Source organism: Rathayibacter sp. PhB151 (assembly GCF_004366415.1).
Taxonomy (GTDB): Bacteria; Actinomycetota; Actinomycetes; order Actinomycetales; family Microbacteriaceae; genus Rathayibacter; species Rathayibacter festucae.
The window spans coordinates 1-57329 of the sequence record NZ_SOEN01000010.1 but is presented as its reverse complement, the minus strand read 5'-3'; the positions used below and the strand labels follow the sequence as shown (position 1 = coordinate 57329).

The following is a 57329-nucleotide window of genomic DNA, read 5'->3' as shown; positions in this document are numbered from 1 at the left end:
GATCGACGAGCTCGGCCGGCTCCCCGGCATCGGCCCGAAGTCGGCTCAGCGCATCGCGTTCCACATCCTGCAGACCGAGACCTTCGACGTCACGCGTCTCGCCGAGATCCTGCTGGAGCTGCGCAACCGCGTGCACTTCTGCGACATCTGCGGCAACGTCGCGGAGGAGGCCACCTGCGGCATCTGCCGCGACCCGCGCCGCAGCCGCGCCGTCATCTGCGTGGTCGAGGAGGCGAAGGACGTCCCCGCCATCGAGCGCACCCGCGAGTTCCGCGGTCTGTACCACGTGCTCGGCGGCGCGATCAGCCCGATCGACGGCATCGGCCCCGACCAGCTCCGGATCCGCCAGCTGCTGCAGCGCCTGGCCGACGGCGAGGTCCAGGAGGTCATCATCGCGACCGACCCCAACCTCGAGGGCGAGGCCACCGCGACCTACCTCTCCCGCATGCTCAGCACCCTCGGCATCCGCATCACCCGCCTCGCCTCCGGCCTCCCCGTCGGCGGCGACCTGGAGTACGCCGACGAGATCACCCTCGGCCGCGCCTTCGAGGGCCGCCGCCTCGTCGAGAACTGACACGGTCGCACCCGCCCCGCCTGCACCCACCTCCGGCTCGCGGAATCACCTCCAGCTCGCGATTCCGGCCGATTCGGACGTGCCGAAGCGGTTTCCGCGTGCCGAGCGTCCCCGGACCGGACCTCCGGCTCGTGGATTCACGTCCGGCTCGTGGTTTCGGTGGTTTCCGGCGTGCCGGGCTGGTTTCCGCGTGCCGAGCGTCCCCGGAGCGTGCCGGACGTCTCCGGAGCGGGCCTCCGGCTCGTGGATTCACCTCCGGCTCGTGGTTCCGGTCGGTTCCGGCGTGCCGTGCCTGTTTCCGCGTGCCGGACGTCTCCGGAGCGGGCCTCCGGCTCGTGGATTCACCTCCGGCTCGTGGTTCCGGTCGGTTCCGGCGTGCCGGGCCTGTTTCCGCGTGCCGGGCGTCCCCGGAGCGGATCTCCGGCTCGCAGATTTACCTCCGGCTCGTGGTTTCGGTCGGTTCCGGCGTGCCGGGCCGGTTTCCGCGTGCCGGACGTCTCCGGAGCGGATCTCCGGCTCGCGGATTTACCTCCGGCTCGTGGTTCCGGTCCGTCCTGGCGTGCCGGGCCCGTTTTCGCGTGCCGGACGTCCCAGGATCGGGCCTCCGGCTCGCGGAACCACCCCCGGCTCGTCGAATCCGCCCGTTCCCGCGTGCCGGAGCCGGTTCCGCGTGCCGGGCGCGCCACGAAGGGCCCGGAGGACACCCGCACAGGCGCCGCCGCAACATGACCCCTCGCGCATGCGCCCGCCGGTAGACTCCTGCGTCGGGTCGCCACGGCCCGAGCCACTGACCCGGGAGTAGCGCGTGAGCCTGATCGTCCAGAAGTTCGGCGGGTCCTCCGTCGCCGACGCGGAGAGCATCAAGCGGGTCGCGAAGCGCATCGTCGCGACGAAGCAGGCGGGCAACGACGTGGTCGTCGCCGTCTCCGCGATGGGCGACACCACCGACGACCTGCTCGAGCTGGCGCACCAGGTCACGCCGATCCCCGCGCCGCGCGAGCTCGACATGCTGCTCTCCTCCGGCGAGCGGATCTCGATGGCGCTGCTCGCCATGGCGATCAAGAGCATGGGCTACGACGCCCGCTCCTTCACCGGCAGCCAGGCCGGCATGATCACCGACGCCCAGCACGGCGCCGCCCGCATCGTCGACATCACCCCGGTCCGCCTGCGCGCCGCGCTGGACGAGAACGCGGTCGTCATCGTCGCCGGCTTCCAGGGCTTCAACCGCGACACCAAGGACATCACCACCCTCGGCCGCGGCGGCTCGGACACCACCGCCGTCGCGCTCGCCGCGGGCCTCGGCGCCGACACCTGCGAGATCTACACCGACGTCGACGGCGTCTTCACCGCCGACCCGCGGGTGGTCAAGAAGGCCCGCAAGCTCGACCGCATCTCCAGCGAGGAGATGCTCGAGCTCGCCGCCGCCGGCGCGAAGGTCCTGCACATCCGCGCCGTCGAGTTCGCCCGCCGCCACGGCGTCACCCTGCACGTGCGCTCGTCGTTCAGCCCCAACGAGGGCACCATCGTCTACAACGCCGTGCCCGGCGAGGACGCCCCCGGAAGCACCGAGAAGAATGGACAGCCCGTGGAAGAGCCGATCATCGCCGGAGTCGCCGCCGATCTCAACGAGGCCAAGATCACCGTCGTCGGCGTGCCCGACATCCCGGGCAAGGCCGCGCAGATCTTCACGATCGTCGCCAAGACCGGCTCGAACATCGACATGATCGTGCAGAACGTCTCCGCCGCCGCGACCGGTCGCACCGACATCTCCTTCACGCTGCCCAAGGCCGACGGCCAGACCGTCCTCACGGCGCTCAACGCCGAGAAGGACGAGGTCGGCTTCGAGTCGCTGCAGTACGACGACCAGATCGCCAAGCTCGCCCTCGTCGGTGCCGGCATGCGCACCAACGCGGGCGTCTCGGCCAAGCTGTTCCGCTCGCTCTACGAGGCGGGGATCAACATCGAGATGATCTCCACGAGCGAGATCCGCATCTCGGTCGTGACCCGCGCCGACACGGTGAACGACGCCCTCCGCGTCGTGCACACCGCCTTCGGCCTCGACGCCGAGGACGAGGCCGTCGTCTACGCCGGCACCGGTCGCTGAGCGCCGTTCGCCCTCGCGATCCCGCCGATCGCACCTCCCGGCCCCGGCGACTCCGCCGTCGTTCGGTACCGTCTCCGGGGAGCCCGCCCCGGCCCTCCCGCCAGCACCCCCTTCGTGCCGCTCCTCCCGCGAGCGGCCCACGGACGAAAGAGCCCAGCATGAGCAGCACCCCCCTCCACGTCGGAGTCGTCGGCGCCACCGGCCAGGTCGGCACCGTCATGCGCCGCCTCCTCGAGGAGCGCGACTTCCCGATCGCGTCGATCCGCTTCTTCGCGACCGCCCGCTCGGCCGGCACCACCCTGCCGTTCCGCGGCCAGGACATCGTGGTCGAGGACACCGAGACCGCCGACCCCTCGGGGCTCGACGTCGCGCTCTTCTCGGCCGGAGCGACGGGGTCGCGTGCGCAGGCACCGCGCTTCGCCGCCGCGGGCGCCGTCGTCATCGACAACTCCAGCGCCTGGCGGATGGACCCCGAGGTCCCGCTGGTCGTCAGCGAGGTCAACCCGCACGCGATCGAGCAGGCCGTGAAGGGCATCATCGCGAACCCGAACTGCACCACGATGGCCGCGATGCCGATCCTCAAGGTCCTCGACCAGGAGGCCGGGCTCACCCGCCTCATCGTCAGCACCTACCAGGCCGTCTCCGGCAGCGGGCTCGCCGGCGCGAACGAGCTGGCCGGCCAGGTCCGCGCGGCCGTCGCCGACGAGCACCTGCTCGACCTCGTGCACGACGGCTCGGCGGTCGCCTTCCCAGCGCCGGACAAGTACGTCGCGCCGATCGCCTTCGACGTCATCCCGTTCGCCGGCAGCCTCGTCGAGGACGGCCTGAACGAGACGGACGAGGAGAAGAAGCTCCGCAACGAGAGCCGCAAGATCCTCGAGCTCCCCGGCCTGCTGGTCTCGGGAACCTGCGTGCGCGTGCCGGTCTTCACCGGCCACTCGCTCTCGGTCAACGTCGAGTTCTCCGCGCCGCTCAGCCCCGAGCGCGCCCGCGAGCTGCTCGCCGACGCCCCCGGAGTCGCGCTGCGCGAGGTGCCGACGCCGCTCGAGGCCGCCGGCAGCGACCCGAGCTACGTCGGCCGCATCCGCGCCGACGAGGGAGCTCCCGAGGGCCGCGGCCTCGCCCTCTTCATCAGCAACGACAACCTCCGCAAGGGCGCGGCGCTCAACGCCGTGCAGATCGCCGAGCTGATCGCGGCGAAGCAGCCCGTCGCCTGACCCGGCGCGGATCTCGAGACGCCCTCTGCGAGGGCTGCTCGATCAGCATGGAGTGCCCGCCTGCGCGTCGCGGCGGTTGCATGCTGGTCGAGCAGCCGCGCAGCGGCGTATCGAGACCCCCGTGTCCGACCAGCGGCCGCCGCCGCCGCCCGCCGACGGGAAAAGCCGTCAATTTGATGGGGGAGCGGGCCCCCGGCCCGCCTGCCGCCCGGCGCCCGACGGTAAACTCGACTCTCGTGAACTCCTCGGAACCGGTCGACGTCGCCCTCATCGGTGGGGGCATCATGAGTGCCACCCTCGGTGCACTCCTCACCAAGCTCCAGCCCGACTGGACCATCGCCGCCTACGAGCGCCTCGGCGACGTGGCGCAGGAGTCGTCGAACCCCTGGAACAACGCGGGCACGGGCCACGCCGCCCTCTGCGAGCTGAACTACATGCCCGAGGCGGCCGACGGCTCCGTCGACCCCGCCAAGGCCATCCAGATCAACGAGCAGTTCCAGATCTCGCGCCAGTTCTGGTCGAGCCTGGTCGAGGCCGGTGACATCCGCGAGCCCTCGAGCTTCATCAACTCCGCTCCGCACATGACCTTCGTGCACGGCGAGGCCAACGTCGAGTACCTCCGGAAGCGCTACGAGGCGCTGAAGGACCAGCCGCTCTTCGCCGGCATGGAGTTCACCGAGAGCACGAAGACCATCCACGAGTGGGCGCCGCTGCTGATGGAGCAGCGCCCCGCCGGCGGTGGACCCTACGCCGCGACGCGCATCCCGGCCGGCACCGACGTCGACTTCGGCGCGCTCACCCACCAGCTCTTCGACCACGTCGTCGCGCACGGCGGCACGCTCGACACCGGCCACGAGGTCACCGGCATCACCCGGCAGAAGGACGGCACCTGGCGCCTGGACCTCAAGCAGAAGGTCGGCGGCACGCCCAAGAAGATCGTCGCCCGCTTCGTCTTCGTCGGCGCCGGCGGCGGTGCGCTGCACCTGCTGCAGAAGTCCGGCATCCCCGAGATCAAGGGCTTCGGCGGCTTCCCCATCTCGGGGCAGTTCCTCCGGACCGACAACCCGGCGATCGTCGCCCGGCACCAGGCGAAGGTCTACGGCAAGGCCGCCGTCGGTGCCCCGCCGATGTCGGTCCCGCACCTCGACACCCGCGTCGTGGACGGCCAGGCCTCGCTGCTGTTCGGCCCGTACGCCGGCTTCACCCCCAAGTTCCTCAAGCGCGGCTCCTGGCTCGACCTGCCGCTGTCGATCCGCCCGCACAACATCGGCCCGATGCTCGCCGTCGCCCGCGACAACCTCGACCTGATGAAGTACCTGCTCGGCGAGGTGCTGGCCGGCCGCGACAAGAAGATGAAGGCGCTGCGGGAGTTCCTGCCCACCGCCCGCTCCGAGGACTGGTACCTGATCACCGCCGGCCAGCGCGTCCAGGTGATGAAGAAGGACGAGAAGAAGGGCGGCGTGCTGCAGTTCGGCACCGAGGTCATCACCGGCGCCGACGGCACGATCGCCGGCCTGCTCGGCGCCTCGCCCGGCGCCTCGACGGCGGTGCCCATCATGCTCGACATCGTCAAGCGCTGCTTCCCCGACCGGATGAAGGCCTGGGAGCCGCGGATCCGCTCGCTCGTGCCGAGCTACGGCTCGACCCTCAACGACGCCCCGGAGACGGCGGAGCGCACCGTCGCCGCCACGTCGGAGGCGCTCGCGCTCCGCGCCTCGGTCTGAGCGCCGCGGGCGCGCTCCTCGGGGTGCCCAGTGCACTGATCGCGTGATGATCACCTCGTCCGTCTGAGGGCATCCATGCTGATCGAGTAGCCCGCACAGCGGGCGTATCGAGATCCACCCCCATCAGAAGACGGGTCTGCAGACCCGACCTGCTGAGGACGGCGGGTCTCGATACGCCGCTTCTGGGCTACTCGACCGGCATGACTCCACCCGACACGTTCGAACACATGTTCTAATGGATGCATGAGGTGGAGCGGACAGGCGATCGGCGCGGCGGACGAGGCCGCGCTCCCGGGCCTGGTGAAGCTCACCGAGCTGGTCCGCACCGTCCGCACCCCCGAGTTCGACGGGATCACCTTCTACGAGGTGCTCGCCAAGTCGGCGCTGAACCGGGTGCACTCCTCGTCGAAGATGCCGTTCGGCTGGACGATCAATCCGATGCGCGGCTGCACCCACGCCTGCACCTACTGCTTCGCCCGGCCCACCCACGAGTACCTCGAGTTCGACGGCGGGCGCGACTTCGACTCGCAGATCGTCGTCAAGGTGAACGTCGCCGAGGTGCTCACCCGGGAGCTCGCCCGGCCGAGCTGGGAGCGGCACCCCGTCGCGCTCGGCACCAACACCGACCCGTACCAGCGGGCGGAGGGCCGCTACCGGCTGATGCCCGGCATCATCGCCGCGCTGGCCGCCTCCGGCACCCCGATCTCGATTCTGACCAAGGGATCCCTGCTCCGGCGCGACCTGCCGCTGCTGCGCGAGGCGGCCGAGCACGTGCCCGTCGACCTCGGCGTCTCGATCGCCGTGTTCGACGAGGATCTGCAGCGCTCGATCGAGCCCGGAGCTCCGTCCGCCGCGGCCCGGCTGGCGACCGTCACGGCCGCCCGGGAGGCGGGCTTCGAGTGCTCGGTCTTCCTGATGCCGATCCTGCCGTTCCTCACCGACACCCGTGCCCACCTGGACGCCTCGCTCCGCGCCTGCCGCGAAGCGGGGGCGAGCAAGATCATGTACTCCACCCTCTACCTCAAGCCCGGGGTCAAGGAGTGGTTCCTGCAGTGGCTCGCGCAGGAGCACCCCGAGCTGCTCGACCGCTACCGCTCCCTCTACCCCGGGCGCTCCGCCTACGCGCCCGCCGAGTACCGCCGCTGGCTGTCCGCGCGGATCCGCCCGCTGATGCGCGACCACCGGCTGGAGGAGGGGGAGGCCGACCCGGCGACCGGCTCGATGCGCTCCTCCGCGCTCGGGCCGACCGCGCGCGGCGCCTCGGCGCTGCCCTCGCTCGGTGTGCTGCGGACCCTCGGCGGCGAGCACGGCCACCCGCAGGACGGCGACGAGCCCGCTCGGCACGCCGGTCTCCGCGGCGGCGGTCTGATCCTCCGCGAGCTGGGCGAGGACGGCGCCTCGATGCTGCCCGGCGTGGGCCAGCCGACGCTGTTCTGAGAGGCCCGCGGAGGCGATCCGGCCCCGCGGCTAGGATCGTCGCATGCTCCCTCGCCCCGGTGAGCCGACGACCGGCTCCTCCGCCCGGGCCGCAGAGTCCCGGTCCGTCGAGTCCCGGTCCGCCGAGACCCCTTCCGCCGACGGCGGCGCGCGACCGGTCCGGCTCGGCATCCTCGACGACCACGAGCTGCTCCTGGACAGCATGAGCAGCTGGATCGCCGCGAACGCCCCCGACTTCGAGCTCGTCGTCAGCGCCGGCACCTGGATGGAGCTGGTCACCAGCACGGTGTTCCCGACGCAGGTCGTCCTGATGGACTTCGAGTTGAGCGAGCCGATCTCGATCGAGGCGCGGATTCGCACCTGCCGTGCCGCGGGTGCGACCGTGATCGTCCTCGCCGAGCGCGAGGACGACGAGATCCGCGAGCGCTCGCTGCGGGCCGGCGCCGCCCGGCACCTCACCAAGGCGCAGTCGATGCAGGACGTGATGGAGGCGGCGCGCTCGGCCATGGCGATGCGCTCGACCGCGGGGTCCGCCTCGCAGTGGCGCCCGCTGCCGATCGGGGTGGCCGCGCAGCAGCGTCCGCGGCTGAGTGCGGGGGAGCTCGAAGCGCTGCGCCACTACGTCGCCGGCGCCAGCACTCCCGAGGTCGCCGCGAGGATGAACGTGCAGTTCGAGACGGCGAAGACCTATCTGCGCCGCGTCCGGCAGAAGTACGCCAAGATCGGCCGCCCGGCCAGCCGGCGCGCCGACCTGATCCGGCGGGCGGCGGAGGACGGCCTCCTCGAGTGACCGGCACGACCGCCGACGGCACGACGACCACGACGACCACGACGACCACCACGACCACGACGACCGCGCCGGGCGCGGTCCGCGGGCACCGCCCGCCCACGAGCAGAGACAGGACCTGATGGCGAAGCTCTACTTCCGCTACGGCGCGATGAACAGCGGCAAGAGCACCTCGCTCCTGCAGGCCGCGCACAACTACGAGGAGCGCGGGCACCGGGTGCTGCTCGCGAAGCCGGCCGTCGACACCAAGGGCGACGAGCTCATCGTGTCCCGCCTCGGCGTGACCCGTCCGGTGGACATCCTGTTCGAGCCCGACGGCGATCCGGTCGCCGTCTTCTCCGCCGCGCGCGCCCGCGTGCTCGCCGAGACGGCCCGCGACGTCAGCGCACTGCTCGTCGACGAGGCGCAGTTCCTGCCCGAGTCGCACGTCGACGACCTGCTCCGGATCGCGATCCTCGAGAACGTCCCCGTCCTCGCCTACGGCATCCGGACCGACTTCCGGACCGCCGCGTTCCCCGGAAGCAGGCGGCTTCTCGAGATCGCGCACAGCCTCGAGGAGCTCAAGACGATCTGCCGCTGCGGGCGGAAGGCGATCTTCAACGGCCGGGTGGTCGACGGCCGATTCGTCTTCGACGGCGACCAGGTCGCCATCGACGGGGCCGAGGTCACCTACGAGTCGCTCTGCGGCTCGTGCTACCTGCAGGAGAGCCGCGGCCGGCTGCGCGGCTAGCAGTGTCGAGGTCCGCTCACCGGGTGTGACCCAGATGAAACAGGGAAGTGGGTAGCCTTGCGGGCGTGACATCACCGGAAACGCACGCAGGCCTTCCGACGCAGCACGCGAGACCGGGGGGTTCGATGGCTTCGCAGGACACTCCGCCGAAGCGCCGCCCGTCCTGGGAGCAGGACTACCGCCGGCGCCTCCTCGCCACCGATGTCGTCGCGATCCTCGTCTCGGTCTTCGGCACGCAGCTGTTCTGGTTCGATCTCAACCTCAACTCCGACGTGGGCTTCAACAACCCCGTCGACATCGCCGTCAGCTACACCTGGGTGTCCGTCGTGCTCTCGATCGGCTGGCTCCTCGCCCTGCAGGTCTTCGACACCCGCGACCGCCGCATCGTCGGCACCGGCTACGTGGAGTACCGGCGGATCGTCGACGCCTCCATCTGGCTGTTCGGCATCGTGGCGATCATCGCCTACCTCCTGCAGATCCTGCTGGCGCGCGGCTACATCATCACGGCGTTCCCCGCCGGGATCCTGCTGATCTGCGTCGGCCGCCTGATCTGGCGCTCCTGGCTGACCCGTCAGCGCAGGGTCGGCCGCTTCTCCAGCCAGGTCGTCCTGCTCGGCTCCCGCGCGAGCGTGCTGCACACCGCACGCGAGCTCCGGCGCGGCACCGAGGCCGGCTACAAGCTGGTCGGCGCGGTCTCCACCTCCGTCGGCGGCGCCGAGGCCCTCACGAGCGAGGCCGAGCTGGCGGGCCTCTCGCTGCACGGCTTCTCCGGGATCGACGGCGTGCGCGCCGTGATGGACGCGACCGGCGCCGACACCGTCGTCGTCACGAGCTCCGACGAGCTGGCCCCGCAGCGCATCCGCGAGCTCAGCTGGACGCTCGAGCCCGGCCGCGAGCACCTCGTCGTGGCGCCGAGCCTCACCGACATCGGCGGCCCGCGCATCCACACCCGGCCGGTCGCCGGCCTGCCGCTGATCCACGTCGAGACCCCGCGCTTCGACGGCCGCCAGCGCTTCGCGAAGCGGCTCTTCGACATCGCCGCGTCGACGATGCTGATCATCCTCAGCGCGCCCGTGCTGATCGTCGTCGCGGTGCTGGTGAAGACGACCAGCCCGGGCCCGATCCTGTTCCGCCAGGAGCGGATCGGGCTGAACGGCTCGACCTTCGAGATGCTGAAGTTCCGCTCGATGGTGGTCGACGCCGAGGCGCGGCTGGCCGAGCTCGCGGCCCAGCAGCGCGACGAGGGCAACAGCATCCTGTTCAAGATGGCCAAGGACCCCCGGGTCACCAAGGTCGGCACCGTCCTGCGCCGCTTCAGCCTCGACGAGCTGCCGCAGTTCCTCAACGTCTTCCGCGGCGACATGTCGCTGATCGGCCCCCGCCCGCCGCTGGCGCGCGAGGTGGAGCAGTACGAGGAGCACGTGCACCGCCGCTTCCTGATGAAGCCCGGCATCACCGGCCTCTGGCAGGTGAGCGGACGCTCCAACCTGTCGTGGGAGGACACCGTCCGCCTCGACCTCTACTACGTCGAGAACTGGTCGATGACCGGCGACATCGTCATTCTCTTCAAGACCGCGCGCGCGGTCCTGGCGAGGGACGGGGCGTATTGAGCTCCTCCCTGCCGACGGGTGCCGGCCGGCCCGGTGACGAGCGGTCGGGGCCGGAGCGATCCGGACCGCGCAGCATGTCGCTGGTGGTCCTCGAGGTCCCGTTCCGCGTCGAGTTCGGGCCCGGGCTGTCCGACGAGGACGTCGCCCGCATCCGGAGCAGCTGGCGCTCCTGCGCCGCCGCCGACAGCGCCGACGCTCGCGTGATCTCGGCCGAGGTGTCGCTCCCCGGCTCGGTACCGCCGGGCGGCGTCCGGGTCGTCTCGCACTCCGTCGCGCAGCTCGAGGAGTCGCTCACGTCGACCCTCACGCTCGAGGCCATCGGTGAGCGCCGCAGCGACCTCCTGATGCTGCACGCCTGCGGCGTCGCCGCCGACGACGGCCGCGTGCTCGCGTTCGTGGCCGCCTCCGGCACCGGCAAGACGACCGCCTCGCGGGTGCTGGGGCAGCGCTTCGGCTACGTGACGGACGAGACGGTCGCCGTGACTCCCTCCGGCGCCGTGCTGCCCTATCCGAAGCCGCTGTCGGTGAAGCCCACGACCGGGAGCGCACCCAAGGCCCAGCTCTCGCCGGTCGACCTCGGATTGCGCCCCGTTCCGGAGGCGCCGCTCGTGCTGGCCGGGATCGTCCTGCTCGAGCGCCGAGACGGCGTCGACGCTCCCCGACTCGAGCAGGTCGAGCCGACCGCGGCGATCGACGCCCTGGTGCCTCAGACCTCCTACCTCGCCGCCCGGCCGAGGGCGCTCTCCGCGCTGATCCGCACGATCACCTCGGTCGGTGGCGCGAAACGACTGGTCTACTCCGAGGCGGCCGACGTGCTCGATCTCGTCGACGGTCTGCTCGCCGCTCCGGCCGAGCCGGCGCCGGCGGTCTGGCAGGACGTCGTCGCGCTCCCGCTCGAGGCGGAGGACGCGGCCGCCGGCGGCTCCCTGCGCCGCGCGGACGTCGACGACGCGCTGGCGCTGCCCAGCGGCGAGCTGCTCGTCTTCCGCCAGAACACGGTGATCCGGCTCGCCGGGATCGGTCCGGTCCTCTGGCGCTCCGCCGCCGGCGGCGCCGATCTGCCCGACCTCGTCGCCGCGGTGCTGGCCGAGCTCGGCGGACCGCCGGAGGGGATCGACGCCTCGGCCGCGGTGTCCGCCGCCGTCGACGAGCTGCTCGGGCTCGGCGTGATGGCGAGAGCGACTCCGCTCCTGCCCACCCCGGAAGGGGTGCACGTCTGACGGTCCCCGAAACGGGGCCGATACACCGGCGTGCAATGATCTTGAAGCCCGTCTCCGGCAGTCGCCGATCGGTCCGGACCAGTGAAGGAACTTGACACTGTGGAACTTAGAGACGTCCTCCGACTTCTCCGCGATCACTGGATCGCCCTCGTCGCAGCCGTGCTCCTGGGCACCCTCGTCGCCTACGGCTGGTCGCTGACCCAGAAGCCGCGCTACGCCGCGGAGGCGCAGGGCCTCGTCTCAGCGGCCGTCGCGGACGCCGGGGGGGACCCGAGCCAGGCGATCTACCTCCGCCAGATCGCGGACTCCGTCGCGAAGTCGAGCACCCTCACCTACGTCCCGATCGCGAAGTCGCGGAACGTCGCCGAGATCGTCATCGGCAACCTCGGGCTCGACGTGACCGCCGAGTCGCTGATCACCGCCGTGCAGGTCACTCCCGACCCGGAGTCGCCGATCCTCAACGTCCGCGCGACGGCGTCCACCCCGGAGGGCGCCCGCACCCTCGCCGACGCCTGGATCGACGCGATCGCCGTCCGCATCCAGCAGGTGAACCAGGAGTCGGGAGCGGGCGACACCGTCAGCCTCTCCGGCGTCCAGTCCGCTGCTCTGCCGTCCTCACCGGAGTTCCCGAACGTGCGCCTGGTGCTCGGCGTCGGCGCGCTGGCCGGCCTCGTGCTGGGCCTCGTCTACGCCTTCGTCCGCAACACCCTCGACCGCCGCATCCGCACCGCCGAGGTGGTGGAGCGGCTGTTCGACCTCCCGGTCGTCGGCACGCTCCCCGTCGACAAGCGCCTGAACGAGACCAACCGCATCGTGCCCGAGGCGGACACGACCGACTACGTGAAGTCCGACGGCAAGCACGCGCTCGCCGAGGCGCTGCGCGAGCTGCGCACGAACCTGCAGTTCATGAACGTCGACAGCCCGCCGCGGATCATCGTCGTGACCAGCCCGCTGCCCTCCGACGGCAAGTCGACCGTGACCGCGAACCTCGCGGTGACGCTCGCCGCGTCCGGCCAGCGCACGGTCGTCGTCGACGGCGACCTCCGCAAGCCCACCGTCGCGAAGTCCTTCGGCCTCGTCCCCGGCGTCGGCCTCACCGACCTGCTGATCGGCAAGGCGGAGCTGCAGGACGTGCTCCAGCCCTGGGGTCCCTCCGGCAACCTCTGGATCCTCGGCGCGGGCTCGATCCCGCCGAACCCGAGCGAGCTGCTCGGCTCGAACGGCATGGACATGCTCCTCCACGAGATCGCCCGCGAGGCCATCGTGCTCGTGGACGCCCCGCCGCTGCTGCCCGTGACCGACGGCGCGATCCTCACCGCCCGCACCGACGGCGCCCTCGTCGTCATCTCGGCCGGCCGGACGACGACCGACGAGCTCGGCAAGGCGATCCAGAACCTCGAGCGCGTCAGCGGCCACACCCTCGGCGTCATCCTCAACCGCGTTCCTCCGCGGGGCCAGGTCGGCCGCGGCTACGGCTACTACTACACGAGCTACTACGGCTCGCAGAAGTCGGGCGCGCGTCCGGAGGCGGCAGCCGCTCCGGCTCCTGCTCCGGCCCCCAGCGCGGTCTGAGCGGCCGCGGATGACGTTCCCGGGGGACGACGGCCTGCGGCGCGCCCGGCGCGGGTGGCGGCCCGGTGAAGCGGCCTCGGCGCCCGCCGCTCCGGTCTTCACCGTCCTCTCGGTCTGCACCGGCAACATCTGCCGCTCGCCGATGGCGGAGCAGCTCCTGCGGGCACAGCTGGGCGACGTCACCGCGCCGAGCGGAGCGGCGCTCCTCGCCTTCCGCAGCGCGGGCGTGCAGACGCGGGACGGCTACCCGATGGAGCCGACCTCCGCGCGCCTGTCCGCCGAGCTCGGCGGCGACCCGTCCGGCCACCTCAGCGCGAAGCTCTCCGACGGCATCGCGGGCGAGGCGGACCTGATGCTCGCGATGACGCGCGACCACCTCGTCGACGCGTCGCGACGCCACCCGCCGCTCCTGTTGCGCGGCTTCACCCTCCGCGAGTTCGCCCGCGTGCTCCCGTTCGTCGTCGCCGAGGTGCCGATCCCCGAGGTCGAGGACCCCGCCGCCCGACTGCGCGCGGTGGTGCGCCTCGCCGCCGCGAACCGCGGCCGGGCGCCCCGCGGAGACGGCGACGACATCGACGATCCGATCGGCCGCAGCGAGAGCACGCACGTCCGCGTCGCTCAGGAGATCGCCGCGGCCGTCCACGACATCTCCCGGGATCTGAGAGCATTGGCGCGGAGCTGACCTCGCGCGCGCCGCGCGGGATCCCTCCGCTCCACCCGTTCCTCCCTCCTGCAGTCGCCGACGCGACATCGACCCGCCTACGATTCGGAGAAATCCCGTGAAGCTTTCTGTCATTGGTTGCGGCTACCTCGGAGCCGTCCACGCCGCCGCGATGGCCGAGCTCGGCCACGACGTCATCGGCATCGACGTGGACCCCGCCAAGATCGAGGCGCTCTCCGCCGGCACCGCTCCGTTCTTCGAGCCCGGTCTGCCCGAGCTGCTCTCCTCGGGCGTGGCCTCCGGTCGTCTCCGGTTCTCGACGAACGCGGCCGACGCCGCCGACGCCGCGGTGCACTTCATCGCGGTCGGCACGCCGCAGAAGAAGGGCGAGAACGCGGCCGACATGACCTACGTCGACGCCGCGATCGACGGCATCCTGCCGCTGCTGACGGCGGACTCGCTCGTCGTGGGCAAGTCGACCGTCCCGGTCGGCACCGCCGCCCGCCTCGCCGAGCGGATCGCCGCCAGCGGCGCGACGCTCGCCTGGAACCCGGAGTTCCTCCGCGAGGGCTTCGCCGTCGAGGACACGATCAGCCCCGACCGCCTCGTCTACGGCGTGCCCGCCGGTGCGGCCGGCGAGGCCGCCAAGGCGACCCTCGACGAGGTCTACGCGACGGCGCTGGCCGCCGAGACCCCGCTCGTGGTCACCGACTACGCGACCGCGGAGCTCGTCAAGGTCTCGGCCAACGCCTTCCTCGCCACCAAGATCTCGTTCATCAACGCCATCGCCGAGATCGCCGAGGTCACCGGCGCCGACGTCACCCAGCTGGCCGACGCCATCGGCTACGACGTCCGCATCGGCCGCCGCTTCCTGAACGCGGGCATCGGCTTCGGCGGCGGCTGCCTGCCCAAGGACATCCGCGCCTTCTCGGCCCGCGCGGACGAGCTCGGCGTGGGCGACTCGGTCGCCTTCCTCAAGGAGGTCGACGCGATCAACCTGCGCCGCCGCCAGCGCGTGGTCGACCTCGTCACCGAGGGCCTCGGCGGCTCGGTCGAGGGCAAGAAGATCGCGGTGCTCGGGCTCGCGTTCAAGCCGGAGTCGGACGACGTCCGCGACTCGCCGTCGCTCGACGTGGCGACCCGCTTCCACGACCTCGGCGCCGACGTGGTCGCGACCGACCCCGAGGCGATCGAGAACGCCCGCCGCCGCTACCCCGACATCACGTACACGACCGACATCGACGAGGCCCTGCGCGGTGCCGACGCCGTCGTGGTCGTCACCGAGTGGAAGCAGTTCCGCGCGATCGACCCCGTCGCCGCCGGCGAGAAGGTGGCCGGGAAGCTCGTGGTCGACGGCCGCAACTGCCTCGACCAGGACGCCTGGCGCGCCGCCGGCTGGGAGTACCGCGGCCTCGGCCGCTGATCCTCGGCGACTGACGGCCGCCCGCTGACCGGCGGCCGCTCCGTTCCACCCGGGGGATCGACCCCCGTCACGCCGGAGGGCGGCGGAGCGGGACACGCGCGCGAGCGCGGTCCCGCTCCGCCGCCCTCCGGCGTCGTCGTGCCAGGAGTCGTCGGCGCAGGACGACGCCGAGGGCCGCGCCGATCGCGGCGCCCGCGGTGTTCGCCAGCACGTCGTGCACGTCGGCGTGGCGCTGGGGCAGCAGCAGGAGCTGCACGGTCTCCACGGCGGCGCTCGTCGCCGCGCCGAGCAGGACGGCGAGCCACGCCCGGTGCCCGCGGAGGTGCAGCGCCGCGAGCAGTCCGAGCGGGACGAAGAGCAGCACGTTCGCCGTCGCCTCGATCCCGCTGTAGCCGAGGAGCCCGAGGTCGTGGGCGCGGGGCTGTGCGAGGGCCTGCTTCAGCTCGCCGGCGTGGCCACCGTCGACCGGTGTCGGCCAGAAGACCACGGCGGCCAGGACCAGGGCGTAGGCGAGGGCGACGACGACGGTGAGCCGGGTCGGGGGTCGAGGCACGGTTCTCGTCTCGGCGAGGGTCGCTGCGGCGACGGGAGGGAGCACGTCAGCAGCGACGGCGAGAGCGCCCCAGTCTTCCCGGCTGCGTCGGGCTCCGACGGCCCTGGCGCCGGAACGCGGGCTCCGTGGCGCCGCTTGTCCGTCCGCACCGCGGCGTCGCTCTGTCCGTCCGCACCGCGGAAACGACGAAGCCCGGCCGGATCATCGATCCTGGCCGGGCTTCTCACCGGTCGGGGTAGCGGGATTCGAACCCACGACCTCCTCGTCCCGAACGAGGCGCGCTACCAAGCTGCGCCACACCCCGGTGGACTCTTCGCGGTGAACCGCTCACGAGCCTCGTCAATAGTAGCCGATTTCCGCGGCGGTGTCGGACACCGGTCGCGGCGCCTCGCGCGGGACTCCTCGAGCGGGACCGCTCAGGCCACCGGCTCGAGCGTCAGCAGGCTGACCTCGGGTCGGCAGGCGAAGCGCACCGGCGCGTAGATCGAGGTGCCCACTCCCGCGGAGACGTTGAGGAAGGAGCTGTGCAGGCCGTTGTCCCAGGAGGAGAAGCCGGAGACCTTGTCGCGGGGGATGTCGCAGTTGGTCACCAGTGCGCCGAAGCCGGGCACGCAGACCTGGCCGCCGTGGGTGTGGCCCGCGAGGATCACCTCCGCCCCCCGCGCGACGAAGTCGTCCAGGACGCGCTGGTAGGGCGCGTGCGCGACGCCGATGCTCACTCCGGCCGGCTCCTCGGCCGAGGCCCGCAGCTCGTCCACGGCGCCCGCCACGAGGTCGATCCGGTCCAGGCCGATGTGCGGGTCGTCGACGCCGAAGAGCTCGACGCGGGTGCCGCGGACGGTGAGGGCGTGCGCCGTGTTGTTGAGGTCCTGCCAGCCGAGCTCCTCCGTGAAGAATCCGGTCAGCGCTGCGGTGTCGAGGTCGCTGGCGTTGCGCGCGGGGTTCTTCGACGGGCCTCGGAAGTAGCGCAGCGGGTTCTTCACCCGGGGGCCGAAGTAGTCGTTCGAGCCGTGGACGTAGACGCCGGGCACGCCGGCGAAGGGCTCGAGGGCGCGGCGGATGCCGAGCACGCCGTCGCGGTGCCCGAGGTTGTCGCCGGTGCCCACGACGAGGTCGGGGGCCAGGGCGGTGAGCGAGCGCAGCCAGTCCTGCTTCTTCGTCTGCCACGGCGCCATGTGCAGGTCGGAGAAGTGCAGGATGCGGAGCGGCGCGGAGCCCGCGGGCAGGACGGGCACCGACTCGTGGCGGACCGTGAACATCGTCCGCTCGACGGCGATGCCCCAGACGGCGGCGGCGCTCCCGACGGCGGCGACGGCCGCGAGGGCCGTGGTGAGGGGGCGAGCGCTGCTGCGTCCGGTCATGGATCCTTCTCTCGTCGGGGCGGGGCCGCGGGAGCGGCCGCGTACAGTCTGCCCGACGCGGCCCGGGGGACCGCCCGGGTTCAGCCGCCCGGCGGCGGGGTGGACGGACCGGCGCTGATCTGCAGTGCGATCGGGGCCCCGCGGGAGAGGCGGGAGCCGGCCGGCGGGTTCGTCTGCGCGACCGAGCCCGCGGGTCGATCGGACGGCACGCGGTTCGGGTCGACCGTCACGACGAAGCCGAGCTCGCGCAGGCGCGCGGTGGCGGCGGCCGGGTTCTGGCCGGTCACCTCCGGGACCGCCTGCTGCGGCGCGTCGACGAGCGACTGCTGGGGCGAGGGGAAGGCCGAGCCGCCGTACTTCTGGTCGGCGACGCGCATGATCCGCGGCCAGATCTGGTGGCGCACCTGCCCGGCGTTGACGCCGCTGAGCTTGAAGCCGCGCATCGAGGTGAAGCCGCTGACGTTGCCGACCCAGGTGGCGGTGGCGACCTCGGTGCTGGCGCCGACCATCCAGGTGTGGACCGCGTTGTCGGTGGTGCCGGTCTTGCCGATGTGCGGGACGCCGGTGCCGGTCGCGGAGGCGCGGCCGGTGCCGCCCGTCATCACCTGCTGCAGGGCGAAGTCGGCGGTCGCGGCGACCTCCTCGGACATCCCCTGCGTGCAGGTGCTCGCCGGTGGGGCGACGTCGGCGCCGCCGCGGTCGACGATCCGGTCGATCGCGATCGGCGTGCAGACGGTGCCCTTGTTCGCGAAGCCGGCGAACGCGGTCGCCATGGTCAGCGGGGCGATCTCGTTGGTGCCCAGGATGGTCGGCGCGAACTTCTGCAGCTCGGTGCCGTCGGCGCGGTGCACGCCCATCGCGAGCGCGGTGTTGCGGATGCCGCAGAGGTCGAGCTGCTGCGCCATCGCGGCGAAGCCGGTGTTGATCGAGCCCTTGGTCGCGTCGAGCGCGGAGTAGACGCCGCCGTTGCCGCCCTCGTCGTTCTTGGGGTCCCAGGGCTCGCCGTAGTAGGTGCCGTCCGGCTCGCAGCTGTCGCGGAAGGTCGTGTACTCGCGACGGGTTCCGTCAACGGTCTCGTTCAGGGCCCGCCCCTCCTGCAGCCATTCGGCGAGGGTGAAGACCTTGTAGGTCGAGCCGACCTGGAAGCCGCTGGAGCCGCCGTAGCCGAAGTCGGTGCTGTAGTTGACGCTGGTGTAGTTGGCGCCGCTGACGTCGGGGTCGTTCGAGTAGTCCTTGTTCTGCGTCATCGCGAGGATGCGGCCGGTGCCGACCTCGACCGAGACGCTCGCGCTGCCGATGTTCACCCGGGCCATCGACTTCGGCACCCAGTCCTCGGTGGCGGCGACCGCGGCCTCCTGCAGATCGGAGTCGAGGGTCGTGTAGATCTGGTAGCCGCCGCGCTTGAAGGTCGCGTCGCGCTCGTCCTGGCTGGCGCCGAAGGCGTCGTCGTTCTTGATCACCCAGGTCACGTAGTCGCAGAAGTAGGCCGCGATCCCGGCGGTCTGGCAGCCGGTGCTCGGCTCCGTGATCGCGGGGACGACCGGCGTCGCGGACGCCTCGGCAATCTGCTCCGGGGTGACCTTCGACTCGATCCCCATCCGGGTCAGGATGTAGTTCCGGCGGTTGAGGGTCTCCGGGTAGCCCTCGGCCGCGAGGTTGGCCGGGTCGTCGGGCCGGTCGAAGCGGAACTTCTCGGGGTTGTTCACGATCGCGATCAGGGCGGCGGACTGCGCGAGGGTGAGGTCGCGCGCGCTGGTGTCGAAGTAGTACCGCGCCGCCGCCTCGATGCCGTAGACGGTGCCGCCGAAGAGCGCGATGTTGAGGTAGCCGAGCAGGATGTCGTTCTTCGGGTACTCCTTCTCGAGCCCGATCGAGAGCCGCATCTCGGCGACCTTGCGCTCGGCCGTGGTCTCGGTGGCCTCGCGGTAGGCGGCGTCGCGCTCGATCGGGTCCGAGAGCGCCTCCGCCTTCTGCACGAGAACGTTCTTGACATACTGCTGCGTGATCGACGAGCCGCCCTGCACGTTGCCGCCGGAGGCGACCGTGGCCGCGGCGCGGATCGTGCCGAGCAGGTCGATGCCGCCGTGCTCGTAGAAGCGCGGGTCCTCGGAGGCGACGACCGCGTCCTTGACGAAGGGGGAGATGTCGTCCCAGCCGACCTCCACGCGGTTCTGCGCGTAGAACGAGGCGAGGAGCACGTCCTGGCCGTCCGCGCCCTTCGCGTAGACGTCGCTCTTCTCGGCGAGAGTGCCGATCTCGAGGTAGCCCGGGAGGTTGTCGAACATGGTGACCGTGTTGTTCGCGGCCATCCCGCCGAGCGCGATCGCCGGAGTGACCGACGCCGCGACGAGGACTCCGGCGATGACGCTCATGGCGACGATCCCGATCAGTCCTCCGACCGCGGCGCCGATGGACGTGACGACCCTGTTCCCGACTGCCCCCGACATAGAATCAGCGTAACCGCCGCTCCTGACACCGGACGCGGCGCTCGACCCGCCGGCACCGACTCCTCCGGGTGCGGTGCGCCCGGCATCCGCACCCCTGCCTCACGAGGAGAGCCATGTCCGTCCCCCGCTGGGAATACATCACGACGCCGCTGATGATCCACAACACCACCGCGATCCTGAACACCTGGGGCTCCGAGGGCTGGGAGCTGGTGCAGATCGTCACCGGTCCCGAGGGCGGGCTCGTGGCCTACCTCAAGCGCCCGGTCGCCGAGGCCGGCGCGTGATCGCCGAGCGCCTGGCCGAGCTGGGCATCGAGCTCCCCGCGGTCGCGGTGCCGGCCGGTGCCTACATCCCGGCCGTGGTCGAGGGGAACCTGGTCTTCACGGCCGGGCAGATCCCCTTCGTCGACGGCGCGCTGCCCGCGACCGGCAAGGTCGGCGCGGGCGTCGATCCCGAGGTCGCCAAGGACCTGGCGCGCGTCTGCGCGCTGAACGCGCTGGCCGCGATCGCCGACGTGATCGGCTCGCTCGACCGCGTGACCCGGATCGTCAAGGTGACCGGCTTCGTCGCCTCCGCTCCCGGCTTCAACGGCCAGCCCGGCGTCATCAACGGCGCTTCCGAGGTGCTCGGCGAGATCTTCGGCGAGGCGGGCCGGCACGCGCGCTCGGCCGTCGGCGTGGCGGAGCTCCCGCTCGACGCCCCGGTCGAGGTTGAGCTGATCGTCGCGTTCGCCTGAACCGGGCCCCGGCTCGACGCCGAAGGGCGCCGCTCTCCCTCTGGGAGGCGGCGCCCTTCGGCGTTCGAGGCTCGGTCCGCGGGGGCTCGGTTCTCTGCGGCTCGGTCCTCGGCGGTCTAGTCTTCCGCGGCGACCGCGGAGGAGATGACGGACATCACCTGCGTGTCGGCCAGCGTGGTCGTGTCGCCGACGGCCCGGCCTTCGGCCACGTCGCGCAGGAGCCGGCGCATGATCTTGCCAGAGCGGGTCTTCGGCAGCTCCTGGACGATGAAGATGCGCTTCGGCCGGGCGATGGCGCCGATGTGCTCGGCGACGTGCGCTTTGAGCGTCGCCTCGAGCTCGTCGTGGCCGCTCGCGAGCGCCTCCGCCTGGCTCGCCTTGGCGATGACGAAGGCGACGACGGCCTGGCCGGTGGTCTCGTCCGCGGCGCCCACCACGGCTGCCTCCGCGACCACCGGGTGCGAGACGAGGGCCGACTCGATCTCGGCCGTCGACAGGCGGTGGCCGGAGATGTTCATCACGTCGTCGACGCGGCCGAGCAGCCAGAGGTCGCCGTCCTCGTCGAGCCGGGCGCCGTCGCCGGCGAAGTAGCGGTCGCCGAACTTCGACCAGTAGGTCTCGACGTAGCGGTCCGGGTCGCCCCAGATGCCGCGCAGCATCGACGGCCAGGGCTCGGTGATGACGAGCAGCCCGCCGGAGCCCGCGCCGACCGGGGCGCCGGAGTCGTCGACGACGTCGATCGAGATCCCGGGGACGGGGACCTGCGCCGAGCCCGGCTTCAGGGTCGTGACGCCGGGCAGGGGCGAGACCATGATCGCGCCGGTCTCGGTCTGCCACCAGGTGTCGACGATCGGGGTGCGGCCGCCGCCGATGACGTCGCGGTACCAGATCCAGGCCTCGGGGTTGATCGGCTCGCCGACCGAGCCGAGCAGGCGGAGGCTGGTGAGGTCGAAGCGCTGCGGGATCTGCCGCCCGAGCTTCATGAAGGTGCGGATCGCCGTGGGTGCGGCGTAGAGGATCGTCACGCCGTGCTTCTCGATGATCTCCCACCAGCGGCCGGCGTGCGGGGTGTCGGGGGTGCCCTCGTACATCACCTGGGTGGCGCCGTTCGCGAGCGGTCCGTAGACCACGTAGCTGTGCCCGGTGATCCAGCCGACGTCGGCGGTGCACCAGAAGACGTCGGTCTCGGGCTTGAGGTCGAAGACCGTGCGGTGGGTGTACGCGACCTGGGTGAGGTAGCCGCCGCTGGTGTGCAGGATGCCCTTCGGCTTCCCGGTCGTGCCGCTCGTGTAGAGGATGAACAGCGGCTGCTCGGCGGGGAACGGGCGCGCGACGTGGTCGGCGTCCACCGCGACGATCTCCTCGTGCCACCACAGGTCGCGGCCGGCGCTCCACTCGACGGTGTTGCCGCCGCGGCGGACGACGAGGACGTGCTCGACGCTCGACTCGCCGCCGTCCAGCGCCAGCGCCGCGTCGACCGCGGGCTTGAGCGGGAAGACCGAGCCCTTCCGCCAGCCGCCGTCGGCGGTGACGACGAGCTTCGCCTCGGCGTCGTCGATCCGCGCGCGCAGGCTCTCGGCGCTGAAGCCGCCGAAGACGACCGAGTGCACGGCGCCGAGCCGGGCGACCGCGAGCATCGCGATGACGGCCTCGGGGATCATCGGGAGGTAGATCGCGACGCGGTCGCCGGCCTGCACGCCCAGGCTCGTGAAGAGATTGGCCGCCCGCTTCACCGCGGCGGTGAGCTCGGCGTAGGTCAGGTCGCGGCTGTCGCCGGGCTCGCCCTCCCAGTGGATCGCGACGCGGTCGCCGTGACCTGCCAGCACGTGCCGGTCGAGGCAGTTGTAGGCGACGTTGAGCTCGCCGTCGTCGAACCAGCGCGCGAAGGGCGGCTCGCTCCAGTCGAGGGTGCGGGTGAACGGCCGGTGCCAGTGCAGCAGCTCGCGGCTGCGGTCGGCCCAGAAGGCGAGGCGGTCGGCGGCCGCCTGCTCGGCCTGCCCGGCGGTCGCGGCGGCGTCGGCGGCGAACTCGGCGGGCGGCGGGAAGCGGCGCGTCTCCTGCTGGAGGCTGTCGATGGCGCTCGAGCCTGCGGCCCCGGACGCGTCGAGGGGTGTGGACATCTGCGATTCGCTCCTTCGCGAGTGCGACGTGCGCCGGCCGGCGTGGTCGGTTCCGGACCACCGTAGCGTCCGGCTCACGGGTGGGGAGGGGACGACGCGAAGCTGACCGCCAGGCGGGGTTTCGTGAAGAGTCGGCTCAGAACGCGGATCCGACTTGGCGAAATCGCCTCCGTGCCCTAACGTTGCATACGGCCGAATGAACTTCGGCTCAGCGGCGCGAGTGATTCCCCCCAATCCAGCGCCGCCGAGGCGGCACCTGTTCCCCCCAATGGGTGCCGCCCCCTTCTCTTCCCTCCGCTGGTCGAGCGTCCCGCTCCCCGGAGGATCTGCGGGGCCGCTGGCCGGCCGCATCTTCGGCCTGCGAGAACACGCTGGGCACGTCGGACCGGCCTGTTCTGGCGTGCCGGAGCGCGGATCGCGTGCCCGAGCTTCGGCTGCTGGATCTCCGGCTCGCGGAAACACGCTGGGCACGCCCGATCAGCCGGATTCAGCGTGCCGGGGCTCGGATCGCGAGCCCGAGATCCGGCTGCTGGACCTTGGCTCGCGGAAACGCCTCCTGCACGCTGGATCGGCCGGTTCCGGCGAGCCGGAGCGCGGGTCGCGTGCCCGAGCTCCGACCGGTGGACCTTCGGCTCGCGGAAACGCCTCGGGCACGTCGGATCGGCCGGTTCCGGCGTGCCGGGGCGCGGGTCGCGTGCCCGAGCTTCGGCTGCTGGACCTTCGGCTCGCGGAAACGCCTCGGGCACGTCGGATCGGCCGGTTCCGGCGAGCCGGGGCGCGGATCGCGAGCCGGAGTTCGGAGCGGCGCGTCGTCGGCTCGCGAGAACGCCTTCGGGCCGGAGCTCGTCGCTCCTCCCCAGGGACGTCCTCGGCCCTGCCGTCCACCGATGGGGGCTTCGGCGCGCCACCGGAGGGCGCGCGCTCCTAGCGTTCCCGGATGACCACTGGTTTCGTCCCGCTCGTTCCCGCCGCCTATCGCCCGGACGCACCTCGCCCGCCGGGTGAGGACGACGGCGGTGCACCGCGACCGGCGCCGGTCCGTCCGGCGGCGGCGGCGCTCGGCCTGCTCGCGCCGTTCGCGGCGGATCCGGCGGTGACCGACCTCTTCGTCAACGGGGATTCGGGCCTCTGGGTCGACCGCGGCGGGGGCGCAGTGCGAGAGCCGACCTGGACGCTCGACGCCGCGGGCGCCCGGCGGCTCGCGGTGTCGCTGGTCGCGGCCGGCGGGCGGCACGTCGACGAGGCGAGCCCGTGCGTGGACGTGCGGCTGAAGCACGGCGTCCGCGTGCACGTGGTGCTGCCGCCGGTCGCGACGGCGGGGACGCTGATCTCGGTGCGCGTGCCGCGGGCCGACGCCTGGAGTCTCGACGAGCTGCACGCGGCGGGGATGCTCGACGACGCGGGCCGCGGCCTGCTGCGCCGCGCCGTCGCCGCGCGCTGGAACCTCCTCGTCACCGGTGCCGGCGGATCGGGCAAGACCACGCTCCTCGGCGCCCTCCTCGGCTGCGCGCCGCCGCACGAGCGCCTGGTCGTGATCGAGGACGTCGGCGAGCTGCGGCCCGCGCATCCGCACGTCGTCTCGCTCGAGGCGCGCCAGCCGAACCTCGAGGGCGCGGGCGGCGTCGGTCTCGACCGTCTGGTCCGTGAGGCGCTGCGGATGCGGCCGGACCGGCTCGTCCTCGGCGAGTGCCGCGGCGTGGAGCTGCGCGATCTGCTGTCCGCACTGAACACCGGGCACGACGGCGGAGCGGGGACGCTGCACGCCAACTCGCTCGCCGACGTCCCCGCGCGGCTGGAGGCGCTCGGGTCGCTCGCCGGGATGGGGCCGGAGGCCGTCGCGCGGCAGACGGTCAGCGCGATCGACCTGGTGCTGCACCTCGAGCGACGGAGCGGCCGGCGCCGGCTCGCCGCGTCGGGCTGCTTCCGGCTCGATCACGCCGGGCGGCTCCGGATCGAGGAGGGCGCCGTGCCGCAGCGGGGCTCGCCGTGAAGCGCGGGGCGGGGGTCGACGAGGTCGCGGCCGTGGTGCACCGCCTCTCGGTGCTGCTCGCAGCGGGCGTCGCGCCGGCATCGGCGCTGGCGCACCTCGCGGCGTCGGACGACTCGGAGGCGGCGGGTGCCGCGCGACGTCGTCGGCTGCTGCGCGCGGTGGCGGTCGAGGCGGCGCGCGGCGCGGACGTGACGGCGGCGCTCCTGGCGGGCGTGCCCGCCTCCCGCCGAGAAGAGGGGCGGCGGGCGGGGGAGCGCGCCCCTCGCCGCAGGGAGAGCGCGGCACGGGGGTCGCGTGATCGCGGCGAGGAGACCGCCTGGGCGGCCCTGGCCGCCTGCTGGCGGGTCGCCGCGGACTCCGGCGCGCCGATCGCCGCGGCCCTCGGCGAGCTGGCCGAGTCCCTGCGGGAGCTGGGCCGGGCGCGGCGCGACATCGAGGTCGCCTTGGCGGGCCCGCTCGCGACGAGCCGGGTGGTCGGCGGGCTGCCGCTGGTGGCGCTCGGCTTCGGCACGCTGCTGGGCTTCGATGTGCTGGGCGTGCTGATCGGGACGGTGCCGGGACTCGTCTGCCTGGTGGGCGGGCTCGGGCTGATGCTCGGTGCCGTGGCGTGGACGCGCCGGCTCGTCCGAGGCGCCGGCCCGGGGGACCCGGCACCGGGGCTGGCGCTCGACCTGCTCGCGGTCGCGCTCGCGGGTGGGGGATCGATCGGTGGCGGGCGGGAGCGGGTGCTGGCGGCGCTCGCCGAGTGCGGGCTCGCGTCGGGGCCGCCTGCGCTGGCCGCGGCGGAGCCCGTGCTCGCGCTCTCGAGCGCGGCGGGGGTCCCTGCGGGCCGGCTGCTGCGCAGTGAGGCGGCACTGGCGCGGGTGCGGGCCGCGTCCGAGGCGAGGGAGCGGGCGGCGAGGCTCGGCGTGACGCTGCTGCTGCCGCTGGGGGTGTGCGTGCTGCCGGCGTTCCTGCTGCTGGGCGTGGCTCCGATGATGATCTCGGTGCTGCTGTCGACGTTCGCGGGGCAGCGGTGAGCGGTCCCGCGGGAGCTCTCCACAGGCCGTTCCTCTCTCCTCTTGTCCACCGTTCGCGAGCTCCCCACCCCGACCTGCTCCGGGCTCGGCGATCCTCGAGTGGGGGCAGTGACGACGAACGGAGCGAGCGGATGAACGGCAGCCGGAGCAGTGGTGCGGGGACGATCGGACGAGTGACGGGCGGTGCCGGGCGGGAGCGCTTCCCGCAGCCCGCGTGGGAGGCGGGGCCGCTGAGCGGTTGGCGCGACGAGGAGGGCTCGGCCACGGCCGAGTACGCGATCGCGACGATGGCGGCGGTCGGCTTCGCGGGTCTGCTGGTGGTGATCCTCAAGGGCGACGAGGTGCGCGGGATCCTCACGGACCTGGTCACCCGGGCGCTCACCTCGGGGGGATGAGCGGTGCGGTGCCCGGGTGGTGCCCGCGCGGCGACGAGATCGGAGGAGGCCGGGATGCGGACCGGCGACGGTCGTCGAGGCGAGGACGGCTCCGCGACGGCCGAGCTGGCGGTCGTTCTGCCGGCGGTGGTGGTCGTGCTGGCGCTCTGCCTCGGCTCGGTGGCGGCCTCGGCGCAGTACGTCCGGCTGGTCGACGCCGCAGCGGACGCCGCCCGGTCGCTGGCCCGGGGGGACGATCCCGGGGCGCCCGTCGCGCGGGTCGATGCGGGAGCGAGTGTCGCGACCTCCGCGGACGGCGAGCTCGTCTGCGTGGACGTCGCCGCGCGGCTCCGGCCGCTGCCGGCGCTGGAGCTGCCGGTCTCGGTCCGGTCCTGCGCGCTGGGCGGAGGGCGGTGATCCCCCGGCGGGAGCCGGACCGCGCAGGGGAGGACGGCTCGGCGGCGGTCGTCGCGGTCGGCGTCGTCGCGGGGACGATCCTCGTGACCGCGGCCGTGCTCGCCGGATGCGGGGGAGTCGCGGGGCACCAGCGGGCCGTGGCCGCGGCGGATGCGGCGGCGCTCGCCGCGGCGGACGTGGCCTCCGGGCTGCTGCCGGGCGAGCCGTGCGGGGCGGCCGAGCGTGTCGCGGGGGCGATGACGGCGACCATCGCGGGCTGCGCGGTGGAAGGAGGAGTGGCGACCGTCGAGGTCGTCGTGTCCGTCGGGCCGCTCGTGCTCCCCGCCCGGTCGCGCGCCGGGCCGCCGCCGTGACGCTCCTCCCGCGACGGGGACGGCGGCGGCGGCTCCCGCCGCGCCCGGGGCGCAGCAGCAGCGCGCTCCCGTGCTCGGTCGGGTCGCCGGCGCCCGATCGCCCGGTGGGACCGGGGCTCAGTCGGCGCTGACCCGCAGGTAGCGGTAGGCCGCCGCGGTGGGCAGCGCGCCCGCTCCCTCGTCGTGCTCGAGAGCGCCGGCGAGGAGATAGAGGTAGCGGGTGCCCTCGCGGGCGGCCGGGATCTCGAGGCGGCCCGCCGGGGCCGTCGCCTCGCCGTAGGAGCGGCGGAGCGTCTTGCCCTCGAGCGGCCCGTCGAGGAACTTGGCGGTGTAGGCGGAGGTGGTCGGAGCGGAGGTGGTGTGCGTCGTTGCCATGCCCCTCATCATGCGCCGATCGCCGCGATCCGTCACCGGGTGCGGTCCTCCCGATTCGGCGGATTCCCGGGCGGCGGCCGGAGTGCTCCCAGCGCGCGGCGAGCGGACGACGGCGAGGGACGCCCGGAGTCAGTGTGTATGGTGTGCCTGTCGGGCGCCCCGAAGCCGACGCGAACGGATCGTCGTTCCTCCTGCGGACGCCGCGCACCGCCTCCCCGCCGAAGGGGAACCGTCGGACTCGCTGAGCGTCCGATCCGACAGCATCAATCGAGGAGAACTGTGTCCGGCACGAAGAAGCTGGTGATCGTCGAGTCGCCGGCGAAGGCCAAGACCATCGCCCAGTACCTGGGCGAGGGCTACGAGGTGCTCGCCTCCGTCGGGCACATCCGCGACCTCATCGAGCCGAAGAACCTGCCGCCCGAGCTCAAGAAGGGCGGGCTGGGCAAGTTCTCCGTCGACGTCGACAACGGCTTCGAGCCCTACTACGTCGTCTCCGATCAGAAGAAGAAGACGGTCGCCGACCTCAAGCGCGCGCTGAAGAACGCCGACGAGCTCTTCCTCGCGACGGATGAGGACCGCGAGGGCGAGGCCATCGCGTGGCACCTCCTCGAGGAGCTCAAGCCCAAGGTCCCCGTCAAGCGGATGGTCTTCCACGAGATCACCAAGGACGCGATCCAGACGGCCCGCGACAACACCCGCGACATCGACACCTCCCTCGTCGACGCGCAGGAGACCCGCCGCATCCTCGACCGCCTCTACGGCTACGAGATCTCCCCGGTCCTCTGGCGCAAGGTCGGGCCCGGCCTCTCCGCCGGCCGCGTGCAGTCCGCCGCCACGCGCCTCGTCGTGGACCGCGAGCGCGAGCGCCTCGCCTTCGTCTCCGCCTCCTACTGGGACCTCGCCACGGTCCTCGCCCCCGAGGCCGACGCCTCGGCGGCGTTCGACGCCCGCCTGGCGCGCCTGGACGGCAAGCGGATCGGAAGCGGCCGCGACTTCGACGACCGCGGTCAGCTGAAGGGGGACGTCACCGTCCTCGACGAGGCCTCCGCCGGTGCCCTCGCCGAGGCGCTGCGCGACCCGAAGACGCTCGTCCGCGTCTCGAACCTCGAGTCCAAGCCCTACTCGCGGCGCCCCGCCGCCCCGTTCACCACCTCGACGCTCCAGCAGGAGGCGGCGCGCAAGCTCCGCTTCTCGGCGCGCCAGACGATGAGCGTCGCGCAGTCGCTCTACGAGAACGGCTTCATCACCTACATGAGGACCGACTCGCCGAACCTCTCGCAGCAGGCGCTGAACGCCGCCCGCTCGCAGGCGGCCTCGCTCTACGGAGCCGAGACGGTCCCCGAGAAGCCGCGCCTCTACTCCGGCAAGAACAAGAGCGCGCAGGAGGCGCACGAGGCGATCCGCCCCGCGGGCGAGACCTTCCGCACCCCGGACCAGCTCGCCGGCACCCTCCGCGGGAACGACCACCGCCTCTACGACCTGATCTGGAAGCGCACCGTCGCCTCGCAGATGGCCGACGCCAAGGGCTCGACCGCGACGGTCACCCTGCTCGCCAACCCGGCCGGCGACACCGAGCGCACCGCCGAGTTCACCGCCTCGGGAACGGTCATCACCTTCCGCGGCTTCCTGCTCGCCTACGAGGAGGGCCGCGACGAGGAGCGCCACGGCGCCCGCGACGAGAAGGACGCCAAGCTGCCCGTGCTCGAGGTCGGCCAGAGCCTCGTCGTCGCCGAGGTCGAGGCCAAGGGCCACGAGACCTCGCCGCCCCCGCGCTACACGGAGGCGAGCCTCGTCAAGTCGCTCGAAGAGCTGGGGATCGGGCGCCCCTCGACCTACGCCTCGATCATCACGACGATCGTCGACCGCGGCTACGTCACGCCGCGCGGCACGGCGCTCGTGCCCAACTGGATCGCCTTCTCCGTGGTCCGTCTGCTCGAGGAGTTCTTCTCCGACCTCGTCGAGTACGACTTCACCGCCGCGATGGAGGGCGACCTCGACCGCATCGCCGGCGGTGAGGAGGACCGGGTCGACTGGCTGAACCGCTTCTACTTCGGCGGCGGCGACCAGCCGGGCCTGCGGCACGTCGTCGACAACCTGGGCGAGATCGACGCGAAGAGCATCAACTCCGTCCGGATCACCGACGACATCACCCTGCGCATCGGCAAGTACGGGCCCTACCTCGAGGTCGCCCAGGAGGAGGGGCAGGAGACGCCGCGCCGCGTCAACCTGCCGCTCGAGCTGGCCCCGGACGAGCTCACGCCCGCGAAGGCGCAGGAGCTCGTCGACGCTCCCGTGCAGACCGACCGCGTGCTGGGCAGCAACCCGGACTCGGGCAAGACCGTCGTCGTCAAGGACGGCCGCTTCGGCCCGTACGTGACCGAGGTCGACCCGGAACCCGAGACCACCGCCGACCCCGCCACCGGTGAGGTCGTCGAACCCGCGCCGGCGAAGCGCGGCGCGAAGAAGGCGGCCGTGGTGAAGCCGCGCACCTCCTCCCTCTTCAAGTCGATGGACGTCGCGACCGTCGACCTCGCCACCGCTCTGCGCCTGCTCGACCTGCCGCGCACCATCGGCGAGGACCCGGAGTCGGGCGAGCCGATCACCGCGCAGAACGGCCGCTACGGCCCGTACCTGAAGAAGGGGACGGACAGCCGCTCCCTCACCAGCGAGGACCAGATCTTCGAGGTCGACCTGCCGACCGCGCTCGAGGTCTTCGCCCAGCCCAAGTACGGCGCCAAGCGCGCCACGAGCGCCCTCGCGGAGTTCGAGGCCGACCCGGTCAGCGGCAAGCCGATCCGGATCCGCGACGGCCGCTTCGGCGCCTACGTGACCGACGGCGAGACCAACGTCACGATCCCCAAGGGCCAGCCGATCGAGGAGATCGACTTCGAGCAGGCGGTGCAGATGCTCGCGGACAAGCGGGCGAAGGGTCCCGCTCCCAAGAAGGCCCCGGCCAAGCGCGCCCCGGCCAAGAAGCCCGCGGCGAAGACGACGGCGGCCAAGGCGACGGCGACGAAGACCACCGCCGCGAAGACCACGGCGGCGAAGGCGACGGCGGCGAAGACCACGGCGGCGAAGACCACGGCCGCGAAGACCGCCGCCGCCAAGACGTCGACGGCCGCGAAGACGACCGCCGCGAAGAAGCCGGCCACCACCCGCGCCCGCAGCACTGCGGCGAAGGCGACGGGCTCGACGGAGTCGTGACCGGGCTGTTCGTCACCCTCGAGGGCGGGGACGGCGCGGGCAAGACCACGCAGGCCCGGCTGCTCGAGGAGTGGCTGGGCTCGCGCGGCGAGACCGTGCGGCGCACCCGCGAGCCGGGCGGCACCGAGGTGGGCGTGCAGATCCGCGAGATCGTGCTGCACCACCGCGGCGAGATCGATCCGCGGGCCGAGGCGCTCCTCTACGCCGCGGACCGGGCGCAGCACATCGGCACCTTCGTCCGGCCCGCGCTCGAGCGGGGCGAGGTCGTCGTCCAGGACCGCTACATCGACTCCTCCGTCGCCTACCAGGGCGCCGGCCGGGTGCTCGACGCCGCGGAGGTCCGCTCCCTCTCGGAGTGGGCGACCCGCGACCTCCGCCCAGACCTCACCGTCCTGCTCGACCTCGATCCCGCCGTCGCCCGCACCCGGCTGGCCGCCGCGCGCACCCGCTACGACCGGCTCGAGGCGGAGAAGGCCGAGTTCCACGGCCGGGTCCGGCAGGCCTTCCTCGACCTCGCCGCGGGCGACCCGGAGCGCTTCCTCGTCCTGGACGCGAGCCGCCCCGTCGAGGAGCTCGCCGCCGCGGTCCGCGCCCGCACCGAGCCCCTGCTCGGCGCCGGCCCTCGCGACGCCCGGCCCGCTGTCGGACCTCGCGGTTAGCCTGGATCCGTGACCGTCTGGAGCCAGCTCGTCGGCCAGGAGCACGCCATCGGCGCCCTGCGCGACGCCTCGACCCCCCGCGACGAGAGGGGGCACGAGTCGACCTCAATGACCCACTCCTGGCTGATCACCGGGCCGCCCGGCTCAGGCCGCTCCAACCTCGCCTACGCGTTCGCCTCCGCGCTGCTCTGCCGCCGCGGCGGCTGCGGCGAGTGCCCGGACTGCGCGCAGGTCGCCGCGCGCTCGCACCCCGACCTCGCGGTCCTCGCCACCGAGCGCGTCATCATCTCGATCGAGGAGGTGCGCCGCCTCGTCTCGTCCTCGCAGTACTCGCCGTCGGTCTCGCGCTACCGGGTGATGGTCATCGAGGACGCCGACCGGATGAGCGAGCGCACCTCGAACGTCCTGCTGAAGGCGCTCGAGGAGCCGCCCGAGCGCACCGTCTGGATCCTCTGCGCGCCCAGCGAGGCCGACCTGCTGCCGACGATCCGATCGCGGGTGCGCTCGGTCCGACTGCGCGTCCCCAGCGTCGAGGACGTCGCCGGCCTGCTCGAGCGCCGCGACGGCGTCGACGCGGAGACGGCGGAGCGCGCCGCCCGCCAGGCCCAGAGCCACATCGGCATGGCGCACCGGCTCGCGACCGACGCGAACGCCCGCGAGCGGCGCGAGGAGACCCTCCGCATCGCCCTGAGCCTGCGCGGGGTGTCCGACGCGGTGCTGGGTGCTGCGCGGATGATCGAGGTCGCCACCGAGGACGCGAAGGCCTACACGCTCGAGCGCGACGAGGTCGAGCGCCAGCAGGCGCTGCGCTCGCTCGGCGTCGAGCCCGGCGGCACGATCCCCGCTCAGCTCCGCTCGCAGCTGCGCACTCTCGAGGAGGATCAGAAGCGCCGGGCGACGCGCAGCCTCCGCGACGGCCTCGACCGCATCCTCGTCGACCTGCTCTCGCTCTACCGCGATGTCGTGCGCCTCCAGCTCGGCGCCCCCGGCGGCGTGATCAACGAGGAGGTGCGGAGCGAGATGACGGCGCTCGCCTCGGCCACCGCCCCCGAGCGCACGCTCGCGGTGCTCGACGCCGTGGCGGAGGCCCGGCAGCGCATCGACGCGAACGTCTCGCCCGTCCTCGCCCTCGAGGCGATGCTGGTGGTCGCCGCGCGGCGCCCGGTGGCCGCGTGAGGCGCCCGGGCCGCTGGTCGGCGCTCGCCGCGGTCGGCGCCGCGGTCGTGCTGCTCTCCGGCTGCTTCGCTCCCGGACCCTCACCCGAGCGCACCTCCACCCCCGCCGCGCAGGCCGTCGACGCCGATCTCGAGCAGTACTACGGCCAGGTCCTGGTCTGGGACGACTGCGGCGAGGGCATGCAGTGCACCGACGCGACGGTGCCGCTCGACTGGGACGCTCCGGCCGGCGAGACCGCCTCGATCGCGCTGGTGCGCCACCCGGCGACGGGCGGGGACGCGATCGGCTCCCTCCTGGTCAACCCGGGCGGGCCCGGCGGCTCCGGGGTCGACCTCATCCGCGACAGCCTGGACTTCGCCGTGGACGACGAGCTCGCCGCCCGCTTCGACGTGGTCGGCTTCGACCCGCGCGGCGTCGGCGCCTCGACCGCGGTGTCCTGCCTCGACGCCGCCGGACTCGACTCCTACCTCTACGACATCGTCCCGGGCGCGCGCGGCAGCGACGAGTGGATCGCCGCGCAGCGCACCGCGTCCGCCGCCTTCGCCGCCGCCTGCGAGGAGCGCAGTGGCGCACTGCTGCCCGAGGTCGGCACGACCAGCGCGGCCCGCGATCTCGACGTGCTGCGGGCGGCGCTCGGCGACCAGTCGCTGCACTACCTCGGCTACTCCTACGGCACCTTCCTCGGCGCCACCTACGCCGGCCTCTTCCCCGATCGCGTCGGCCGGCTCGTGCTCGACGGCGCGATCGACCCGGCCGCGACCTCGCTCGACGTCGTCCGCGAGCAGGCGATCGGCTTCGAGAGCGCCCTGCGCGCGTATCTCACCGCCTGCCTCGGCGGCGAGGGCTGCCCGTTCACCGGCACGGTCGACGACGCGATGGCGCAGGTCGCCTCGATGCTCGAGCGCGTCGACGCCTCGCCGATCCGCGCCCAGGACGGCCGGCAGCTCGGCTCGAGCACCCTGCTCACCGCGATCGTCTACCCGCTCTACTCCGCCTCCTCCTGGGGCGGGCTGAGCGAGATGCTCACGGACGTGCGGCAGGGCGGCGCGGAGATCGCCTTCCAGTACGCGGACACCTACAACGGCCGGACGGCCGACGGCGACTACGCCGACAACGCGACCGAGGCCTTCCTCGCGATCAACTGCGTCGACTACGCCTACGACGCCGAGACGGAGTCGATGCGGGCGGACGCCGCGGAGCTCGAGGCGGCGGCGCCGACGCTCGGCCGCTATCTCGCCTACGGCGACATCCTCTGCGGCGAGTGGCCGGCCGCCTTCGAGGGCTCCCGCGCGCCGATCACGGCGGAGGGCTCGGGCCCGATCCTCGTGGTGGGCACCACCAACGACCCGGCGACCCCCTACGTCTGGGCGCAGGCGCTGGCGGAGGAACTGTCCGACGGGCACCTCGTGACCTTCGACGGCGAGGGCCACACGGCCTACAACAAGTCGAACTCGTGCGTGAACGACGCGGTCGACGCGTACCTGCTCGAGGGCGTCGTCCCCGAGGAGGACCCGCAGTGCTGACCGAGCAGGAGCGCCGCGGCGCGCCGGAGCAGCCGGGCCTCCGGGAGCGCAAGCGCCTCGCGACCCGGCGCGCGATCGAGACCGCCGTGCTGCGGCTCGCGAGCGAGCGCGGGCCGGACCGCGTCACGATCGAGGACGTCTCGCGGACGGCCGACGTCTCCACGCGCACCTTCTTCAACTACTTCGCCTCGAAGGAGGACGCGCTGGTCGGCGGCCTCCCGGTGATCTCCGACGAGACCGCGGCCGCATTCCTGGCGGGCGAGGCGCCGCTCCTCGTCGACCTGCAGGCGGTCTTCGTCGCGGCGGCGGAGGTCCCGGGGGAGGAGGACCGCGAGCTGCACCTGCTGCGGCGCAGCCTCTTCCGCGAGCACCCGCAGCTCGTCGGCCTCAAGATCGCCGGAATGCGGGAGTTCGAGCTCGCCATCGAGGACCTGGTCGCCGAGCGCCTCACCCGCGGCGGGACGGACGCCGAGGCGGTGCGCAGCCGGGCCCGGATGCTCACCCTGCTCGGCCTCGCCGCCATGCGGCACGCCTGGGCCGGCTGGGTCGACCACGACGGTCGCGACGCGCTCCCGGGCCTGATCGTGCACTCCTTCGAGGAGCTGCGCGGCGCGCTCGCCGAGTAGCCGGCGGGCCCCGCGCCCCGATTCACGCCCCGGCCCGCGAGCAGGCTATGCTGTGTAATCGTGTCCGGGGCCAGCGCCTCGCGAGCACGCCGCCTTAGCTCAGTCGGTAGAGCGTCTCACTCGTAATGAGAAGGTCGTCGGTTCGATTCCGACAGGCGGCTCCGCATTCTTTCCCGTGGTGCAGCCGCGAGTGCAGCCATCGCCCCGTATCTTTCGCCCCCAGGCCCCGTCGATCCCGTCCGGTTACCCTGGTTCGGATGACTGACACCCCGCCCCGCCGCCGGCCGCGCGCCCTCGTGGCCGCCGCAGCCGTCGCCGCCGTGCTGCTGGGCGTCGGAGCCTTCGGCGCCGGGACGGCGATCGGCCGCACGGCGACTCCCGCCGCGGCGCCCACCGCCCCGGCACCCGCCACCGCGACGCCGACGCCCGCGCTGACGCCGACCCCCACCGCCCGCCCTGCCGGCACCGAGACCGCCGAGGCACTGCGCACCTGCTCCGTCGCCGAGCTCGCGGCGGATCCGCGCCTCGGCTCGATGCAGGCGCGGGTCGTCGACGCCGCGACCGGCGAGGTGCTCTTCGACCGCGGCGGCACGACCGCGTCGCGCACCGCCTCCGCCCTGAAGATCCTCACCGCCGCCTCCGCGCTCGCCGTCCTCGGCCCGGACACCCGCATCGCCACGACCGTCGTCGCAGGCGACGCACCCGGCAGCGTCGTGCTGGTCGGCGGGGGCGACCTCACGCTCAGCCGGCTGCCGAGCGGTCAGGAGTCGGTCTACGCCGGTGCCGCGCACCTCGACGACCTCGCCGCGCAGGTCGAGGCCGCCTGGGACGCCGACCCGGCGACCGCGGGCACCAGGATCTCCTCGGTCGTGCTCGACGCCTCGCTCTACTCCGGCGACACGTGGCAGCCGAGCTGGAACCGCAAGGAGCAGACCGACGGCTACATGCCCGAGATCACCGCCCTGCAGGTCGACGGCGACCGGGCGGATCCGACCGCCGCCACCTCCCGCCGCGGCGAGGACCCGATCGGCCGGGCGGGCGACGCCTTCGTGGACGAGCTGTCCGGCTCGCCGACGGTGAGCACCGGTACCGCGACGGCGGGCGCGCGGGTGCTCGGCACCGTCGAGTCGGCCCCGGTGAGCACCCTCGTGCAGCAGATGCTGCTCGTCTCGGACAACGCGATCGCGGAGATGCTCGCGCGGCTGGTCGCGATCCGGACGGGCTCCGGCAACGACTTCGGCGCCGAGCAGGCGGGCGTCCTCCAGGGCCTCGCCGGCTACGGAGTGGACACGGCCGGGATCACGATCGTCGACGGCTCGGGACTCAGCGACGACAACGCGGTGGCACCGGCGTACTTCACGAGCCTGCTGCGGAAGATCCAGGCCAGGGAGGGGCAGCTCGGCGTCCTCCTCGACGGCCTCCCGGTCTCGGGGCGCACCGGCTCGCTCTCCTACGCCGACCGCTTCGCCGGCGACAACGCGGTGGCCGACGGCGCCGTCCGCGCGAAGACCGGCTGGATCGACACCGGCTACACGCTCGCCGGCGTCGTCGACGCCCAGGACGGCACCGCGCTCACCTTCGCCGTCTACGCGCTCGGCGACGTCTCCGACTCGGCGAAGACCGCCATCGACACGCTCGTCACCGGCGTCTACCGCTGCGGCGGCGCGCTCTCCGACTCCTGACCTCCCACCCGCACCGCTCCCGCTCCCGTTCCGAGAGGACCACCATGACCACGGCACTCCTGATCGTCGACGTGCAGAACGACTTCACCGAGGGGGGCGCGCTCGCCGTCGCCGGCGGCACGCGTGTCGCCGAGGCGATCACCGCGCACCTGGCCGCGAGCGCCGGCCGCTACACGACGGTGCTCGCCTCGCGCGACTGGCACGACGGCGCCTCCGACAACGGCGGGCACTTCGCCGCCGAGCCCGACTATCTCGACACCTGGCCGGTGCACTGCGTCGCGGGGACGGCCGGTGCGGAGTACCACCCGGCGCTCGCGGTGGACGCGGTCGACGTGCACATCCGCAAGGGCCAGGGTCGGCCGTCCTACTCGGCCTTCGAGGGGACGGCGGACGACGGGGCGCCGGTTCCGGCGCTGCTCGAGCGCCTGGGCGTCACCGAGCTCGACGTCGTGGGGCTCGCCACCGACCACTGCGTGCGGGCCTCGGCCCTCGATGCGCGCGCGGCCGGCCTGGAGGTGCGCGTGCTCTCCGACCTCGTCGCCGGGGTCTCGCCCGAGGCGAGTGCCGCGGCACTGCGCGAGCTGACCGAGGCGGGTGTGCGCGTCGAGGCCTCCTCCTCCGTGCTTCCCTCCTCCACCGTGCTTCCCTCCTCCACAGGGGCCGGTCCGTCCACAGGAGCGACCGGCTCCTGAGGTGCGTCCGGGGGCGGTCGTAGACTGAGAAGCATCGTCGTGCGGGGTCCGCGCGACTCGATCCGCACAGGAAGAGTGTTCTCGTGAGTGATTCCGTCGTTCGAAGCGCCGCCGAGGCGGCCCTGCTCGCCCGCGTCCCGTCGCAGCTGCTCATCGGCGGCGCGTGGGTCGACGGCTCGGGCGGCGGCACGATCGATGTCGAGGATCCGGCCACCGGCGAGGTGATCCGCACCATCGCCGACGCGACTCCGGAGGACGGCCTGCGGGCGCTCGACGCCGCCGTCGAGGCGGGGCCGGCCTGGGCCGCGACCGCGCCCCGGAAGCGTGCGGAGATCCTCCGCCGCGCGTTCGACCTGCTGCAGGAGCGCAAGGACGACTTCGCCCTGCTGATGACGCTGGAGATGGGCAAGCCGTTCGCCGAGGCGCTCGGCGAGGTCGCCTACGGGGGCGAGTTCCTCCGCTGGTTCAGCGAGGAGGCGGTGCGCATCTCGGGCCGCTACGGCGTGAACCCGGAGGGCACGGGGCGGATGATCGTCTCGCAGCACCCGATCGGCCCGTGCTACCTGATCACCCCGTGGAACTTCCCGCTCGCGATGGCGACGCGCAAGATCGCCCCGGCCCTCGCCGCCGGCTGCACCGTCGTGGTGAAGCCCGCCGAGCTCACGCCGCTGACGACGCTCGCCTTCGCGGCCCTGCTCGCCGAGGCGGGGGTGCCGGACGGCGTCGTCAACGTCGTCACCACCTCCTCGGCCGGTGCGGTGTCGGAGCCGATCCTGTCGGACCCGCGACTGCGCAAGCTCTCCTTCACCGGCTCGACGCCGGTCGGGCGGACGCTGCTGCGGCAGGCGGCCGAGGGCGTGCTGCGCACCTCGATGGAGCTCGGCGGCAACGCGCCGTTCGTCGTCTTCGAGGACGCCGATCTCGACCGCGCGGTCGAGGGCGCGATGCTCGCGAAGTTCCGCAACATCGGCCAGGCCTGCACGGCCGCCAACCGCTTCTTCGTGCACGAGTCGATCGCCGAGGAGTTCGCGGCCCGCGTCACGGAGCGCGTCCGCGCGCTGACCGTCGGCCGCGGCACCGAGGCGGGCATCACGATCGGTCCGCTGATCGACGACCGCGCGGTCGAGAAGGCGGCCTCGCTGGTCCGGGACGCCGTCGACCGCGGAGCCGAGGTCCGGGTCGGCGGGCACGGCATCGACGGTGCCGGGCACTTCTACGAGCCGACGGTGCTCGCGGGGGTCGCGCCCGGCAGCGAGATCCTGCGCACCGAGATCTTCGGCCCGGTCCTCGCGATCGTTCCGTTCCGCGACGAGGACGAGGCGGTCGCCCTCGCCAACGACACCGAGTTCGGGCTGGTCTCGTACGTCTTCACCCGCGATCTCGCCCGCGGTCAGCGGATGATCGAGCGGCTCGCCACCGGGATGATGGGGCTGAACGTCGGCGTCGTCTCGAACGCCGCGGCACCGTTCGGCGGCGTCAAGCAGTCGGGGCTCGGCCGCGAGGGCGGGCTCGAGGGCATCCACGAGTACCTCAGCACCAAGTACACGCTCACCCCCGACCCCTTCGCCTGATCCGTGGAGCTGATCGAGGTCCGCTCTCTCGAGGACCCGCGGCTGCGCGACTACGCGCACGCCACGGACGTCGCGCTGAAGAACGCCCGCGGCCCGCACGGGCTCTATCTCGCGGAGTCGGCGCTGGTGCTCGAGCGGGCGCTCGCCGCCGGCCACCGACCGCGCTCGGTGCTCTCGCTCGGCGGCTCGGTCGAGGAGGCCGAGCGGCTGCTCGGCGACCGGGACGTGCCGGTCTTCACCGGACCCGGTGAGCTGCTGGCCGAGCTGACCGGCTACACGCTGCACCGCGGCCTGATCGCCGCGCTGGACCGGCCGGTGCTGGCCGACCCCGCGGAGCTGCTCGCCGGCGCGCGCCGCGTGGTCGTGCTCGAGAACGTGGTCGACCCGACCAACGTCGGCGCGATCTTCCGCTCGGTCGGCGCGATCGGCGCCGACGCCGTGCTGGTGACCCCGCGCTGCTCCGACCCCTTCTACCGCCGGGCGATCCGCGTCAGCATGGGCACGGTGCTGCAGGTGCCCTGGACGCGGGTCGGCGACTGGCCGAGCACGCGCGCGCTGCTGCACGAGGCCGGCTTCACGATCGCCGCGATGGCGCTGACCCCGGAGGCGGTGCCGCTGCGCGACTTCGCGGCGGCCGCCCCGGAGCGGGTCGCGCTCGTGCTCGGCACCGAGGGGGAGGGGCTCACCGCGGAGGCGCTGGCCGCCGCGGACGTCGCGGTGCAGATCCCGATGCGGCACGGGATCGACTCGCTGAACGTCGCGGCGGCGAGTGCGGTCGCGATGTGGGCGCTCGCGGCGCCCTGACCCCCCGTCAGGGCCGCGGCCCGTCGTTCCGCGCACCCCGGACGCCCCGGTCCGAGCGCCTGCGCTACGCTCGCCACGAACCCGGCCGGCACCGCTCCTCCGGCGCCGTGCCGTCCTCCGCCGTCATCCACTCCCGAGGTCGTCCATGCCCGAGCGCTCCCGGCTCCGAGCCGCCCGCCTGCCGTCGGCCGTCGCGGCCGTGCTGCTGCTGCTGGCCCCGCTCGCGGGCTGCGCGCTGGACCCGGCCGAGGTGCCCGACTCCGGTGCCACGCCCGCGCGGACGATCCGCGCGACCGAGCCGACGCCCGTCGCGACCGGAGCGGTGACCGAGGGTGATGAGGTCTCCCAGCTGATCACCCGGTGCCTCGCGCGCTACGGCCTGAACGAGCGGCCCGCCGCCCCGGACGGCTCCCTGAGCGAGTCGGAGTGGCTGGCCGCGCAGGAGGCGATCGCCGACTACGACCGCACCCTCACCGACTGCTCCGCCGAGGCGCTCTCCACCGACGCGCCCGCCCCGACGATCGCCCCCTGATGCGCGTCGAGGGCTGCGCGGCGCTGGTCTCCGGGGGAGCCTCGGGGCTCGGAGCCGCGACGGCGCGGGCCCTCGCCGAGGCAGGAGCGCGCGTCGTCGTCCTCGATCTGCCGACGGCGCTCGACAGCGCCGACCTGCCGGAGTCGATTCTGCGGATCCCGGGCGACGTCCTCGACGCCGACGCGGTCCAGCGGGCCGTGACGGCCGCCGAGGGGCTGCGGATCGCCGTGACCTGCGCCGGTGTCGCGACGCCGGGCCGCCTGCTCGGCCGTGACGGGCCGCTGGCGCTCGACGCCTTCGAGCGGGTCCTCCGGATCAACACGGTCGGCACGCTGAACGTCCTGCGGCTCGCGGCGGCCGCGATCGCCGAGGGCGAGCCGGTCGAGGGGGAGCGCGGGGTCCTGATCACCACGGCGTCGATCGCGGCCTTCGAGGGGCAGATCGGGCAGGCGGCCTACGCCGCCTCGAAGGGTGCCGTGGCCGCGCTGACCCTGCCGCTGGCGCGCGAACTGGCGGCCGCGCTGATCCGCGTCGTCTCGATCGCGCCCGGCACCTTCGACACCCCGCTGCTCGCCGGGCTGCCGGAGGCGGCGCGCGCCGCCCTCGGCGAGGCGGTGCCGCACCCGGCCCGGCTCGGCCGGCCGTCGGAGTTCGCCGCGCTCGTGCGCCACGTGATCGAGAACCCGATGCTCAACGGCGAGGTGATCCGTCTCGACGGCGCGCTGCGGATGCCGCCGCGCTGACCGGGCCGGGGCCGCGCTCAGACCAGCAGCTGGTGCTTGGCCAGGTCGCGGTAGAGCGGCGTCGACTCGACGAGCTCGGAGTGCGTGCCGATCCCGACGACCTCGCCCTTCTGCAGCACCACGATCTGGTCGGAGTCGACGACCGTCGAGAGGCGGTGCGCGATGACGAGCAGCGTCCGGTTCTCGGCCACGGCGTCGATCGCGAGCCGCAGGCGCTGCTCGTTGAGGCCGTCCAGGCTCGAGGTGGACTCGTCGAGCAGCAGGATCGGCGGGGCCGCGAGGAGCGCGCGCCCGATCGCGAGGCGCTGGCGCTCGCCGCCCGAGAGCATGACGCCGCTCTCGCCGACGGGCGCGTTCAGTCCGAGCGGGTTGCGCTCGAGCACGTCGGTGAGGTTCACGGCCTCGAGCACCCGCAGGCAGTCCTCGTCGGAGGCGTCCGGGCGGCCGAGCACGAGGTTCTCGCGGAGAGTGCCGGCCAGCACCGGCGCGTCCTGCTCGACATAGCCGATCTGGGCGCGGAGGGCGTCGCGGTCGATGGCGGTGATGTCGACGCCGCCGAGCCGGACCACGCCGGCCTCGGGGTCGTAGAAGCGCTCGATCAGGGCGAGGATCGTGCTCTTGCCGGCGCCGGACGGGCCGACGAGGGCCGTGCGCTTGCCGCGTGGGACGGTGAAGGAGACGCCGCGCAGGACGGTGCGGTCGCGGGCGTCCTCGTCGACGTCGAGGGCCTTCTCGTCGTAGGAGAAGACGACGTCGTCGAAGGCGATGGCGGAGTCGGCGACGCCCGGGCCGAGCCCGCCGCCGTCGCGCTCGCCGTCGCCCTCGATCGGCAGGTCGATGATCTCCTGGATCCGCCCGAGCGCGCCGAGCGCCGAGTTGACGGAGGTGATCGCGCCGATGAAGTTGCCCAGCGGCATCACCATCATGAAGAGGAAGAGGATGAACGAGACCAGCTGGGCGATGTCGATCGCGCCCGAGGCGACGCGGTAGCCGCCGACGCCGAGCACGGCGAGGAAGGCGACCTGCATCGCGATCCCGGCCACCGGGACGACGAGCGCCGAGATGTGCGCGACGCGGATGCCGAGGCGGTAGGCCTCGGTCGCGTGGGTGTCGACGACGGCGATCTCGCGGTCGGTGGCGCCGGCGGCGCGGATGGTGCGGACGGCGCTGATCGCGCGCTCGACGGCGGCGGCGAGGTCGCCGACCTTCTCCTGCGCCTTCCGGCTGGCGACGCGGATGCCGCGACCGAGGGTCAGCGCCGCACCGAGGGCGACGGCGACGACGACCACGATGATCAGCAGGAGGACCCAGTCGATGATCGCCATGGCGACGATCGCGCCGACGAAGAGCAGCGAGCCGGCGATCGAGTCGACGAGGCCCTGGGTGAGCACGGCGCGCAGCAGCGTGGAGTCGGAGCCGACGCGGGAGACGAGGTCGCCGGTGCGGCGGGCGTCGAACTCGCGGATCGGCAGGCGGAGCAGCCGCGCGACGAGCCGGCGGCGGCTGGAGAGGACGATGCCCTCGCCGGTGCGCTGGAGGAGGTAGTGCGCGAAGCCGGAGATGAGGCCGGAGGCGACCACGAGGACGAGGAGCGCCCAGACCAGCGGACCGAGGTCGAGGCCGTCCTGCACGCGGGTGATGACCTGGCCGACGACGAGCGGCTGGGCGAGGCTGGCGGCGGCGCCGAACAGGCTGAGCACGACCACGACCGAGAGGATGCCGCGGTGCTCCAGCAGGTAAGGGACGAGCTGCGAGAAGGAGGCGCGGGGTCCGTCGTCCTTGCCGCGGCGGGGCCGCCGTCCGCCGCGCGTGCTCTCCGTGGTGCTGCTCATCGCTCGTTCGTCCTCGCTCACGCCTTGCCGTACTTCTTGTGGACCGCCGTCCATCTTGCCCCTTCGTGGCTGCGAACCGGCCCTCGATCGAGACGAGAAGCTGTGCTGATCGAGTGGCCCGTGGAGCGGGCGCATCGAGATCCACCGGCGTCAGAACGCGAGTCTGCTGACCCGCCCTGCTGGTGGTGGCGGGTCTCGATACGCCCCTGCGGGGCTACTCGACCAGCATGAAGGGTCGACCGGCAGGAAGGGTCGACCGGCATGAAGGGTCGGCGCCGCTTCCTTTCGCACGGGCCCGGAGACGGGTCCGGCCCGCCGGGGGAACCGACGGGCCGGACAGGCAGTGAGGAGCGGCGTCCTACGACACGTTGTCGTGGTACGCCGTGTGCTGCGTCTCCTTCGAGAGCAGCAGCGCGATGAGCGTCAGCACCGCCGCGCCGCTGAGGTAGAGGCCGACCAGCAGCGTGCTGCCGCCGGCCGACTGCCAGAGCGCCACCGCGATGATCGGCGCGAGCGCCGCTCCGAGGATCGACGCCAGGTTGTACGACATCGCCGAGCCGGTGTAGCGGACGTTGGTCGGGAACAGCTCGGGCAGGACGGCGCCCATCGGGCCGAAGGTGAGGCCCATCAGCGTGAAGCCGAGGATCAGCACCGCCATCACGCCGGCGAAGCCGCCGCTGAACAGCGGGACGAAGAGCAGGCCGAAGACGAGGATCGCCGAGGTGACGACGAGCAGCGTGCGGCGGCGGCCGAACTTCTCGGCCAGCGGGCCGGAGACGAGCGTGAAGATCCCGAAGAAGACGACGCCGACGATCAGCATGATCAGGAAGTCGTTGCGGCTGTAGCCGAGGCCCGGGGTCGCCGCATCGGAGGGCGTGGTGCCGTAGGTCAGCGTGAACGTGGTCATCAGGTAGAAGAGCACGTAGGTCGCCAGCATGATGAACGTGCCGAGGATGAGCGGGCGCCAGCTGGTCTTGAAGACGCGGGCGAGCGGCAGTTTGGCCACCTCGCCGTTGTCGACGACCTTCTGGAACGCGGGGGTCTCGACGAGCTTGAGGCGCACGTAGAGGCCGACGATCACCAGCACGGCGCTCGCGAGGAACGGCACGCGCCAGCCCCAGGCGGCGAAGGTCTCGTCGCTCATGGTGCTCGCGAGCACGAGGAAGAGCACGTTCGCGACGATGAAGCCGATCGGGGCGCCGAGCTGGGGGAACGTGCCGTAGATGGCGCGCTTGTTCGCGGGGGCGTTCTCGGTCGCGAGGAGGGCGGCGCCGGACCACTCGCCGCCCAGGCCGAGGCCCTGGCAGAAGCGCATCACGACGAGCAGGAATGGAGCGAGGAACTCCCAGCCCGGCGTGAGGGCGGTCGGCAGGCAGCCGATCAGGAAGGTCGCGATGCCCATCGTGAGCAGCGAGGCGACGAGGGTCCCCTTGCGGCCGACGCGGTCGCCGAAGTGGCCGAAGATGATCGACCCGATCGGGCGGGCGATGAAGGCGACGCCGAAGACCGCGAAGGAGGCGAGGAGGGCGACCGCCGGGTCCTCGTTGACGAAGAAGAGAGACGGGAAGACCAGGACGGCGGCCGTCGCGTAGGCGTAGAAGTCGTAGAACTCGATCGAGGTGCCGATGAGGCTCGCCAGGATGACCCGGCCCCGGGAGTTCTGCGGGGCGGCGGCGGGAGCGTCGGCTGCGGTACGGGAAGAAGACATGGAAGAGGGCTGCTCCGGTGGAGGGGTCTCCCGGTGCCGGCGGGGGCGGCGTCGATCGGGCGCTGCGGGCCGCGGGGGCCGAGGGGGAGGGAGGGTAGGGCCGCTCGTGACGACCCGTCCACTTTACTCCGGGTCTTCTCAGCAAGAGCGCCTCTCCGCGAAGTGCGCCGACGCCCCCGACAAGGGGGGCGTCGGCGCTCGGGGTCGCGGCTAGCCGCGCAGCTCGCGGAGGACGAGCGCGGTCGCGATCGCCGCCTCCGCCGCCTCGCGGCCCTTGTCCTCCTTCGAGCCGGGCAGGCCGGCGCGGTCGACGCCCTGCTGCTCGGTGTCGAGGGTGAGCACGCCGAAGCCGACCGGCTTGCCGGTCTGGATCGAGACGTTCGTCAGCCCCGAGGTCGCCGCGTCCGAGACGTACTCGAAGTGCGGGGTGCCGCCGCGGATGATGACGCCGAGGGCGACCACCGCGTCGGCGCCGGCCTCGAGGGCGGCCTTCGCGGCCACCGGCAGCTCGAACGAGCCCGGGACGCGCACGAGCGACCAGGAGGCGCCGGACTCGTCGAGCGCGGCCTTCGCGCCGGCGATCAGCCCGTCGCTGATCTGCTGGTGCCAGGTCCCCGCGACGACGACGACGCGGAGGCCGCTCCCGTCGACGGGGGAGGTGGTGGGGGCGCCGCTACCGGCCATGGCTTACTCCTTCGGTGTCGCGCCGGAGGGTCCGGCGTCGAGGGGGTCGAGTCCGACGAGGGGGTCGAGATCGCTGAAGTGGCCCATCCGGTCGCGCTTGGTCGCGAGGTAGCCCTGGTTGAAGGCGCCGACGCCGGCCACCAGCGGCACGCGCTCGGACACGGTGATGCCGCGGTCGGTGAGCTGGCGCACCTTCTCCGGGTTGTTGGTGAGCAGGCGGACGTCGGTGACGCCGAGGTCCTCGAGGATGCCGACGGCGGCGCCGTAGTCGCGGGCGTCGGCGGGCAGGCCGAGGGCGAGGTTGGCGTCGAGGGTGTCGAGCCCGTCCTCCTGGAGGCGGTAGGCGCGGAGCTTGTTGATCAGGCCGATGCCGCGGCCCTCGTGCCCGCGCAGGTAGATCACGACGCCGCCGTCGCGCTGGATCGTGTCGAGCGCGGCGTCGAGCTGCGGGCCGCACTCGCACTTCAGCGAGCCGAAGGCCTCGCCGGTGAGGCACTCGGAGTGCACCCGCACGAGCGTGCCGTGGCCGTCGCCGATGTCGCCCGCCACGACGGCGACGTGGTCGGCGCCGGTCTGGCGGTCGCGGTAGGCGCGCAGCCGGAACGGCCCGTGCGTGGTCGGCACGGTCGTCTCGACCTCGAAGATCACGCGCGGGGTGTCCCGGGCGGGCTCCACGCTCGAGGCGTCCAGCTCGGCGTGGTGCTCCTCGAGGTAGGCGATCAGGGCGGCCACCGTGGTGACCGGCACGCCCTCGCGCTCGCCGAGCGCGATCAGGCCGGGGAGGCGCATCATCTCGCCGTCCTCCGCCACGATCTCCGAGATCGCGCCGACGGGCTCGAGCCCGGCGAGCTTCATCAGGTCGACCGCCGCCTCCGTGTGCCCGTCGCGCTCGCGCACGCCGCCCTCGACCGCGCGCAGCGGCAGGATGTGGCCGGGCCGGTGCAGCCGCGCCGGGGTCGCCTCCGGGTCGGCCAGCACGCGGAGCGTGTGCGCGCGGTCGGAGGCGCTGATGCCGGTGGAGAGGCGGTCCGCGGCGTCGACCGAGATCGTGTAGGCGGTGCCGCGCGGGTCCTCGTTGTCGACGACCATCAGCGGCAGCTCCAGGCGGTCGGCGATCTCGTTGGTCATCGGCGCGCAGATGAAGCCGGAGGAGTGGCGGACCATCCAGGCGATCGTCTCCTGGCTCGCGAGCTGGGCCGAGACGATGACGTCGCCCTCGTTCTCGCGGCCCTCGTCGTCGGCGACGATGATCGGCCGGCCGGCGCGGAGGGCCGCGACGGCCTCGGGGATCGTGGCGAGGCTCATGCTCGGCCTCCTTCGTCGGCGGCGGACCGCAGCGCGAGCATCCGCTCGACGTGGCGGGCGAGGATGTCGGTCTCGATGTTGACGCGGTCGCCGACGGCGCGGGTGCCGAGGGTGGTGGCGGCGAGGGTCTCGGGGATGAGCGAGACCTCGAACCACTGCTCCGGCTCGGTGGCGGGGCTGATCGCCGAGACCGTCAGCGAGACGCCGTCGACCGCGATCGAGCCCTTGTCGGTGACCAGGGGAGCGGCCGCGGCCGGGAGGGAGAAGCGCAGCACGCGCCAGGCGTCGCCGGGCGTGACCGCGAGCAGCGTCGCGGTGCCGTCGATGTGGCCCTGGACGATGTGGCCGCCGAGGCGGTCGCCGACCAGCGCCGCGCGCTCCAGGTTGACGGGGTCGCCGACCGCGACGCCGTCGAGCGTGGACATCCGCAGGGTCTGCGCCATCACATCGGCGGTGAAGCCGTCGTCCGACTGGTCGACCACGGTCAGGCAGACGCCCGAGACCGCGATGGAGTCGCCGTGGCGTGCGCCCTCGACGGCCAGCGGGCCGCGCACGGTCAGGCGGATCGCGTCGGTCCCTGACGAGACGGCCGTGACGACGCCGACCTCCTCGATGATTCCGGTGAACATCAGGACTCCTTCTGCAGGGCGGGCTGCCGGTGGGCGGGGGAGCCCGGCCGGGCGGTGACGAGGAGGTCGCCGCCGAGGACCTCCACGGAGCGGAGGTCGAGGCGGTGCGCGCTGGCGATGCTCTCGACGCCCAGGTCGTCGAGGGCGAGCCGCGGGCCGCCGAGCAGTGCCGGGGCGAGGTAGACGAGGAACTCGTCGACGAGACCGTCGGCGACGAGGGCGGAGGCCAGAATCGGGCCGCCCTCGACGTAGACGTGGCGGATCTCGGCGTCGTAGAGGCGGTCGAGGACCGCCGCGAGGTCGTGCGTGCGCTCGAGGACCGGGGGGCGCGGGTGATCGAGGACGCGGGCGCCGACGGGGACGCCGCGCTCGCCGACGACGACGGGCAGCGGCTGCTCGGCGAGGAGCTCGCCGGCGTCGCCGCGGGCGGTGAGGCTCGGGTCGTCGGCGAGGACCGTGCCGGTGCCGACGAGGATCGCGTCCGCCGCGGCGCGCTGCTCGTGCACGCGCTGCCGGGCCGCGGCGCCGGTGATCCAGCGGCTGCTGCCGTCGGCGGCGGCGGTGCGGCCGTCGAGCGTGGACGCCCACTTGAGGGTCACCCAGGGGCGGCGGCGGCGGGTCGCGGCGAGCCAGATGTGCAGGAACTCCTCCGCCTCCTCGGCGAGGACGCCCTCGATCACCTCGACGCCGGCCGCGCGCAGGGTGTCGCCGCCGCCGGCCGAGCGGTCACCGGGGTCGCCGACGGCGTAGACCACGCGGGCGACGCCGGCGTCGATCAGGGCCCGGCTGCAGGGGCCGGTGCGACCCGTGTGGTTGCAGGGCTCGAGGGAGACGACGGCGGTGGCGCCGGTCGCGGCGCCGGGGGCGAGGGTGGAGAGGGCGTCGACCTCGGCGTGCGCGGTGCCGGCGCCGTGGTGCCAGCCCTCGGCGAGCACGGTGCCGTCCGGCGCGAGCAGCACGCAGCCGACGCGCGGGTTCACGCCGCGCGCGGGGCCGCGCTCGGCGAGGGCCAGCGCCCTGCGCATCGCGTGCTCGAAGTCGATCGTCATTCCCGGTTCCGTTCGTCGCCGAACTCCGGGGTGCGACCGGCGGTGCGCGGGCACCGTCGTTCAGCGCCGCGCTCGCGCGCGACGCTCGTGCTGCCTCCCATCCGGACTTTCACCGTCGGTCCCGGAATTCCACCAGGTCAACCGCCTCCCACCGAAGTGGTCAGCGGCTCGCGGACTGTCACCGCCGGTTCGGACTCTCACCGACCCCGGAGCACGTTGTATCCCCGCCAGCCTACTCACCACGGCTGGGAGCGGGGTCTCGCAGCGTCATGCTCGCCGGCGGCGGGGTCTCGATACGCGCTTCGCGCTCCTCGGCCAGCATGCAAGGGCGGTGGCGGCGGCGTGCTCGCCGGCAGACGGGGCCGGCCGCCGTCTTGCATGGGCGGCTCGCTCATGCTGATCGAGCAGCCCTCGGAGAGGGCGTATCGAGATCCGCCGTCGTCCGGTGGGCGGGTCTCGATACGCGCTTCGCGCTACTCGACCAGCATGCTGCCGCGCGCGGGTCAGGACTGGTCGGCGGCGGCGACGTGCTCGGCGTGGGCGCCGTGCTCGTCGTAGTGGTCGCCGTGCAGGGCGTGGCGGTGGGTGCCGTGCGCGTAGTCGACGTGGTCGTCGTGCTGGACGGTGGTGTGGCCGCAGCCGTCGCCGTGCTGGTGCTCGGTGAGGTCGTGCTCGGCGTGGAGGTCGGTGCTGCTCATGGTGCTGCCTTTCGAGGAACGCGGCCACCGGTCGGCGGCCAGGACCAGTGGACCAGATCTATAAACGCATCGCAATACATTCTGGTAATCGAGAGTGATGATCATCCGCAGCAGCGGGCTACCCTCGAGGCGATGGACGAGGACAGGTACGGGCAGGACGTGCTCGCCGGGAACTGGCGGGCGAAGAACACGGTCGAGGTCGCGGTGGTCGAGGCCGAGCGCGATCTCGTCGTCGAGGAGGTCGCCTCCGGCTTCGTCGGCGCGGTCGTCGGCGTGGAGCTGCGGATGGTGAAGCTCGAGGACCGCTTCGGCAAGGTCCGCGTCTTCCCGATCGGCCCCGGCTTCCTCATCGACGGCAAGCCGGTGTCGCTCAAGGCCCCCGGTCTCAAGCGCGACGCGAACCTCGGCCGGGCGCGCTCCGCCTCCGGCTCCTTCCACGTCGCGGACGCGAAGGCGCGCGTCGCGCTGCCGAGCCGCATCTACGTCGAGGGCCGGCACGACGCCGAGCTGGTGGAGAAGGTCTGGGGCCACGACCTGCGGATCGAGGGCGTCGTCGTCGAGTACATCGAGGGCGTCGACAACCTCGACGAGCTGGTCCGCGCCTTCGCCCCAGGGCCCGGACGGCGGATCGGCGTGCTCGTCGACCACCTCGTCCGCGGGTCGAAGGAGTCGCGGATCGCCGACGCGGTCGCCGCCGGCCCGCACGGCGCGCACGTCCTCGTGGTCGGCCATCCCTTCGTCGACGTCTGGCAGGCGGTCAAGCCGGCCCGCGTCGGCCTCGAGCGCTGGCCGGACGTCCCGCGCTCGATCGAGTGGAAGAAGGGCATCTGCCAGGCGCTCGGCTGGCCGCACGACGAGCAGGCCGACATCGCGCGCGCTTGGCAGCGCATCCTCGGGCAGGTCCGGACCTTCAAGGACCTGGAGCCGGCGCTGCTCGGCCGGGTCGAGCAGCTGATCGACTTCGTGACGGAGCCCGCGTGACCCGCCGCGGCTGGCTCGGGCTGGCGCTCGATGTCGTCCTCGTCGCGGTCTTCGTGCTGATCGGGCGGCGGACGCACGACGGCGGCTCGGTGCTCGAGGGCTTCCTCGTGACGCTGTGGCCGTTCGTCGCCGCGCTGCTGCTGGGCTGGGTGATCGCGCGCGCCTGGCGCTCGCCCGACCGGATCCTCGTCTCCGGGATCGTGGTCTGGGTCGTGACGGTGGCCGGCGGGATGCTGCTGCGGGTGCTCTCGGGGCAGGGCGTGCAGCTGAGCTTCGTGGTCGTCACGACGATCGTGCTCGGAGTGTTCCTAATCGGTCGCCGGGCGCTCAGCCGGCGGATCGGCCGGCGGCGCGCGTAGGGCCGGGGGTCCGGCTCAGCCGAGGACCCGCACGCCGAAGTGCTCGGCGAACAGCGGCAGCATCAGGCTGAGCTGCAGCTCCGTGAGCGCGACGCCGCGGAGTCCGTCGAGACCGCCGAGCACGTGCAGCTCGGCGCCGCGCAGGTCGAGGTCCTGGATCCTCGCGCCGGGCAGCTCGAGGGAGCGGACGTCGCAGTCGGTGAAGGCCACTCGCGAACCGGTGGCCCCGCCGAGGTCGAGCTCGTCTATCGTGCAGCGCTCGAAGAGGACGTCGCGCAGGGTCGCTCCGCGCAGGTTGACGTAGCCGAGCTTGCAGTCCGTGATGCGGACCTGCTCGAAGGTGCTCTCGTAGAGCTCGGCCGAGCCCAGCCGGGAGGAGGCGAGCTCGATCGAGCGCCAGCGGCTGCGGGGCGCGGACAGCCCCGGCACGTCCAGCCGCTCGAGCCGCGATTCCACGAGGGAGGCGGCGCGCAGCTGCGCCCGCTCGAGGACCACGCCGTCGAGCACGCACTCGCTGAACGACGCGGCCGTCAGGTCGGCTCCGGTGAGGTCGACGCCGTCGAAGAGGAGGCCCTCCGCGTGCTCCCGGGCGCCGGTGTCGCCGGCGTAGCCCTCGGCGAGGCCGTCGAGGAGGAGCGGATCGAAACGAGGAGCGGGGAGGGCGGCGCGCACCCGGCGAGCCTACGCGGCGAGCCCCCGCGCACCGCCCACCGGCGAGCCTCTGCGCGCGAGCAGGGCCGTGCGGTGAGAGCATGACCGCATGTCCCGACTCCTCGCCGTCTGCCGCGTCGACCGCCTGCTCCCGGACCCGGGCCTGGTCGGCGTGACCGCCATCGACAAGCGCCCCGTCGAGGGGCCGGTCGTCATCCGGGATCTCGGCGTCTACGCCGACGTGCAGGCCGACCGCGCGCACCACGGCGGCGAGGCGAAGGCGCTCTACGCGTACGCCCGCGAGGACGCCGAGTGGTGGGCGGAGCGGCTCGGCTACGAGATGCCCTCCGGGCGGTTCGGCGAGAACCTGCGGGTCGAGGGGCTCGATCTCACCGGCGCCGTGATCGGCGAGCGCTGGCGGATCGGCGAGAAGGTCGAGGTCGAGGTGACGATGCCGCGGACCCCGTGCGCGACCTTCCAGCGCGTGCTCGGCGAGCCGCACTGGGTCAAGCGATTCGCCGACGAGGGGCGCACCGGCGCCTACCTGCGGGTCCTGCACCGGGGGAGCATCGAGGCCGGCGACGCGATCGAGCTGCTCTCGCGTCCGGAGCGCGCCGTCCCGCTGCGCCGCTGGTTCGTCGAGCGCCGCGCGGACGACGCGCAGACCCTCCTCGACGCCGAGGCCGCGGGCGAGCTGCGCCTCGCCGCCGACCTGCGCCCCTACGTCGAGCGCGCGCTCGCCTGACCCGCGGGCTGCTGAACCGGCCCCAGCCTGCTGATCGAGCAGCCCATTGCGCGCGTCGATCCGGCACGAATGGTCGTCTCCGGATGCGCGCGGGGACCGTTCGTGACGGATCGACTGGCGCGGTCGGGGTGTGGAGAACAGGCGGGTCTGTGAAGAGCGGTTCTCAGGGGTCCGCGTGCGGCACGGTGGCGGGATGCCGCAGCCGTCCCGTCTTCCCGCCGAGCTCCTCGGGCGGCCGTTCACCGTCGCCGAGGCCGCTCGCGTCGGTCTCGCCCGGGGTCGCCTGCGCAGCGGCGATCTGACGGCGCCGTTCCACGGCGTGCGGGTCGAGGGCGTCGATCCGGACCTCGAGATCCGCGCGCGGGCGCTCCTCGCCCTGCTCGGGCCGGGAGCGGTCCTCAGCCATCTGACCGCGGCGAGGCTCTGGCCGCTGGAGCTCCCGCGCGCCCTGCCGGGTGAGCCGCTGCACGTCAGCGTGCGCGCGCCGGCTCGGGCGGCACGGCGTCCGGGAGTGGCCGGGCATGCGGTCTCCGATGCGCTGGTGCGGCGCATCGTCCGGCACGGCCTGCCGATGACCGACGGGGCGTCGCTCTTCTGCCATCTGGGCACGCTGCTCGAGCTCGACGATCTCGTGGCGGTGGGCGACGCGCTCGTGCGGACGCCGCACCGCGGAGATCCGGGGGATCCGCGCCCCTGGGTGCCGCTGGGGGAGCTCCGCGAGCGAGTGGCGTGGTTCTGCGGGCGCGGAGCGCCGCGGCTGCGCGAGGCGATCGCGCTGGTGCGCGACGGCGCCGAGTCACGGCCGGAGACCCGCTTCCGGCTCGCGTCGGTGCGGGCAGGACTTCCGGAGCCGCAGCTCCAGGTGCCGCTGTTCACGCCGGCGGGTGTCTTCGTCGGGCGGCCCGACGGCTGGTACGAGCGGGAGCGGGTGTCCTGGGAGTACGAGGGCGACGGGCACCGCACGAGCAACCGGCAGTTCGCGCGCGACGTCGGCCGCTACGACGACTTCCTCGCGATCGGTGTGCACCCGGTGCGCATCGTGGCAGCCGAGTTCCTGCCGTACCCCGAGCGCTCGGTCGAGCGGCTGCGCCGCGCCCTCGCGGATCGAGCGCGCCCGTGAGCGCGGGTCCCGAGACGCCGCTGCGCGGCTGCTCGACCAGCAGGGTGTGGCCGCTGCGGAGGCACTGGACCAGCAGGGAGGGGCCCTGGCGCAGGAAACTCCGGGAGGATGGGGGGATGACTGCGACGCTGCTCGAACGGATGCCGACGCCCGACGCCGACGGGCGCGTCGACGACGACGCGGTGTACCTGGCGTTCACGGAGTGGGCCGAGGCGCGGGGGCTGCCGCTGTACCCGGCGCAGGACGAGTCGATGATCGAGATCTCGTCGGGGGCGAACCTGATCCTGTCGACGCCGACCGGCACCGGGAAGTCGCTGGTCGCGATCGGGGCGCACGCCGCCGCGCTGGCGAACGGGCGGCGCAGCTACTACACGGCGCCGATCAAGGCGCTCGTCTCGGAGAAGTTCTTCGCGCTGGTCGACGTCTTCGGCGCCGCGAACGTCGGCATGGTGACCGGCGACTCCTCGGTGAACCCGGACGCGCCGATCATCTGCTGCACCGCCGAGATCCTCGCGAACCTGGCGCTGCGGCACGGCGCCGAGACCGACGTCGACCAGGTCGTGATGGACGAGTTCCACTTCTACGCCGACCCGTCCCGCGGCTGGGCCTGGCAGGTGCCGCTGCTGACGCTGCCGCACGTGCAGTTCGTGCTGATGTCGGCGACGCTCGGCGACGTCACGGCGCTCGCCGCGGACCTCACCCGGCGGACGGGGCGCGAGACCGCGACGGTCACCGGGGTCGAGCGGCCGGTGCCGCTGCACTTCTTCTACGAGATCGCGCCGATCCACGACTCGATCGAGGAGCTGCTCTCGACGAACCAGGCGCCGGTCTACATCGTGCACTTCTCCCAGGCCGCCGCGCTCGAGCGGGCGCAGGCGCTGACCAGCGCGAACATCGCCACCCGCGAGCACCGCGACCGCATCGCCGAGGTGATCGGCGGCTTCCGCTTCACGACCGCGTTCGGCAAGACCCTCTCGCGCCTGCTCCGGCTCGGGATCGGCGTGCACCACGCGGGCATGCTGCCGAAGTACCGCCGCCTGGTCGAGCAGCTGGCCCAGCAGGGCATGCTGCGGGTGATCTGCGGCACGGACACCCTCGGCGTCGGCATCAACGTCCCGATCCGGACCGTGCTGCTCAGCGCGCTGACGAAGTACGACGGCGTGAAGAGCCGCCAGCTCTCGGCCCGCGAGTTCCACCAGATCGCCGGGCGGGCCGGCCGTGCGGGCTACGACACCGCGGGCACCGTGGTGGTGCAGGCGCCCGAGCACGAGTCGGAGAACCGCAAGGCGCTCGACAAGATGGGCGACGACCCGAAGAAGCGCCGCAAGTGGGTCGGCAAGCGCGCGCCGCAGGGCTTCGTCAGCTGGGGCGAGCCGAGCTTCCGCAAGCTCGTCGACGCCGAGCCCGAGACGCTCACCTCGCACATGACGATCACCTCCGCGATGCTGCTCAACGTGATCGCGCGCGGAGGCGACGTCTTCGCGAACGTGCACGCGCTGATCTTCGACAACCACGAGCCGTGGAAGCGGCAGCTGCAACTGGCCCGCCGGGCGCTGGGCATCTATCGGACCCTGCGGACCGCGGAGGTGGTCGAGCAGATCGTCGACGCCGACGGCGTGGTCCGCATCCGGCTGACCGTCGATCTGCAGCCGAACTTCGCGCTCAACCAGCCACTCTCGCCGTTCGCTCTCGCGGTCTTCGACGTGCTCGACCCGGAGTCGCCGACCTTCGCGCTGGACGTGATCTCGGTGCTCGAGGCGACGCTCGACGACCCGCGGCAGATCCTCGGCGCCCAGCAGTTCCAGGCCAGGGGCGACGCGGTCGCCGCGATGAAGGCGGACGGCATCGAGTACGAGGAGCGGATGGAGCTGCTCGAGAGCGTCACGCACCCGAAGCCGCTCCAGGAGCTGCTCGAGGCGACCTTCGAGACCTACACCGCCGTGCAGCCGTGGGTGCGCGATTTCGAGCTCTCGCCCAAGTCGGTCGTGCGCGACATGTACGAGCGTGCGATGTCGTTCGGCGAGTACTGCGCGTTCTACAAGCTCTCCCGCTCGGAGGGCCTCGTGCTGCGCTACCTCTCCGACGCGTTCCGGGCCGCCCGGCAGACCATCCCGGACGAGATCAAGAACGAGGAGCTGCACGATCTGATCGAGTGGCTCGGCGAGCTGGTGCGCCAGGTCGACTCCTCGCTGGTCGACGAGTGGGAGGAGCTGGTCAACCCGGCGCTGCACGCCGCCGATCAAGCGATCGTGCCGCCCGCTCCGCGCCGGCTGACCGCGAACCAGCGCGCCTTCCGGGTGCTGGTGCGCAACGAGCTGTTCCGGCGGGTCACGCTCGCGGCGCTGGACGACCACGAGGCGCTCGGCGAGCTGGACGCGGAGGCCGGCTTCGACGCCGACGCCTGGGGTGAGGCGCTCGACGACTACTACGACGAGCACGACTCGATCGGCATCGGCCCGGACGCGCGCGGACCGAAGATGCTGCTGGTCACCGAGACGCCGACCGAGTGGCGGGTGCGGCAGATCCTGGACGATCCGGCAGGCGATCACGACTGGGGGATCTCCGCCACGGTCGATCTCGCGGAGTCGGACGAGGCGGGCGCGGCGGTCGTGCGGGTCACCGCGGTCGGGCGGCTCGACGGCGCGAGCTGACGGCGCGAACCGACGGCCGGCGCGTGATCGAATACCGCGAGCCACCACCGCGCACCGACGCCGCGCGCCGCACGTCGCGTTTTCCGCGACACATCGAGCCCTCATACTGGGTCGCGTGACAACGGGATCAGGGGACGCGCTCGTCGCGCGCGAGCGGCTCGCCTGGATCGACACGACCCGCGGCCTCGGCGTCCTCGCGGTCGTCCTCTTCCACGTCCTGATCTGGAGCTTCGCCACCGTCGCCGATCCGGGATCCTCTGTCGCCGCGCTCTGGGACCAGGTCGGCGGCTCGCTCGGACGCATCCGGATGCCGATCCTCTTCGCGCTGGCGGGGCTCCTCGCGCAGTCCGGTCTGCTGCGCGGCTGGCGTCGCGGCTCCGCGCGGGTGCGACTGGTGTCGAACTACTACCTCTACGCGGTGTGGGTCGTGCTCTACGCCGTGTTCTTCGCCCTGCTCGCGCGCCCCGACTTCCCGCACTCGATCGACTCGCTCGACCGCGTCCTCCTGCAGTTCGTCTTCCCGACGACCACGCTCTGGTTCCTCTTCGCGCTCGCGCTCTACCCGCTCGTGCTGGTGCTGCTGCGGGCGCTGCGGGTGCCGTGGTGGGGGATCCTGCTGCTCGGCACCGCCGCCTGGTTCCTCGCGACGAACCTGCGGGTGATCCTGTTCGGCGACGCGCTGCTGGCCAACTTCGTCTTCTTCGCGCTCGGCGTCCTCGGGGCGGAGCAGCTGCGCCGCTTCTCGCGGCCGGGCGTGCTGGTGCTGCTCGTGCCGCTCGGGGTGTTCCTGGTGGCGGTCGTGGGCGGGCGTGTCGTCGACGGGGCGGCCGGGCAGATCGCGGGCTTCGTGGTGAGCGCGAGCGCGATTCCGCTCGCCGTGGCCTGCGCGGCTCTGCTCTGCCGCTGGGCGCCGGCGGCGCGGGTCGGCTCGGCGATCGGGCGGCGGACGCTGCCGATCTACCTGCTGCAGGTGCCGCTGCTCGGGCTGTGGTCGCTCGTCGCGAACCCGGACGCCGCCTGGCTGACGGGGCTGCTCGAGAAGCCGGTGGCGGCGCTGCTCTACCCGCTGGTGCTCACGGCGGCGATCGTCGCGCTGTCGCTCGGGATCCGCCGGGTGCTCGCGCTGATCCCGGGCGATCCGCTCTTCACGGTGCCGGCGCCGCTCGTCGCGCTGACGCGACCGGCGCGGGCCGGGCGGCACGCGGGCTGAGCGCCGGACGCCGCGCGCTCAGGCGACCTGTCGGTCAGGCGGCCGGGTGGTCAGGCGGTCGGCTGCTCAGCCGGTCGGCTGCTCAGCCGGTCGGCTGCTCAGCCGATCAGGCCCAGATCTGGGCCAGGTACTCGCTCGTCACCTGCGGGCTGCGCTCGTGCACGTCGTCGGCGCTCCACTCGAGGATCGACTCGTCGATGATCCACTCGCCCTCCTTCGGTGCCGCGCCGCTGGTCTCGTAGCCGGCGGTCGAGTTCGTCACCGACGCCCAGGTCGCGGCGCCCATCGGTCCGATGAAGGTGCTGTCGAGAGCCGAGCAGCCGAACTCGACGCCGGGGCCGTTGGAGGCGCCGAAGCTGCCGTCCTGATCGGCCTCGTCCGGCACCGGGAAGACCCGCTTCACGACGTCCGCTCCGACGACCAGGCAGTGCTGGTAGCGCACGTTCTCGGCCGAGCCGATCTGGAACGCGGTGTTCGTCGAGGCGAAGTCGATGCAGTCGATGCTCGTGATGTCGCCGTAGTAGTTGCCGCCCTGGCCGGAGAACTGCACGGTGTCGGTGTGCGCGCCGGAGCCCTTCTCCTTGTACGCCGGGGCGGTGTAGCAGCCGATCCGGAAGATGTGGCGGAGGCCGCCCGCGCCGTCGGTGGGGGTGCGCATGCTCGAGACGTCCTCGTCGCGGAGCTGGGCGTCCGGGACGACCACCTCGACGAGCTCGACGTTCTCGGTGAAGTCGGTGCCGTCGACGCCGTAGACGTTGTAGGCGTTGGTGGTGATCCGCGCGAAGGCCGAGCTGCTGCAGCCGGAGGCGAGGAAGGCGCCGTTGGTGACGATGCCGACCAGCGCGACGTTGTAGACGCGGAGCAGACGCCAGGAGTTGGCGGTGGTGACCGTGCCCCAGCCGTCGCGCGGGTAGACGAGGACGCGGGTGTCGCGATCGAGCGTGCCGATGTCCTGCATCATCGGGGACGAGCTCGATCCGGCGCCGCCGCCGGGCAGCTCGCCCGGTGCGACGAGGATGCGGACGGTGTCGGCGGGGCCCGCAGTGTCGAGCGCGGTGGTGATCGCCTCGCTGATCGCCGACCAGGAGCACTCGACCTCGACCTCGAGGTCGACGTCGCCCGTGAACCACGGGGTCCGCGAGGGCCAGTGGGTGCCGTTCGGGCCGAAGGAGGGCGTCGGAGTCGGGACGCCGGCGAGCAGGTCGAGCTCGGCGGCCGGGGTGCCCGGCTCGCCGGAGACCCCGGGCTGGTCGGGCTGCAGGGCGCGGTAGGCGGCGTAGCCGCCGCCGCCGAGGGCGACGAGGCCGAGGCCAGCGCCGACCGCGCCGAGCACGACGGCTCGACGGGAGGGCCGCCTCGGCGGGAGCTCGTGGAACTGCGACGCGTCGAAGGGAGGCTGCGCGGAGGAGGGCGAGGAGTAGTCGGCCAAGGGTGTCCAAACCGTCAGTGGGCGGTGCCGGAGGCGGCACGCCTCGGGTCCGGCGCGCCACGCTGTGCCGTGAGCGCAGCCGTCGGGACGTCGGCGCGCTCGACACGCACCCTAGCAGCCGGGGTCGACGGGACTCCTGGGAGGGGGGTGGCGGGTGCTGTCGGGGTGGGTCTCCTAGGAAAACATGGTGACCTCAGGCCGCGGCTCGTGGTGTGAGTTGGACGTCGTAGCCGAGGGATTTCAGCTGGTTGAGGGCCTTGTT

51 protein-coding genes, 2 tRNA genes and 1 riboswitch (1 of these 54 running past the window's edge) are annotated in these 57329 nt (G+C 73.0%); of the genes, 38 read left to right on the top strand and 15 right to left on the bottom strand.

What is annotated here, in order from left to right; all coding sequences use genetic code 11:
• The 13 genes from recR to EDF35_RS17270 form a co-directional block, all read left to right on the top strand.
• Positions 1–574 carry the 3' portion of a recombination mediator RecR gene (gene recR / locus EDF35_RS17325; RefSeq protein ID WP_123447702.1) on the top strand. The gene continues 26 nt to the left of window position 1, outside the view, so the window shows 574 of its 600 coding nt (coding positions 27–600); the start codon falls outside the window, past its left edge; it ends in the stop codon at positions 572–574.
• Between the two features lie 805 nt (positions 575–1379).
• Entirely contained in the window at positions 1380–2678 is a 1299-nt protein-coding gene (locus EDF35_RS17320) for an aspartate kinase (protein WP_123447701.1), read from the top strand.
• A gap of 158 nt (positions 2679–2836) precedes the next feature.
• Entirely contained in the window at positions 2837–3895 is a 1059-nt protein-coding gene (locus EDF35_RS17315; RefSeq protein WP_133963244.1) for an aspartate-semialdehyde dehydrogenase, read from the top strand.
• 176 nt (positions 3896–4071) lie between these two features.
• Positions 4072–5619 (top strand): malate:quinone oxidoreductase, encoded by a 1548-nt coding sequence (locus tag EDF35_RS17310; RefSeq protein ID WP_133963243.1) that lies wholly within the window; start codon positions 4072–4074, stop codon positions 5617–5619.
• A gap of 243 nt (positions 5620–5862) precedes the next feature.
• Complete coding sequence (locus EDF35_RS17305; RefSeq protein WP_133963242.1) at positions 5863–7056, top strand: Rv2578c family radical SAM protein; 1194 nt, start codon at positions 5863–5865, stop codon at positions 7054–7056.
• A 43-nt stretch (positions 7057–7099) separates the two neighbouring features.
• Complete coding sequence (locus tag EDF35_RS17300) at positions 7100–7846, top strand: response regulator transcription factor (RefSeq protein WP_133963241.1); 747 nt, start codon at positions 7100–7102, stop codon at positions 7844–7846.
• On the top strand, positions 7843–7965 hold the full coding sequence (locus EDF35_RS21445) for a hypothetical protein (protein ID WP_279587532.1): 123 nt from the start codon (positions 7843–7845) through the stop codon (positions 7963–7965). Before EDF35_RS17300 ends, EDF35_RS21445 begins: the two co-directional genes overlap by 4 nt.
• On the top strand, positions 7965–8573 hold the full coding sequence (locus tag EDF35_RS17295) for a thymidine kinase (protein WP_123447696.1): 609 nt from the start codon (positions 7965–7967) through the stop codon (positions 8571–8573). Before EDF35_RS21445 ends, EDF35_RS17295 begins: the two co-directional genes overlap by 1 nt.
• A 125-nt stretch (positions 8574–8698) precedes the next feature.
• On the top strand, positions 8699–10183 hold the full coding sequence (locus EDF35_RS17290) for a sugar transferase (RefSeq protein WP_123733622.1): 1485 nt from the start codon (positions 8699–8701) through the stop codon (positions 10181–10183).
• Between the two features lie 83 nt (positions 10184–10266).
• Complete coding sequence (locus EDF35_RS17285; protein WP_133963240.1) at positions 10267–11403, top strand: hypothetical protein; 1137 nt, start codon at positions 10267–10269, stop codon at positions 11401–11403.
• A 99-nt stretch (positions 11404–11502) separates the two neighbouring features.
• A complete protein-coding gene (locus EDF35_RS17280) occupies positions 11503–12975 on the top strand; it encodes a polysaccharide biosynthesis tyrosine autokinase (RefSeq protein ID WP_166674153.1) in 1473 nt (490 codons plus the stop codon).
• Positions 12976–12985: 10 nt separating this feature from the next.
• Positions 12986–13657 (top strand): low molecular weight phosphatase family protein, encoded by a 672-nt coding sequence (locus EDF35_RS17275; RefSeq protein WP_133963238.1) that lies wholly within the window; start codon positions 12986–12988, stop codon positions 13655–13657.
• Positions 13658–13754: 97 nt separating this feature from the next.
• Entirely contained in the window at positions 13755–15059 is a 1305-nt protein-coding gene (locus EDF35_RS17270; protein WP_133963237.1) for a UDP-glucose/GDP-mannose dehydrogenase family protein, read from the top strand.
• Between the two features lie 67 nt (positions 15060–15126).
• Here the strand turns inward: EDF35_RS17270 and EDF35_RS17265 are convergent, their stop codons facing one another.
• The 4 genes from EDF35_RS17265 to EDF35_RS17250 form a co-directional block, all read right to left on the bottom strand.
• Entirely contained in the window at positions 15127–15612 is a 486-nt protein-coding gene (locus tag EDF35_RS17265; protein WP_166674152.1) for a VanZ family protein, read from the bottom strand.
• A 230-nt stretch (positions 15613–15842) separates the two neighbouring features.
• Positions 15843–15916, bottom strand: a tRNA-Pro gene (locus tag EDF35_RS17260).
• Between the two features lie 112 nt (positions 15917–16028).
• Positions 16029–16973: a metallophosphoesterase gene (locus tag EDF35_RS17255; protein ID WP_133963235.1), complete on the bottom strand. Its 945-nt coding sequence runs from the start codon at positions 16971–16973 to the stop codon at positions 16029–16031.
• Between the two features lie 80 nt (positions 16974–17053).
• The gene (locus EDF35_RS17250) at positions 17054–19420 is read right to left on the bottom strand and encodes a transglycosylase domain-containing protein (RefSeq protein ID WP_133963234.1); all 2367 of its coding nucleotides are present in this window, start codon (positions 19418–19420) and stop codon (positions 17054–17056) included.
• A 113-nt stretch (positions 19421–19533) separates the two neighbouring features.
• Here EDF35_RS17250 and EDF35_RS20925 point away from each other — a divergent pair, with 113 nt between their 5' ends.
• Both EDF35_RS20925 and EDF35_RS17245 read left to right on the top strand, forming a co-directional pair.
• Entirely contained in the window at positions 19534–19704 is a 171-nt protein-coding gene (locus tag EDF35_RS20925) for a hypothetical protein (protein ID WP_164861113.1), read from the top strand.
• Positions 19701–20156 (top strand): RidA family protein, encoded by a 456-nt coding sequence (locus tag EDF35_RS17245; protein ID WP_208323093.1) that lies wholly within the window; start codon positions 19701–19703, stop codon positions 20154–20156. The genes EDF35_RS20925 and EDF35_RS17245 overlap by 4 nt, the downstream gene beginning before the upstream one ends.
• Positions 20157–20272: 116 nt before the next feature.
• Here EDF35_RS17245 and acs read toward each other — a convergent pair whose 3' ends face one another.
• Positions 20273–22276, bottom strand: a complete 2004-nt coding sequence (acs, locus tag EDF35_RS17240) for an acetate--CoA ligase (RefSeq protein ID WP_133963233.1) — start codon at positions 22274–22276, stop codon at positions 20273–20275.
• A 937-nt stretch (positions 22277–23213) separates the two neighbouring features.
• On the opposite strand from acs, the gene EDF35_RS17235 reads away from it, so the two are divergent.
• The 5 genes from EDF35_RS17235 to EDF35_RS17215 all read left to right on the top strand — a co-directional run bounded on the left by EDF35_RS17235 (position 23214) and on the right by EDF35_RS17215 (position 26429).
• Entirely contained in the window at positions 23214–24266 is a 1053-nt protein-coding gene (locus EDF35_RS17235) for a TadA family conjugal transfer-associated ATPase (RefSeq protein WP_133963232.1), read from the top strand.
• On the top strand, positions 24263–25285 hold the full coding sequence (locus tag EDF35_RS17230; RefSeq protein ID WP_133963231.1) for a type II secretion system F family protein: 1023 nt from the start codon (positions 24263–24265) through the stop codon (positions 25283–25285). The genes EDF35_RS17235 and EDF35_RS17230 overlap by 4 nt, the downstream gene beginning before the upstream one ends.
• A gap of 131 nt (positions 25286–25416) precedes the next feature.
• Positions 25417–25680, top strand: a complete 264-nt coding sequence (locus EDF35_RS17225; RefSeq protein WP_123705199.1) for a DUF4244 domain-containing protein — start codon at positions 25417–25419, stop codon at positions 25678–25680.
• Positions 25681–25734: 54 nt separating this feature from the next.
• On the top strand, positions 25735–26076 hold the full coding sequence (locus tag EDF35_RS17220; protein WP_133963230.1) for a TadE family type IV pilus minor pilin: 342 nt from the start codon (positions 25735–25737) through the stop codon (positions 26074–26076).
• Positions 26073–26429, top strand: coding sequence for an Rv3654c family TadE-like protein (locus EDF35_RS17215; protein WP_243840043.1), 357 nt, complete (start codon positions 26073–26075; stop codon positions 26427–26429). Before EDF35_RS17220 ends, EDF35_RS17215 begins: the two co-directional genes overlap by 4 nt.
• Before the next feature lie 117 nt (positions 26430–26546).
• Here the strand turns inward: EDF35_RS17215 and EDF35_RS17210 are convergent, their stop codons facing one another.
• Complete coding sequence (locus tag EDF35_RS17210) at positions 26547–26804, bottom strand: hypothetical protein (protein ID WP_123447682.1); 258 nt, start codon at positions 26802–26804, stop codon at positions 26547–26549.
• A gap of 279 nt (positions 26805–27083) precedes the next feature.
• Here EDF35_RS17210 and topA point away from each other — a divergent pair, with 279 nt between their 5' ends.
• The 12 genes from topA to EDF35_RS17150 all read left to right on the top strand — a co-directional run bounded on the left by topA (position 27084) and on the right by EDF35_RS17150 (position 40016).
• Positions 27084–30008, top strand: a complete 2925-nt coding sequence (topA, locus tag EDF35_RS17205) for a type I DNA topoisomerase (protein ID WP_133963229.1) — start codon at positions 27084–27086, stop codon at positions 30006–30008.
• A complete protein-coding gene (tmk, locus tag EDF35_RS17200; RefSeq protein WP_133963228.1) occupies positions 30005–30667 on the top strand; it encodes a dTMP kinase in 663 nt (220 codons plus the stop codon). The genes topA and tmk overlap by 4 nt, the downstream gene beginning before the upstream one ends.
• Positions 30668–30676: 9 nt before the next feature.
• Positions 30677–31843 carry a DNA polymerase III subunit delta' gene (locus EDF35_RS17195; protein WP_123705195.1) on the top strand — a complete coding sequence of 389 codons (1167 nt, stop codon included), beginning with the start codon at positions 30677–30679 and terminating at the stop codon, positions 31841–31843.
• A complete protein-coding gene (locus EDF35_RS17190; protein WP_208323092.1) occupies positions 31840–33366 on the top strand; it encodes an alpha/beta hydrolase in 1527 nt (508 codons plus the stop codon). Before EDF35_RS17195 ends, EDF35_RS17190 begins: the two co-directional genes overlap by 4 nt.
• Positions 33360–33992, top strand: coding sequence for a TetR/AcrR family transcriptional regulator (locus tag EDF35_RS20920; protein WP_166674151.1), 633 nt, complete (start codon positions 33360–33362; stop codon positions 33990–33992). The genes EDF35_RS17190 and EDF35_RS20920 overlap by 7 nt, the downstream gene beginning before the upstream one ends.
• 88 nt (positions 33993–34080) lie before the next feature.
• A tRNA-Thr gene (locus EDF35_RS17180) sits at positions 34081–34153 on the top strand.
• Positions 34154–34249: 96 nt separating this feature from the next.
• The gene (gene dacB / locus EDF35_RS17175; RefSeq protein WP_133963227.1) at positions 34250–35674 is read left to right on the top strand and encodes a D-alanyl-D-alanine carboxypeptidase/D-alanyl-D-alanine-endopeptidase; all 1425 of its coding nucleotides are present in this window, start codon (positions 34250–34252) and stop codon (positions 35672–35674) included.
• Between the two features lie 44 nt (positions 35675–35718).
• Positions 35719–36366 (top strand): isochorismatase family protein, encoded by a 648-nt coding sequence (locus tag EDF35_RS17170; RefSeq protein WP_133963226.1) that lies wholly within the window; start codon positions 35719–35721, stop codon positions 36364–36366.
• A gap of 83 nt (positions 36367–36449) precedes the next feature.
• The gene (locus EDF35_RS17165) at positions 36450–37937 is read left to right on the top strand and encodes an NAD-dependent succinate-semialdehyde dehydrogenase (RefSeq protein WP_133963225.1); all 1488 of its coding nucleotides are present in this window, start codon (positions 36450–36452) and stop codon (positions 37935–37937) included.
• A gap of 3 nt (positions 37938–37940) precedes the next feature.
• Positions 37941–38741 carry an RNA methyltransferase gene (locus EDF35_RS17160; protein WP_123737576.1) on the top strand — a complete coding sequence of 267 codons (801 nt, stop codon included), beginning with the start codon at positions 37941–37943 and terminating at the stop codon, positions 38739–38741.
• A 145-nt stretch (positions 38742–38886) separates the two neighbouring features.
• On the top strand, positions 38887–39273 hold the full coding sequence (locus EDF35_RS17155; protein ID WP_133963224.1) for a hypothetical protein: 387 nt from the start codon (positions 38887–38889) through the stop codon (positions 39271–39273).
• Positions 39273–40016: an SDR family NAD(P)-dependent oxidoreductase gene (locus EDF35_RS17150; protein WP_133963223.1), complete on the top strand. Its 744-nt coding sequence runs from the start codon at positions 39273–39275 to the stop codon at positions 40014–40016. Before EDF35_RS17155 ends, EDF35_RS17150 begins: the two co-directional genes overlap by 1 nt.
• A gap of 17 nt (positions 40017–40033) precedes the next feature.
• Here EDF35_RS17150 and EDF35_RS17145 read toward each other — a convergent pair whose 3' ends face one another.
• From EDF35_RS17145 to EDF35_RS17115, 7 genes are all read right to left on the bottom strand, one after another.
• Positions 40034–41848: an ABC transporter ATP-binding protein gene (locus tag EDF35_RS17145; protein WP_133963222.1), complete on the bottom strand. Its 1815-nt coding sequence runs from the start codon at positions 41846–41848 to the stop codon at positions 40034–40036.
• A gap of 358 nt (positions 41849–42206) precedes the next feature.
• Positions 42207–43556, bottom strand: a complete 1350-nt coding sequence (locus EDF35_RS17140; RefSeq protein WP_123705187.1) for an MFS transporter — start codon at positions 43554–43556, stop codon at positions 42207–42209.
• Between the two features lie 210 nt (positions 43557–43766).
• The gene (gene ribH / locus EDF35_RS17135; RefSeq protein WP_133963221.1) at positions 43767–44240 is read right to left on the bottom strand and encodes a 6,7-dimethyl-8-ribityllumazine synthase; all 474 of its coding nucleotides are present in this window, start codon (positions 44238–44240) and stop codon (positions 43767–43769) included.
• Positions 44241–44243: 3 nt separating this feature from the next.
• Positions 44244–45545 (bottom strand): GTP cyclohydrolase II, encoded by a 1302-nt coding sequence (gene ribA, locus EDF35_RS17130; protein ID WP_123737581.1) that lies wholly within the window; start codon positions 45543–45545, stop codon positions 44244–44246.
• A complete protein-coding gene (locus EDF35_RS17125; RefSeq protein ID WP_123705184.1) occupies positions 45542–46174 on the bottom strand; it encodes a riboflavin synthase in 633 nt (210 codons plus the stop codon). Before EDF35_RS17125 ends, ribA begins: the two co-directional genes overlap by 4 nt.
• The gene (ribD, locus tag EDF35_RS17120) at positions 46174–47223 is read right to left on the bottom strand and encodes a bifunctional diaminohydroxyphosphoribosylaminopyrimidine deaminase/5-amino-6-(5-phosphoribosylamino)uracil reductase RibD (protein WP_243840042.1); all 1050 of its coding nucleotides are present in this window, start codon (positions 47221–47223) and stop codon (positions 46174–46176) included. Before ribD ends, EDF35_RS17125 begins: the two co-directional genes overlap by 1 nt.
• 84 nt (positions 47224–47307) lie before the next feature.
• Positions 47308–47441, bottom strand: a riboswitch (FMN riboswitch).
• Between the two features lie 285 nt (positions 47442–47726).
• Positions 47727–47921, bottom strand: a complete 195-nt coding sequence (locus EDF35_RS17115; RefSeq protein ID WP_123447667.1) for a zinc transporter permease — start codon at positions 47919–47921, stop codon at positions 47727–47729.
• 132 nt (positions 47922–48053) lie between these two features.
• On the opposite strand from EDF35_RS17115, the gene EDF35_RS17110 reads away from it, so the two are divergent.
• Positions 48054–48902: a DUF3097 domain-containing protein gene (locus EDF35_RS17110; protein WP_123447666.1), complete on the top strand. Its 849-nt coding sequence runs from the start codon at positions 48054–48056 to the stop codon at positions 48900–48902.
• Positions 48899–49261 carry a DUF3054 domain-containing protein gene (locus tag EDF35_RS17105; protein WP_133963220.1) on the top strand — a complete coding sequence of 121 codons (363 nt, stop codon included), beginning with the start codon at positions 48899–48901 and terminating at the stop codon, positions 49259–49261. The genes EDF35_RS17110 and EDF35_RS17105 overlap by 4 nt, the downstream gene beginning before the upstream one ends.
• Before the next feature lie 15 nt (positions 49262–49276).
• Here EDF35_RS17105 and EDF35_RS17100 read toward each other — a convergent pair whose 3' ends face one another.
• Positions 49277–49933 carry a pentapeptide repeat-containing protein gene (locus EDF35_RS17100; protein WP_133963219.1) on the bottom strand — a complete coding sequence of 219 codons (657 nt, stop codon included), beginning with the start codon at positions 49931–49933 and terminating at the stop codon, positions 49277–49279.
• An 88-nt stretch (positions 49934–50021) separates the two neighbouring features.
• Between EDF35_RS17100 and EDF35_RS17095 the strand changes: the two genes are divergently transcribed.
• The 4 genes from EDF35_RS17095 (at position 50022) to EDF35_RS17080 (ending at position 55638) form a co-directional block, all read left to right on the top strand.
• A complete protein-coding gene (locus EDF35_RS17095) occupies positions 50022–50657 on the top strand; it encodes an MOSC domain-containing protein (RefSeq protein WP_133963218.1) in 636 nt (211 codons plus the stop codon).
• A 193-nt stretch (positions 50658–50850) separates the two neighbouring features.
• On the top strand, positions 50851–51777 hold the full coding sequence (locus EDF35_RS17090; protein ID WP_133963217.1) for a hypothetical protein: 927 nt from the start codon (positions 50851–50853) through the stop codon (positions 51775–51777).
• A gap of 116 nt (positions 51778–51893) precedes the next feature.
• Positions 51894–54428, top strand: a complete 2535-nt coding sequence (locus tag EDF35_RS17085; RefSeq protein WP_133963216.1) for a DEAD/DEAH box helicase — start codon at positions 51894–51896, stop codon at positions 54426–54428.
• Positions 54429–54543: 115 nt separating this feature from the next.
• Positions 54544–55638, top strand: a complete 1095-nt coding sequence (locus EDF35_RS17080) for an acyltransferase (protein WP_159422244.1) — start codon at positions 54544–54546, stop codon at positions 55636–55638.
• A gap of 106 nt (positions 55639–55744) precedes the next feature.
• Here EDF35_RS17080 and EDF35_RS17075 read toward each other — a convergent pair whose 3' ends face one another.
• Positions 55745–57067 (bottom strand): hypothetical protein, encoded by a 1323-nt coding sequence (locus EDF35_RS17075; RefSeq protein ID WP_133963214.1) that lies wholly within the window; start codon positions 57065–57067, stop codon positions 55745–55747.
• Positions 57068–57329: the final 262 nt, after the last annotated feature.

Coding starts and splice junctions, on each gene's coding strand:
- EDF35_RS17315 (WP_133963244.1), top strand. CDS start 2,837: ATGAGCAGCACCCCCCTCCACGTCGGAGTCGTCGGCGCCACCGGCCAG.
- EDF35_RS17310 (WP_133963243.1), top strand. CDS start 4,072: ATGGGGGAGCGGGCCCCCGGCCCGCCTGCCGCCCGGCGCCCGACGGTA.
- EDF35_RS17305 (WP_133963242.1), top strand. CDS start 5,863: ATGAGGTGGAGCGGACAGGCGATCGGCGCGGCGGACGAGGCCGCGCTC.
- EDF35_RS17300 (WP_133963241.1), top strand. CDS start 7,100: ATGCTCCCTCGCCCCGGTGAGCCGACGACCGGCTCCTCCGCCCGGGCC.
- EDF35_RS17295 (WP_123447696.1), top strand. CDS start 7,965: ATGGCGAAGCTCTACTTCCGCTACGGCGCGATGAACAGCGGCAAGAGC.
- EDF35_RS17290 (WP_123733622.1), top strand. CDS start 8,699: ATGGCTTCGCAGGACACTCCGCCGAAGCGCCGCCCGTCCTGGGAGCAG.
- EDF35_RS17275 (WP_133963238.1), top strand. CDS start 12,986: ATGACGTTCCCGGGGGACGACGGCCTGCGGCGCGCCCGGCGCGGGTGG.
- EDF35_RS17255 (WP_133963235.1), bottom strand. CDS start 16,973: ATGACCGGACGCAGCAGCGCTCGCCCCCTCACCACGGCCCTCGCGGCC.
- EDF35_RS17250 (WP_133963234.1), bottom strand. CDS start 19,420: ATGTCGGGGGCAGTCGGGAACAGGGTCGTCACGTCCATCGGCGCCGCG.
- EDF35_RS20925 (WP_164861113.1), top strand. CDS start 19,534: ATGTCCGTCCCCCGCTGGGAATACATCACGACGCCGCTGATGATCCAC.
- acs (WP_133963233.1), bottom strand. CDS start 22,276: ATGTCCACACCCCTCGACGCGTCCGGGGCCGCAGGCTCGAGCGCCATC.
- EDF35_RS17235 (WP_133963232.1), top strand. CDS start 23,214: ATGACCACTGGTTTCGTCCCGCTCGTTCCCGCCGCCTATCGCCCGGAC.
- EDF35_RS17225 (WP_123705199.1), top strand. CDS start 25,417: ATGAACGGCAGCCGGAGCAGTGGTGCGGGGACGATCGGACGAGTGACG.
- EDF35_RS17220 (WP_133963230.1), top strand. CDS start 25,735: ATGCGGACCGGCGACGGTCGTCGAGGCGAGGACGGCTCCGCGACGGCC.
- EDF35_RS17210 (WP_123447682.1), bottom strand. CDS start 26,804: ATGGCAACGACGCACACCACCTCCGCTCCGACCACCTCCGCCTACACC.
- dacB (WP_133963227.1), top strand. CDS start 34,250: ATGACTGACACCCCGCCCCGCCGCCGGCCGCGCGCCCTCGTGGCCGCC.
- EDF35_RS17170 (WP_133963226.1), top strand. CDS start 35,719: ATGACCACGGCACTCCTGATCGTCGACGTGCAGAACGACTTCACCGAG.
- EDF35_RS17155 (WP_133963224.1), top strand. CDS start 38,887: ATGCCCGAGCGCTCCCGGCTCCGAGCCGCCCGCCTGCCGTCGGCCGTC.
- EDF35_RS17150 (WP_133963223.1), top strand. CDS start 39,273: ATGCGCGTCGAGGGCTGCGCGGCGCTGGTCTCCGGGGGAGCCTCGGGG.
- EDF35_RS17145 (WP_133963222.1), bottom strand. CDS start 41,848: ATGAGCAGCACCACGGAGAGCACGCGCGGCGGACGGCGGCCCCGCCGC.
- EDF35_RS17140 (WP_123705187.1), bottom strand. CDS start 43,556: ATGTCTTCTTCCCGTACCGCAGCCGACGCTCCCGCCGCCGCCCCGCAG.
- ribH (WP_133963221.1), bottom strand. CDS start 44,240: ATGGCCGGTAGCGGCGCCCCCACCACCTCCCCCGTCGACGGGAGCGGC.
- ribA (WP_123737581.1), bottom strand. CDS start 45,545: ATGAGCCTCGCCACGATCCCCGAGGCCGTCGCGGCCCTCCGCGCCGGC.
- EDF35_RS17125 (WP_123705184.1), bottom strand. CDS start 46,174: ATGTTCACCGGAATCATCGAGGAGGTCGGCGTCGTCACGGCCGTCTCG.
- ribD (WP_243840042.1), bottom strand. CDS start 47,223: ATGACGATCGACTTCGAGCACGCGATGCGCAGGGCGCTGGCCCTCGCC.
- EDF35_RS17115 (WP_123447667.1), bottom strand. CDS start 47,921: ATGAGCAGCACCGACCTCCACGCCGAGCACGACCTCACCGAGCACCAG.
- EDF35_RS17110 (WP_123447666.1), top strand. CDS start 48,054: ATGGACGAGGACAGGTACGGGCAGGACGTGCTCGCCGGGAACTGGCGG.
- EDF35_RS17095 (WP_133963218.1), top strand. CDS start 50,022: ATGTCCCGACTCCTCGCCGTCTGCCGCGTCGACCGCCTGCTCCCGGAC.
- EDF35_RS17090 (WP_133963217.1), top strand. CDS start 50,851: ATGCCGCAGCCGTCCCGTCTTCCCGCCGAGCTCCTCGGGCGGCCGTTC.
- EDF35_RS17085 (WP_133963216.1), top strand. CDS start 51,894: ATGACTGCGACGCTGCTCGAACGGATGCCGACGCCCGACGCCGACGGG.